This is a genomic window from Collinsella sp. HCP3S3_D1 (genome assembly GCF_052064015.1).
In the GTDB taxonomy this organism is placed as follows: domain Bacteria; phylum Actinomycetota; class Coriobacteriia; order Coriobacteriales; family Coriobacteriaceae; genus Collinsella.
Genome location: NZ_JBQHWK010000010.1, coordinates 1 through 57,671, shown reverse-complemented (window position 1 = coordinate 57,671; position 57,671 = coordinate 1). Strand labels below are relative to the sequence as shown.

Sequence of the window (57,671 nt, the reverse complement as noted above, 5' to 3'; positions counted from 1 at the left end):
TCACGGCCTGCTCCACGTTGAGCTTGAGCTTGTCGGCACGAACGCCCACGACAAGCTCTCCACTTGCCCAGCGCTCCATGGCCGTGCCGGCGTAGTTGCGAGCACCGTCGAGCTCAAGCGCCACCGTCGAGCCCGCCTCACACGCATCGGCATAGCGAATACGCAGCACGCGCGACAGCGGCTTGCCATTGGGATCGTCCTGCTTGTCGAGCCACGTATACGTCACGTCGCCCAAGCCCTGCGCGCACAATGCGGCCAGGGCATCGTCGCTCGCATCCATATACTGCGCAAACTCAACCTCGATGCAATCGGTATAGGCATGGGCCGAAACCACCTCGGGCGCCGCCGTCGACACCAAGCCAATGTTCACCTCAGTCTGAATCGGCGGCACGCGCAGCCAAGCCGAACGCGCTTCCTCATACCCGCCCTTGGTCACGCGCACCTGATACCAGCCGGTCGGCGTATTCCAGTTGTATGCACCGTCCGCACCCGTTGCAAGCGGATTGTCCTGCTCATACTCCTCGGCATCCCAACGCACTTCATTGGTACCGGCCGCATCGTCGGCGCTCCACAGCTCAACCGTTGCGCCTTCAACCGTATTGGACAGCAGACCCTCGTACACCACGCCCGCAGGGTCGGGTGCTGCCTTGGCAGCCACATTGCGATAACGCGCCTCGAAGATCGACTGCATCTTCTCGTCCGAGATCAAGCCATCCTTGTTGGCCTTGTAGACCTCGGCATCGGTCAGCTCGCCCCAGTTGACCGTAATACGATTCTGACACGCGCGCTCCACCTGCTCGCAGGCAACATCGTAGGCGCATTCGGCATTGGTCAACTTAACCGCGCGCTCCGAGCCCACGCTCGTCGAGGCCGCATCATAGGCGGCGCCCACCACGGTACCCGCCGAGCCAGCCGTTAGCACGCCGGCGATCGTCATAATGGAGCCCACCGCCACATCGGTACTATCGTGGCAGAGCTGGCGATACAGCAGATCCTCAAACGCACGCGCCTTCTCCATGGCGTCACGCAGCGCGTAAATGCACTTCCAGTCGTCCTCGGTCTTCTCGGGCTTGGCAAGCAAGCGCGTATGCTGAAGCTCATAGCCCTCGCGCTCGCCCTTCACCTTCTGCATACGGACGTTCACGTTCTCCCAGTTCTTGCTGGCATCGTTCACGCCGTAAATGCCGGTAAAGACGCCGATACCCTGGGTCGCCGCGGGAAACGCCTGTCCGGCCGCCTTCCACGCATCGGTCTTAAAGACCTGTCCGAACATCTCGCACTCGATCTTATAGCTCTTGAGCGAACGGATCGTGCGGATGAGCTTCATATGGGCGCTCACGTCGCCGTTGCGTTTCCAGGCCATGAGCCATCCGCGCACCTTGGAGTTGTTGAGGCTATGGACCACATTCCAGTTGTCGTACAGGTTGTCCAGAATATCGCACTGCATGGCGATCGAATTAAACAGAAGCGCCTGGTTCTTGTTGTTATTGGAGTTCTCGATAAATTCCGACTCTATATAGGCCGTCTGCTCGCCATCGGGCGCGGCGACCTTAAAGCCCTTGATGGTATCGTCGTCAGCCGCCTTGTAGCTCAGCGAGCTGCCGAGCGCCTGGCCCAAATCGTTAAACCCGCTCGTCGACTGGCCGTTGTATTCGCTGGCCTTAATGCCCGCACACTTGTTGAGCGCCGCAGCGGTTGCGTCATTCCAGCTTCCGTATTGGTTGAGCCGGCCGATACCCATCGACTGGCCCACCAGATCCTCGGCCTGCTGGGCGATAAACTCCGCTCGCGATGCATGGTCGACGAGCTCCTTGATGGCGGCCGCATCCGCAGGGTTCGCACCCTGGGCCGCCGCGAGTTCCTGATACCAATCCTCGCTGGTGCCGTAAGCATCCTCAAAGATCATCTTGTCCACATTGACGCCATAGCTGTCGCCCTGCTGGGTCAGCAGCGCCGCCGACCCGCCGACCGCGGCCTTGAGCTCAGCCGCAAACTGCGCGGCCTCCTCGTTGCCAGCATCATCGCCCTCGCCGTCGCTGGCGGCAGGGGCGCGACGAGCCTTGCGGGCAGCTCCACCTTGGGCTTCGTCCTCTTTACCGTTCTCGTCCTCCTCGGCAAACGCATCGGCGACCATCCGGTCAATCGCGTCGTTAAAGGCCTCGTCGACATCATTAAACGAGTTATCCATCATATACTCGCGCCACTGCTGCACGGCATTCGAGAACTCCTGCTGGCGCTCCTCGGCCGCGGCGGAATGCTTTTTGGCCGAAGCTTTGGCGTCAAAACTCAGCATGGTCATAAGCTGGGCATTGGAGATGCGGTAGGTCTGCGGCATAAAGATCTGCTCAAAGTTGCCGCAGTTCACATAGGTCGAGTCATTCGCCTTGTTAAACTCGTCGAGCAGCTTAAGGTAGCCCTCGTCCACATACTCCGCCACATAGCGCACACGGGTGCCCTCGCGCGACTTTTGAGTCAGAGGAATCGTCACCGTCTTGCCATCCACGCAGTCCACGTACAGGTCGAGCGTGTCGGCGGCCTCTTCGTTTCCCACCTCGAGCGTGATGTCAAAGGTCCAGTAGGCGTTCTTCTTTTGTGGCAGATGATGGAAGGTCCACAGGCTCTTGCCGGTGTCCTTGCCGTCCTTGACCAAGTTTTGCGTACCGCCACGATACGTCACATCAAAGCTCCAGACCGAAGCGCTCGGAACATAGCGCACGTAGTTGCGAGCCGTCACCTCTGCGGCAGCGGCGGCAACATCGGTCGAGCCCACGCGCGCCTCGAGCGTCACACGCTCGGCGGCAAGCGTATCCTGCGGCAGGTCGTATTCAATCTTGGCACGGCCGAGTTTATTGGTCTTGCCGGTGTACTTTGCAGCCGACGAGCCCGTCCCCACGGTGAGCTGCACGCTCTTGCCCGGCGCTGCATAAACGTAGGCCACATTGCCCAGCAGGCTGTGAACGTCGGTGTTGTCGACCTCGATGCGCGATCCGCTAACCTCGAGTGTGGTGCTTCCCAGCGGCAATGTCACCTCGCCCAGCGTAATGAGCGGCGAGATGGCATAGGTGCCCGAGGACTTAGGCTTAAAGCGCACAAAAACATCGGCGCCCGCGCTCTTCTTCATATCGAGAACGAGGTTGTCGCCCTCCCAAGTTGTGTCAGCCCACATGGCATCGGAGCTTGCGCCGGCTTCGCGAGCGCCTGCGGACACATCCTCGACGGCATCCTTGGCAAGCGGAATCTCAATCTTGGCAGCCTGGCTGTCCTTGAGCTCGTAATGAATGCGCAGCTCGGTCTCCACGCCAACGACCGCGGACGAATCAGCGATAACCGAGCCCGCCGTCAGCCCGCGCTCGGCACGATACGTCTCCACGTCAAACGTCGGCACGTCGAGCGTCACGTTGAGCTGCTTGCCGTCCTCGATCTTCACCTGTTTTTGCGCGATATGCTTACCCACGGTCAGTCCCAGGCGGCTAAACGTGGAATAGCTCGTCGCTTGGATGTCGTAGCTCGTCTTGTTAAAGGCGACGATGGTGTACGAACCGGCCTTAAGGCGCGGCGTCTCGGCCTTCATGATAGGCGTGGTGCCATCGTCTTCGTAACCCATCAGATAGGTGACGCCGTCGGCGACTAGCCTGCCGTCGGACGTACGGAACACCAGCACGCGGTTGGCGCCCTGGTAGTCGCCCTTGGTCGTGACCGTCGCCGTGCCCCAGGGCTTCAAGTCGATATCGACCTTGCCGACCGAAGGCTTCACCGTCGCCGTCGCCCCACCCAGCTTGAGGCTGTCTTTGGGCTCGAGCGTTATCTCCAGATCCTGGTCCGCGTCGGCAATGGCCTGCGACACCACGAGCACTGTGCCCTGGATACGGTAGTCGTTTTCCCTGTCGCCCTTGGCGGGTTTAAGCGTCTTGCCGCCGCTCTTCACCGTCAGATCGATGTTATCGAGACTATCGAGCTCAATGCGTTCGGTCTTATCCTGGCCTGCGACCGGTTCGAGATAGCCCACGTTGAGCTCAATCGCACGCGAAGCCGGAATCTTGGTAAAGTCCTCCGCCTTAATCTCCCCGATATTCCATGTGCCCGTCATCTGGTCGCCCGGGCGCGCCATCACCATGTCATAGTAACCGCTGAGCGAAATGCGCAGCGTTGCTGCCGTCTTGGAGAGGACGTCGGCAGCAACGGAGCCGTCGTCGCCAACCGTCAACGGCGTGGACTGCCCCGCCTGCACGAGCACGGCCGCCGCGCCCTGGGGAAGTTTGCCCGTGATTTGGGCGTCCTCGCCCATCCACTCAAAGGTATAGGCGGGACGCGTTGGGTCGGCCGAGTCCATGCGATCGGCGACGGCATCGGCAATCTTCTTGATCATCGAGGGGTTGCCCGCCGAGTCCGTCGCATAGGCATAGATGGTCTGGCCCTCGCTAAAAGGCATCAGGTAATCGACGCCATCGATCGTCACGTTGTTGGTGTACAGGCCCGCCTCTTCGAGCTTGATGTCGGGATTCATGACGCGCAGGGTCACCGCATTGTGGTTGGTGGTCGAGGTGCCGGCGCTGCTGGTATTACGCGTGTTGTCGAACGGCTCCAGATCAATCGACTGCACGCTCTTGGGCACAACGATTTCCTTACCGGCCAGCGCGGGATCGAGGTAAGTAAACGCGTGCGCTCCGATATATTTGACGCCATCGCCGATCGTCACCGACGACACATGCGAGCACCCGTCAAAGGCATAGCTCTCAATCCGCTCCACCGTGCCCGGCACGTTGATCTGCGTAAAGGTGAGTACCGTTGTGTCCGAGACATGGAACTGCGGCACGCCGCAATTGGCGAAGGCACGATAGTCGATAGTCTTAACCGAAGGCGGCAGCGTTGCCACCACATTGTCGTCAAGTTGCTCGCAGCCCTCAAAGGCCTGCTCGGGAATCGTGGTAAAGGCCGCGTTGTTGGGCCAGGTCACCGTCTGAAGTGTCTTGCTCCCGGTAAACGCATTCCAGCCCAACTCCTCAACCGAATCGGGCAGTGCGATTTCCTTGATGCTGCTGCCGCCCAAGCCGCCAACCGAGCGGACATGCGAATTCGAAGCGAAGGTAATCGATGTGAGCGCAGCGCTTCCCATACCCGTAAGGCTTACGACATGCTTGCCGTCGATGGTCGAGGGGACCTCCAACGTGGTAATGCCCGCGTCGCCATACTTGATAGAAATTTCGTTGGTGAGGCTATCGATCGAGAAGTAGTACTGCGCGGGGGTCTGCTCGCCGGCCACGTAGCCATCGTCGTCTTCGCCCTTTACGCCCGTGGCGCCCTTAGAGGTTGCCCAGAGTTCAAGTTTCTCGTTCCAGGTTGCCTCGGCACCGGAAGCCTCCTCTTGCTTCTGCTGCTCGGCGAGTTCCTTGCCCTCGACAAGATCGGTGGCGAGCGCACCCGCAGGTGTGCTCTCGGTCTGCCCGGCGCCCGTCAGGCCCGCCGCCGATGCAATCTCGGAAGCCGGGGGCGTAGGGGTGTCACCGGTATCGAGCACTGTGGGGTCGGCAGCGCCGGCATCGGGCGCGGGGTCGGCGGAAGCAGAGTCTGGCGTTTGGGCGTCAGCCGAATCGGCGGGGGCGGCGTCGACTGCCTGGCCGTTATCCGTCTGCACAAAAGTGCCGTCGGTGGTGAGGGTCTCGGCAAACGCGCCCGCGGGCAACGAACCCGTCACCATGGTGAGGGTCACCGTGGCAACCGTCAGCCGGCGGCAAAGCGCTCGAGCAGTAGTCCACCTCATGGTCGTTCCTTTCCTGAAACCAAAAGTCATCCAGCGTAATCGTTGTCCAAAAACAAAGCGAACGGTAGGTTCATATATACGAACCTACCGTTCTACCTGCGCAAACCACCAAAAAGGGGAAAGGCACCTTTGTGGTGGTTCTGGACTTGGCCGGCCAGTTTGTCTCAATCTGTAACAGTTAGAGGTCAAATTCCCCGCTTGGTGTTACAGATCAAGACGTAAGATTGACGGCCATTCGGCTCATCTCAATCTGTAACATCTAGAACCGTTTTGGGCAGTTTGGTGTTACAGATTGAGATCTTGCAAAAGCCGAGGATGGGCGCTGCCACCAAAAAACCTAGCGCTTGCGGCGCTTGGTCGCGGCGATGCCGGCCGCGGCAACGGTTGCACCGGCGATGCCTAGGGCAGCGACCGTCATCGCGGTGGTGTCGCCCGTGGCGACTAGAGCTATATCGGGCTTCTTGGCCGGCGTGGCTTTCTCAACCGTCTTGGTCGGGGTAGTTGTCGCGACCGGCTTTGTCGCGGGCTTGGTCTCGGGTTTCACCTCAGGCTTGGTCTCGGGCTTGACCTCAGGCTGCGGCGCCGGCTTCTCGGGATCGACCGGGGCCGGCGTGGCCTCGGGCGTAAACGTCAGGTTGGTGCTCAGCCATAGCGTGTAGATCCAACCGCTCTCGGGATCGATCTCGCTTGCCTCGCTCGCCTGATATCCACACTCCACGCCATTGACCATCAGCTTGGTGTTCGGCGTAAAGTAGAAACCGCGCGCCGGCTTAAAGTACAGGCCGTAACGATAGGTCACACCGGGCTTAAAGGCGTCGATGTGATTGGTGATGTTCTGGTCCCAAAACTCAACGGAATTTACTTCGCTGCCGTCGCTGCCCGTCCAGAACTCGCACTGGAGAATAGAGTCGGAACCCGCCGGAGTACCCGCCGTAAAGACCGGCCTGTCGCCCGCCTTAAAGGTGGTCATGGCGCCGTTAATCTCGATAAGGTCGATTGCCCGCCACTCATCAATCGGAGCCTCGCATAGCATATTGTCAGCGTTTGGCGCGAAGACGCCGTTGACGGTCTTGATGTGGGGCACCCAACGGCCGTTGACGTTCATATTGCAGTCATCGGCCACGGTATTGTCGCCCTTGAACCTCAGCTCAACGGAGTACATGTAGAACTTGCCCTCTTCGAAGTACTCGATCCTCCTCGCGCCCGTCGGATACTTGGCAGGATCGGAATACCAGAAGGCAACGGGTACCGACTCCCCGGATTCCATATTGAGCTCCATCTCCTCCCAGCACTCATACGCGATCTCGTACTTGTCGGCATCGGCAGCGGGAATCGTCGCGGTCGCGCACGGTACCTCGCCGGGCGCGTAGTCGGTCTTCACGTCGTTGACGTTCAGGTTATGGAGGGCTTCGTTTTCCGATGCATCAAGCGTAATTTCGCTATTGATGGCGTAGCGGAGGTAATAGTCGTCCCTGGTTTCGTTGAGGGTAATCGAGCTGCCCGCGTAGCTGTTGTCACCTTCATAGTCGGTGCCATAGTCAGTTCCGGTATACGTCAGTGCCGCGCCAATATAAAGAACCTCATTGCGCGTGAGTCGATACGAGCCGCCTGCCGCGCCACCCGTAAAGGTCAGCGTCAGCCTCATGTGATCGCCAACAGGCTCAAAGTGAGCCGTCACATCGGACATAGATGTGTCCTGGACTTCAGCCAGGGTGCCCGAAACAGCATCGGCCCGGTAGTACTTGGTTTCGACAAGTTTGCAGAGCGGCTTATCCGGCATGCCGCCCTCAACATCGGGAAAATCATAGGTATACGACTGGCCCTTTTCGAGTGTGACATTGCTCGGAAGCACGCAGTCCGTGTAGTGGGGAACCACGGTCGTATTGACCCTAACGCCGCCCTCGCCTGCCACATCGGTCACGCCACAGGGCATGATGGCGTCGCTTGCCGGTGTGGCGGCGTTGTCGCTGGGAGTGTTTTGTTCAGTGGGTGTCGCATCGTTCGCCGTTGCCGCTGATGCGTCCTGCTGAGCCTGCTGAGGTTCTGCCGTGGATTGCGCCACCGGAGCCGCGTCAGTCATCGGCGCAGCCGGGGCCACCGGTACCGGCGCCGGAGCCGCCGTATCCTCCGCAACCGTCGGCGTCACCGGAGCTGCGGCAACCTCGTCCGCCGCAGCGACAGGATCGGCACATTCCGTCGCCAGCGCCACGCTCGGCAGCAACAGCTGGCCAACCATAAGCGCACACGCACCAACGCTGGCAATCCTCACGCCCGCGCAGCGCCAGGTACCGTGAACCAGTGAGCAGGTGCGCTCATGCTGAGTTTGCTTATCAAAGTGGCTTCCGCACATAACGCCCTCCTTGGTTGTAGGGACATACCGCCACAAAGGTGCCTGTCCCCTTTGCGGTGGTCCTGTAGCACCAAGATGTGTCAAATGACTCCGTATACCTAGGTTCGTAGATGCGAACCTAGGCCTCTACCTGCGATTTAATTCAATATGATTTCGCCATCGCCGCACTCGTCCCGGGAACGCTACAATCGAGGACACGATTATTCATCCACCCAAAGGACCGTCCTTGAACCTGAGCAAGTCTAAAATCAACGCGCTTCTGGCACTCGCGCTCTTCACCTTCGCCTTCCTTGCCGCCGAGTTTCGCTTCGACGTCAACGTCGGGCTGCTCGCCGATGCCGAACGCGTTGTAATCGCACAGGGCTTTATTCTGGGTGCGAGCGTGCTCGGCTTTATCGGGTACGCGCCGCTGCTCGGGCTCGCACAGCGCAAAGGCCATTCACTGGCAGCCGCCAACGCCGCTGTTCCCATCGCCATCCTGGGATTGACCCAGATCCAGTCCCCCACAAGCCCGCTTGCGCTCGAGATTCTGGGATGTCTCGCATTCCTCGGACTCGGCCTACTGGGCGCCGCGGCGCACCACACATTCTCGATGGCGTTCCAAGATGACCCAAAACTCGCCACCGGCGCCGGAGCGGCCTATGCCGCAGGCATCCTGATGCAGTTCGCGATCAACCTGCTCGACTGCGGCGGCATCGCGGAGCTTATCGTTCTTGGCACGGCGACGATCGTCATCTCCGCCCTCAGCGCCGCTCCCCAAGCGACAGACAAGGGCTCCAGTCGCACCATCAATCCCTTAGCCGAGCCCTCACACGCCCTCGCCAAACAGGCGTGCTGGAGCATCGCACTCGTCATGATTCTCGCCTGCTTGTTCTCCACCCTCGACAACGTCGTCACGTTCTCAAACGCCCACGGCACCATTGCCGTGCAAACCTGGCCACGCCTCTTTTTGGCAGCGAGCGGTCTGCTTGCCGGCATCATCTTTGACCTTGCCGAGCGTCGCTATATGGGACTCGTCATGCTCGGCGTCACGGTGCTTTCCTGCATTTCGATCTTGGCCGTGGAAGCCGGCGCCGACCCCAACTTGGGCCTCATCGTCTTTTACCTGAGTTCAGGCTTTTTCGTCACGTTCTTCACCGCCACGTTTACACAGCTAGCGCCGCGCATGCACGCGCCCGCCTTATGGGCCGGCATGGGTCGCGCGGCCAACAACGTATGCGCGTTCACTACATCGAGCATCTCGCTTACCCTCGTGACCTCGGGTAACGTTGCCCTCATCATGATCGGTGCACTCGTCTTGCTCGTCGCCGCCTGCGCGGCATTCGTGGCAGCCGGCCTGTTCCGTCTACCCCAAACCGGGCAGGAGCGCGAGCGCGAACAGCTGGCAGAAGAAGCACTCGCCGCCCCCACCATCGAGGAGCAGCGTCAGGCCTTCATCACCAACCACGCTCTCACCCCGCGCGAAGTCGACGTGCTCATGGCTGTAACCCAAGACGAACGCCCGCTCAAGCAGGTCGCCGAGGAGCTCGGTATCTCGATGCGCATGGTACAGCGCCACCTGAGCTCTATCTACCAAAAGACCGACACGCAGACGCGCGCCGGTCTCACCAAGGCCTTCCCCTCCGCCTAAAGCAAAAGCCATCACAAAGGTGCCTGTCCCCTTTGTGATGGCTTTTGGTCGGCTAGCCTTCGAGCTGAGCCACCTTGTAGCGGTAGGCAGCGGCTATGACGTCTTTGCAGCCCTCGCGGCCCAGCTTGGCGCGGTTGACGACGATATCCTTGCCGCTCGTCATCTTCCACTTTCCGGCGCTGTAGCGCTTATAGAACGCCTCGCGTGCCTTCTGCTGCTGCTTGACCAGCTTGGCGCCCTTCTTTTTGTTGAGCCCACGCTTCTTGCGCACGATCTCGACGCGGTCCTCAAAGGGTGCGGTCACCAACACGGCAATGTGATTAGGGTTGTTACGCAGCAGGTAATCGGACAGGCGACCCTCGATAATGCAGCTCTCGGTCTCGCCCAGGTCCAAAATCACCTGACTCATCTTTTGGAACAACTTGTCCGAGTACGAACGCGCATCGTAGCGGTCGGGCAGAAACGCCATGTTCTCCACGGCCAGACGCTCGTCATAAGCGGCCATCTTATCGAGCGACTCACCCGCGCGCATCGACGCGCGCACCAGCAGCTCGTTGTCGTACAGCGGAATTCCCAACTCGTTGGCAAGCATGCGGCCAATCTCGTGGCCCTCGGCGCCAAAGTCGCGCGCGATGGTAATGACCACAGGATTCTTCTTGTTCTCCAGATCGCTCATCGCGATTCCTTTCTCTATGTGACAAAGGGACAGTCCCTTTGTCACATTCATTTTGCCCCCACCTTCGTCCTGGTTTCCCAAGTGCGGCAGATTGCCCCGAAAGAGGAGCGCCGCGTACTAAATGTACGCAAGCGACGATTGAGGGGCAAGGTGCCGTGCTTGGGGAAGCAGGACTATGCGGCCACAATGCGACGCTGATATGCCCTCACCAGCAGCGAGATACCAAAGTTGAGCACAAAGTACATCGCAAACACCAGGCCGTAGAGCATAAGCACCTGCGACAGGTCGATCGCGTGGGCCATCACGACGTTTGCCGTGTACATGAGCTCGGCCACGTTAATGCCCGAAAGATACGAGCTGTCCTTGATGACGGTCGTGCACTGACTAAACAGCGCCGGAATGATCGTCTTAAACGTCTGCGGCAGAATGATATAGCGCATGGTGGCAAAGAAGCCAAAGCCCTGGCTCTGCGCCGCCTCAAACTGGCCGCGCGGAATCGAGTTGAGGCCGCCACGCACAATCTCGGCCATAACAGCGCTGGTAAACAGCGTAAAGGCGATGGTCGAAATCACAATGTCCAAACCCTGCACCGTAAAGTAGATGAACAGGATCCACAGCAAGTTTGGCGTGCAACGGAACAGCTCGATATAGGCGCTCACCAAAATACGGAATGGACGGGGCGCGTAGCTTTTAACGAGCGCCAGCACCGTGCCAAAGATGAGCGAGAAAAAGATCGACAGCGCCGAGATCTCGATTGTCTTAACAAAGCCGCCCCAAATGTAGAGCAGGTTGGTCGCGTTGAAGATTTCCATTCGCTAGGCCTCCTCTACGTTGTCGAGCCCCAGCTCGGCCAGGCTCACGCCGCGCGGGCGCTCCTTGGAGCGGCGCTCGAGCCACTGCACCAGCATGGCGAGCGGAAAGCAGATGATGAAATACATAAGGCAGCAGACGATGTATCCCTGCAGGTAACCGTACAGACTCACAAAGTTGTCGGAACGGTACATAAGGTCGCCGCCGGCCACAAGCGCCAGCACCGACGTGTTTTTGACCAGGTTGAGTGCCTGGTTACACAGCGGCGGCAGAATGATCTTGAACGTCTGGGGCAGCACGATGTACCAGTATGCCTGCGCACGGGTGAAGCCCTGGCTCTGGGCCGCCTCCATCTGGCCACGCGGAACGGCCTCGATACCGGTACGGATGACCTCCGAAATGTAGGCAGCGTGATACAGGCCCACGCCCAAGAAGCCCAGCACAAACGGCGCGATACGCACCGGCTGGTCGGCACCGGTTATGGCCTGCAAAAACTGCGGACCGGCCATGTACATAAAGAGCACCTGCACGGGCAGCGGGGTGTTCTGGTAAAACTCCACGTACACGCGGCTTATGGCGCGCAGAACGCGAGAACGAGTGGTAGAGAACACGCCAAGCAGCGTGCCCAACACCAGCGACAGCAGCAGGCCGGCAACGACCACCTGCATCGTCACGCCAAAGCCCTCCCAGAAGGGCCCCATGTTTTGGAATGTCGTCGACCAGCGGTCGGCGTCAAACAATCCTTCGAGCATTTGATTCCTTCCTTGGACGATGCGCCTATACAAGACCCCAGGTCTTAACCTCTTGGTCGAGCCAGCCGTCGGCCAGGCGATCGCATATCACCTGATCGACCACGGCCGAAAGATCACAGCCCTTCTTGGTCGCCACGCCGTAGCCCTGCTCGCCAAACTTGACCTCGGGTTGCAGCAGCTCGACGGTCTCGTTCATGTATCCAGCCAGCGTGGAGCGGTCCATGGCAAAGACGTCGATATTGCCGGCATCGAGCGAACTCTTAATGATGGGGTAGCCGCTAAAGGCCCTAAACTCGGGCTTGCAGCTAAAGCCGTTGTCCTTGATCATCTGCTCGATCAGGCCCTGCGTGGTTGCACCCTGGCTCACGCCAATGACTTTGCCGTCCAGGTCCTCAATCGAGGTAAAGCCCGAACGCTTCTTGACCATGAGTCCCACGTAGTCGGTGCGGTACGGCGTCGAGAAATCCCAGCTCTTCTTGCGCTCGTCGGTGATGGTGTAGGTCGCCGCGACCACGTCGAGCTGGCCGTTATCGATCAGCGGGCCGCGCGTCTTGGGCGTTACGTCAGTAAACTCGACAAGCTCCTGGGCACGGGCCTCCTTGTAGCTCACGCCAAAGACGGCAGCGGCGATCTGGTAGCACAAATCGACCTCCATGCCCTCAAAGCGGCCCTTGGCGGTGTCGTAATAGCCGTAGCCGGGAACGTCCTTCTTAACGCCGGCATTCAGATGGCCACGCGACTTGATGGCCGCAAGCTTAGACCCCTTGTCGGAGTCCTCGCCGCCGGTGGAGTTGCCGCAACCGGTAAGCGCGGTCCCCGTCAGCGCGAGCATACCGGCGCTCGCCAGCTGCAAAAAGTGGCGGCGCGACACGGCCGCCCTCGTCATATCCGTCATGTCCATCACCGCGCCTAGTGCAGAATCTTGGACAGAAACTCGCGGCAGCGCGGGTTCTCGGGGTTATCGAAGAAGTGCTCGGGTGTGCCCTCCTCCAGGATGCGGCCGTCCTCCATAAAGATGACGCGGTCGGCCACCTGGCGCGCAAAGCCCATCTCGTGCGTCACGCAGATCATGGTGATATCCTCCTGCGCGAGCTCGATCATAACGTCCAGGACTTCCTGGACCATCTCGGGGTCGAGCGCCGAGGTCGGCTCGTCAAACAGGATGATGGGCTGCTTGGTGCACAGGGCACGGGCAATGGCGATACGCTGCTGCTGACCGCCCGAGAGGTTCTGCGGATACTCGCCGGCCTTATGCGCCATGCCGACGCGCCTGAGCGCGGCGATGGCGATCTCGGTCGCCTCCTCCTTACTCTTCTTTTGCAGCTTGATGGGCGCGAGCGTCAGGTTGCCCAGCACCGTCATGTTGGGATATAGGTTGAACTGCTGAAACACCATGGAGCTGTACTTACGAGCCATCTCCAGATGATTCTTCTTGGTGAGCGGCGTACCGTCGATGATGACCTCGCCCGACGTGGGCTCCTCCAGATAATCGACGCAACGGATGAGCGTGGACTTGCCCGAGCCGGAAGGCCCGATCATTACGAGCTTCTCGCCGCGCTTGACGGTGAGGTTGATATCTTTGAGCACATGCAGGTCGCCAAAGTACTTGTTGAGATGCTTGATCTCGATCATGTCTGCCATGAATATCCCTTTCCTGCGCTTACACGAATTGCTCTATTTTACGGAAAGAACCACGTTTCCGCAGCCCACACTGCATTCCCGTAAAGAACCCGCAACCTTTAACCCACTCATTGGGGACAGACTTAAATGAGTACCCAATGAGAGGGCACTCATTTAAGCCTGTCCCCAATGAGCGCCCAATGACCAGCCAAGGGAGGCGCCCTTCATCGGCCAACAAAAAAGGGGGCGCGACCGCAATGGTCACGCCCCTCAACACCAACTATGTACCGCTCGTCCCTACACGAGTTTGCCGCCGACGATCTTTGCCGCGGCCGGTTTATCGAAGTTGCCGCCGGTGGCCTTGCCGAGCGCCCCCATAACCTGTCCCATCTGCTTCTTGGACGTGGCGCCCAGCTCGGCGATGACCTGCTCAATCAGAGCCTCGAGCTCCTCGCCCGAAACCTGCGCGGGCAGTAGGCTCTCCAGAATCTTGACCTGCTCGGTCAGGTTGTCGGTACGATCTTGATCGGTACCGGCCTTGATGGACATCTCCAACGTCTCGCTTGTCTGCTTAATCAGACGCTTGATCATGCTGTTGACGTCTTCCTCGGTCACGTCGCGGCGCTCGTTGACCTCGATGTTCTTAACCTCGGCCTTGACCTGGCGAATGATAGACAGGCGAACCTTGTCCTTGGCCTTCATGGCGGCAATCATTTCCTGCTGCAGCTCTTCGTTGGTCATCTGCAAATCCTCCTCAATAGTGTGGGCGGCACTCGCACGAGCACCGCCCCTTGATTACTCAGTCGTCGACGAATCGTCGGTCGAGCTCTTGGTGACGCCCTTCAGGCTCACGTTATAGGGCACGTCCTTGGGCATGGGGTTGACGGTAATGTCGGCATCCTTCGTGTACTTCTCCAGCCACTCGTTGTATGCCGTGCCCGATGCCTGGGTCTTCACCACATTGGAAACGTACTTCTTAATAGCCTTGGGCACCTGATTGATGTCATCGACCTGGCCATCGACATGGAAGTAGTCGGTGCACTTGATGATGTGGTAGCCATACGTCGACTCGACCACGTCGCTCACATCGCCCTTGTTAAGGCCCTCGAGCGCCGTCTGGTAGCTGTCGACAAAGGTGGTGAGCTTATCCCAGCCCACGTCACCCTTCTTCTCCTTGGAACCGGTGTCGTCGGAATACTGCTTCACGGCATCCTCAAAGCTCAGCTCGCCGGAGTTGATCTTATCCAGGCACTCCTGCGCCTTGGCCTTGGCGGCGGCCTTGTCCTCGTCGGAAGCGTCGGAATCAACCTTAATCAGGATGTTCGACGAGCGGCGGGCATCGTTGTAGTTAGACAGGTTCTCGTTAATGTAATCGACAATCTCGCTGTCCTTGGGCTTGCTGGTGGGAGCAACGGCATCCTTAAGCTTCTGCTGCGCCAGGCTCTCCTTGAGCGAGTCCTTGTAGGTGTCCTCGGTATAGCCGTAGGTCTTAAGGGTCTCCTTAAAGGTCTTGGCGCCGCCCGCGCTCTTGCAGGCGTCCTTCCAAGCCTTCTCTACTTCCTCGTCCGAAACCGTCACGCCGTTCTCCTTCTGCGCCTGCTGGAGCAGAATCTGCTGCGTATAGGAATCGATGAGCTGTTTGCGGTACTTCTTGGGCGTCAGGTCGTTGTCAACCAGATACTGCGCCCAATCCTCATCCTTGGTGTAGCCGTAGGACGTGCGCATGCTCATGATCTGCTTGGTTACGGTGTCCTCGGTGAGGTTGGTGCCGTTGATAGTAGCAGCCACGCCGCCGGTCAGTTTGTAACCCGAGTTATTGTTCTCGGTCTGCGACATCAAACCGGAGCACGCCATGGCCGAGACGGAAAGCAGCATTGCCAGCACGCCGATAACCACCAGGACGATCTTGACGGTCTTGGACACGTACGTCTTGCGCTGCTTCTTGCGAGAGCTGGAGGCGGCGCGGGACCGTTGCTCGGACGTCGGCGCGACCTCGGGGTTCTTTTTCTTGTTTGCCATAGTTGGCCTTTCGCATCACGAATCGAACAAACGTCATTGTGTCACAACGCAGCCCCGCGGCACACCTGGTGCATGGGAGACAGGTCAATCTGCACCATTTTGGTGCAAAGGTGCCAGTCTTAGAAGTGGCGGCGGATGGCGTCGACCATGCCCTGGGACGAAGTCTGGCCGAGCACGTCGGCTGCGGCGTCAGCATCCATAAAGATATTCATAAGCGCTTGCAGAGCCTCGACCTGGCCGCCCGGCTCGGCAATACCCAGATTGATGATGATCTGCGCCGGCACGGGGGCACCCATACCCGCCATAGCATTGAACGTCACGGGCGCGGAGGGCTTAATCACCGCGATATAGGGCTTAGCCACAAACCCCGGATCGGTATGCGGAATGGCAATATTGGCCGCCGGCATAGCGAGGCCCGTGGGATAGATGTCCTCGCGCGTACGGACGGCATCGAGCCAACCGGACGCAATGTAGCCGCGCGGAGCGAGCTCGCCCTCGAGCCGCGCAAACACCTCATCCGGCGTTGCGCACTCCCAATCAAAAAACACCAGCTCAGGCGCGAATAGCATCTCGGCGTTATCCGCCATACCGTCCTCCAAAGTTGCATGAGGTTCACAATGCCCCATATGATAGCGAAACCAGACAGGCAAGGTTAGCCGAGGATCCCAATCATCTCGAGTGCGCGGGCAGGCGTCAAGCACACCTCGGGCATCGCCTCCAGCATGCGCCGGTCGCTCGTGACCACGTAGTCAACATCTGCCGTCTCGCCCGAAGCGATGATGAGGTTGTCTTCGAGATCCGGCATGCGCTTGCCAAGCATGCGCGCCATCTCGCACTCTGCCAACGAAAGCGGAGAGGCAGTTGCCACCTGCATCATGTGCTCGATACAGGCCCATGACGCCGAGGCAAACGAAACGTTAATCCCATTCGCATTCCGCCGGGCCAGACGCCGAGGCAGGATATAGAACACATCCTTTACCGTCGTGGGCGCGTACAGAAGGTCAATCTTTCCCGCCTCGGCCAGTTCAACTAATCTCTTCGCTTCGTCGAACGCCCCCTCTTGCAGGTAATAATCGAGCCAAACGTTCGTATCTACCAAGAGATGCTTTGCCTCGATCATCGACAATTCGCCTCAATATCGGCAATCATCGTGTCATACATATCATCTCGTACGGCATCCCAGTCTTCCGCAGATGATCCAACTGGCGCAAAATCCGAAGCATTTAGCCCCAGCGATGAAAAAGCGAGGCCACACCCCTGCTCAGCCAGGCTCTCCGCGCGGGGTGCCTCGCGCTTATCCGTCACCATAAATCCCGGCAACGCTTGATGCTCGACAAGATAGGCCCAAAGCGCACGAACGGCATCGCTCGGCCCCAATCCATTGCGTGTCAGGACCGCATCGCCACCAGCCTTGAGCATAGGATCGATTCGCGTATTGAGCTGCACCGTTGCTGCACCCATAGCGGCTCCTCTCTACTTGCTAGCAGTATAGCAAACAGATAAGCCCACGCAAAAGGGCCCCGCCCACACACGGACGAGGCCCTATCGGATTTCTTGGAATGGGAATGGTGCCCGTCACGTTATCCAGAGCCCAAAATCAAAGAGATATTAAGCTGATTGGGGCACATGTGATTCCACATGCCCCAATCAGCTTTTTTGATAGTTTACGTGCAATGAAAACCAAGCGAATCCTTTTACGCACGATGGCGCGCCGGGTCAATTGCCACCTTGCCGCTCTCCAGCACATGAACGCGGCCGTCGGCGAGCATCTGCACGACTTCGGGATACAGCACGTGCTCGATCGCGTGAATGTGCTCCTCGAGTGTGTCGACATCCCAACCTTCCTCAACAGCCAGCGCGCGCTGGGCAATGATGGGGCCGTTGTCGTAGATCTCGTTGGCAAAATGCACAGTCACACCGGTCACCTTGACGCCGCGCGTAAAGGCATCGTCGATCGCATGCGCACCGGTAAAGCTCGGCAGCAGCGCCGGATGCAGATTGACAACGCGGTTGGGGAACGCCGCCAGCAGCGGCGTATGCACCATGCGCATGTAGCCAGCCATGACCACATACTCGCAGCCGCGTTCGAGAAGCTCGTGCGCAATAATCTCGTCGGCGGCGATAGGGTCGGCGTAGACATCCTTGGAGAGCGTCAGCGTCTGGATACCCGCACGCTCTGCACGCTGCAGGCCCTTGGCCGAAGGACGGCTCGACACCACGAGCTCGATCGAAGCATTGAGCTTGCCGGCGGCGATCAGGTCGATCAACGCCTGTAGGTTGGTGCCCGAACCGCTGATGAGCACGCCGATCTTGAGCGGCTCGGCCGTATCGGTACCGGTCGGACGGGTATAGGGCGCAAAACCCAGGCCCTTGGCGGCAGCCGTCTGCTCGTTAGCGCTCATCGGAGTACACGACCTTACCGGAGCCCTCGACGCATTCGCCCACGCGGAACGGCTTCTCGCCCAGCGCGACCAGGGCATCGGTTACCGCGGCCTCGTCTTCGGGGGCGACAATCAGGCACAGGCCGACGCCCATGTTGAAGGTCTTGCATGCCTCGTTGGGCGCAAGCTCGGCCTGGCGCGACACATAGGTGATGACGGGCGGAATGTCCCAGCCCATCTCGGCGCCATTGCGGGTGACCACGGCGTCGACGTCGTCGGCCAACGCACGGTTAAGGTTCTCGGTGATGCCACCGCCGGTGATATGGGCGATGGCGTGCACCGGAGCGCCGCCGCGGAGCAGCTCAAGAATCGGCTTGACATAGATGCGCGTGGGGGCCAGCAGAGCGTCTGCCAGTGATGCGCCGCCGAGCTCCTCGAGCGGACGGCTCAGCTCCTCGGCCTTAGCGGCGGCCTCGGGCGTACCCGGCTTGATGCCGTCAACGCCGATGACTTTACGCACGAGCGAGTAGCCGTTGGAGTGCACGCCGGTGGAGGGAAGGCCCAGAATCACGTCGCCGGGGCGGACGTTGGCGGGGTCGAGCATCTTGGGACGGTCGACGACACCCACGGTAAAGCCGGCGAGGTCGTAGTCGGCGGGAGCCATGACGCCCGGGTGCTCGGCCATCTCGCCGCCCACGAGCGCGCAGCCCGCGAGCTTGCAGCCGTCTGCCACGCCCTTGATGATCTTTGCCATGTGCTCGGCCTCGATGTGGCCGATGGCAACATAGTCCAAAAAGAAGAGCGGCTCGGCGCCCGAAGCCAAAATGTCGTTGACGCACATGGCGACCAGGTCCTGGCCCACCGTCTCGTGACGGTCCATGATCTGGGCGAGGACGAGCTTGGTGCCCACGCCGTCGGTACCGCTGATCAGGATCGGGTCTTCCATATCCTTAAGCGCGGCGGCCGAGAACAGGCCGCCAAAGCCACCGATGCCGCCGATAACCTCGGGACGGTTGGTATCCTTAACCATTTGCTTAATAGCGTCGACGGCGCGGCCGCCCTCGGCGGTATCGACGCCGGCATCCTCATACGTCACATGCTTGCTGTCGCTCATCTGAGCCTTCCTCTCCCACTACCGTTTGACACACAGACGCCAAACAGTGCTCATAGTTGCCCTCAAGTTGGCGCACACGGTAACAACACGCGCCGCCAAATCAACAAAACAGCAGGTAAAACCTACCAAAATGAACCTGTCCCTAAATGGCAGGTTTTAGGCCTCGCCGTGCTTCTCTTCCCAGCTGCGGTCATCGTATTTCTCGACCACGGCGTCGTCGCCAAAGTGCAGCGGCTTATCCAGGTTGCGGGGCTTAAAGCCCTCCATAAACTTGTCGCGGCCAAAACTCTCGGGAATCGCCACGGGATAACGGCCGGTAAAGCACGCATCGCAGTAGCCGCCCTTGGGCATGACCTTCAGCAGGCCCTCGACCGAAAGGAAGGCCAGCGAATCGGCGCCAATGTACTCGCAGATCTCATCGACCGTCTTGTTAGCGCTGATGAGCTGCGACTGCACGTCGGTATCGATGCCGTAGAAGCACGGCCAGATGACCTCGGGCGAGTTGATGCGGATGTGAATCTCCTTGGCGCCGGCGTTGCGCAGCATCTTGACGAGCTGCACCATGGTGGTGCCGCGAACGATGGAGTCGTCGATGACGACCAGGCGCTTGCCCTCGATATTGTCGCGCAGTGGATTGAGCTTCATGCGCACGCCCATGGCACGCAGCTCCTGCGTGGGCTCGATAAACGTACGGCCCACATAGCGATTCTTGATGAGGCCCTCGCCAAAGGGAATGCCGCTCTCGCGCGAATAACCCTCCGCAGGCGGCAGACCGGAGTCGGGCACGCCGATGACCAGGTCGGCATCGACGGGCTCCTCGTGTGCCAGCTGACGACCCATGTCGTAACGGCAGGCGTAGACGCTCTTGCCATTCATGATGGAGTCGGGGCGGGCAAAGTAGACCTGCTCAAAGATGCAGTTAGCGGGCTCTTTGGCAGCGGGCACACCCTGCTCGGATACCAGGCCCTCGGCACTGATGCGCAAGATCTCGCCGGGACGGACATCACGGACATACTCGGCGCCCACGATATCGAGTGCACATGTCTCGGAGGCAACGACCCAGCCGCCAGCGCGCGTGACATGAGCGGCAGCGTCGACCCTCGCGGCGTCGTCTTGCGACGGTAGCTGCGAAACGGATGCGGCGTCGGCCTGGTCCAGGCCCTCGTCCACGAGCTTGCCCAGCACCAGCGGACGAATGCCATGCGGGTCGCGGAAAGCGTAGAGTGCCTGCTCGTTGATGAGCGTCATGGCGTAGCCGCCGCGCACGAGCTCCATGGTCTTGCGAATGCCCTCGCGCAGGTGGCCCGTACACTGGGTAAAGTAGCCAATGAGCTTGGTCGCGACCTCGGAATCCGAATTGGAGAGGAACGGCACGCCGAGCTCGATCAGCTGGCGGCGCAGCTCGTCAGTGTTAACCAGGGTGCCGTTGTGCGCAAGCGCGATGATGACGCTGTTGATGGTGGAAAGATGCGGCTGCGAGGCTTCCCAGCTCTTGGCGCCGGCGGTGCCATAGCGCACGTGGCCCACAGCCAACTGGCCGGAGAGCGTCGACAGGTCGGCGTTGGAGAACACGCGATCGAGCAGTCCCAGGTCTTTGCGAACCATAACCGTGCCGCCATCGCCCACGGCGATTCCCGCCGATTCCTGGCCGCGATGCTGCAGCGCACGCAGACCAAAGTACGTCAGTCGAGCCACGTCGCGATCGGGTGCCCACACACCAAAGATGCCGCATTCCTCATGCAGCTGGTCGGAGTCCGGATCATACGTCGACATGGTCGTCAGCCGTCCCGTAGCACGCTCGGCCGCGCGGATGGTTTCTTGAGACATGGCATCCCCTCAGAGCCTCGTTATTTGGCGTTACCTGCCCTATTATACGCACGGCAAGACAAGCACTCCCGCGCATGAACAGCGGTTTTTAAAAGCCCACCGAGCTTATAATCCGTTTTGCGGCCAAACATTTTATCGGGCAACCCGCCCTCGGGGCCAACGGTCCCGTATGTTTCCGTCGCGACGCGTCTCGCCCACCGTTAGGGCTTACATTGCTGCAATTGGGCCATTCGTCCTGTCTTTTAGCAGGTCGGCGGCGTATCCTTGTAACCTACAACAAAACGAGAAAGGTTCCGTATGGATCGAAACGAACTCGACCCCAGCGTCCCCAGCGCCACGGAGGTCAAGAAGATTCCCCTCATCATTAAGGTGTACGCCGTCCTGTGCATCCTGTCCGGCGTAGGCACGCTCCCTTCGGTCGGCGCCTTTATGTGGCGGGTCATCACCGCGCTCATCAACGGCAACGCCGCCGCCAAGCTCGGCGACAACACGCTCGTCGCGGTCGGCCTTATCGTCGCCGGCATCATGCTCTCGGCGGCGAGCGCGGTCATCTTGATCATCTTTGGCCTGGACCTCATCAAGAACCAGCGCCGCAACGCCGCGCGCCTGTCCTATATCCTTATCGCACTTACCGTCGTTGAGCTTTTGGTCGACGTGATGCTCCAGGGTATCGGGCCGTTCTTGCTGCGCCCCGCCATCCAGCTCGGCATCCTCGTCGCGCTTTCGGCCACTGTTGACCCAACACTTCGTCAGGAGCGCGAACTGCAGCGCCGCTTGCAGGAGATGCTCGATCGCGACGCCGCCGCCGAGGGTATGCTCGGCCGCGATGAGACCGGCGAGGGCTACATCAAGCTCAACTACTTCAACCTGTTCTGGGTATTCTTTGTCTGCTGCGTGCTCGGTCTGATCCTGGAGGACATCTGGCACATGACGGTCGACGATCCAGGCGTCTACCAGAACCGCGCCGGCATGCTATTTGGCCCCTTCAGCCCCATCTACGGATTTGGCGCCGTACTCATGACCATGGTGCTCAACCGCTTCTACAAAAAGAACCCCATCATTATCTTTTTGGTGAGCGCCCTGCTTGGCGCAAGCTTTGAGGTCTTTGTGGGCTGGTTTATGCAGACCTCGTTCGGTGTGGTCTCGTGGAACTACTCGCACATGAAGCTCTTTGGCATGCCCGATCCGCTCGCCGTGCTTACGGGCGGTCGCACCTGCACGGGCTTCGCCTGCCTGTGGGGTCTGGGCGGACTCATCTGGATCAAGCTGCTGCTGCCCAGATTGCTCAAGCTCATTAACATGATTCCCTGGAAGAATCGCTACTCAGCCACCGTCATCTTTACCATCATCATGCTGGTCGACGGCGTCATGACGCTGCAATCGCTCGACTACTGGTACCAGCGTGTCAACGGCACGGCCAGCGATATTCCCGTTGCGCAGTTCTACGGAAAGTACTTCGATAACGAGTATATGGAAAATCGCTTCCAGAGCATGACCATGAGCCCCAAGGACGCCACACGCGTGTAGCGAGCGCCGGCACAAAACAGCCCCAACACACCAAAGCCCGCTGGCAGATTTACCTGAACTGCCAGCGGGCTTTTGCTATAGACGTACACGGGTTGCCGGCTAGGCGTTACGCTTCGCGCTCGACCTCGCTCACGCACTCGTTCTTGATAGTGCCGACGAGCGCCTGCAGGGCATCGACCACATGCGGGCGAATGTCTCCGCCAATGAGCACGAGCATGATATCGTCGCCCACGGCAAGCTCGCCGCTCGCCAGCCATACGCGCACATAGCCGATACCCGGCATCGTGCGCGTTGACTCGATAGCGGCCTGCACCTTTTCGGCATCGAAGCCAAACACCATGCCGCCCACCTTGTGGCCCGGCGCCACGCCATCGGTCTCGACACCGCGCGCCTCGGACTTGGGTGTCGCACGCACCACGCCATTGTGCGTCAGGTACATGCCACACGCCGGCGCCGAAGCGTCGGCCTTGGCTTCGCGCAGCCACACATCGACCGAAGGCATCAATTTGCCACTTTCAAGCATCGCTTCCCCTTTTTCCGTCGTCGAGTAGCTAATTTGGGACGGGGCTCTTTTAGCTACCCCAGTCACCTAACCCAGCAAAATCATTCTGCATACCCGGGGTAGCTAAAAGAGCCCCGTCCCAAATTAGCTACTCTCGAACCGCTTATTCCTCGACCGGCGTGAGTACCATGACGGCGCGCGTATTGCTAAATGACAGTGAGCGGCAGGTCACAAGTGTTACGACCTTAGTTGCCGAAGCGGCACGATCGGTGGCATCGCTCGCCACGGCAGAGGCACCGTCAAGCATCTCGGACAGATAATTCGTCAGCCCGTCGTCGCCCTCAAAGTTGGTCGCGCGCGCCTTGGAGTACGTATCCTCAACCACCTTGGTCGCCAGCGGTCTCAGCTTATACGTGTCATCGCGCGTGATGTAGTACACGTACTCGATGCTGTCGAACGTCGCCTGGTCGGTGGTGTCCGAGATCACATTAAACATCGATCCGTCGTTCATATGGTGGCCGTAGATTGTCGTCTGCTGGTCCACCATGCCCGGCGCGACATCTTCGAAGTCCAAGAAAATCGCACCCGATGCATTGGACGTACCGTCAAACAGCGTGTTGAGGTATTTAGAGTTGTCCTTGGCCTGCACCACGGGATAGTTGATGTTGGTATCCGGCACATAAATCCATCCCACGATCTCGGGATTTGCCTTAGCAAGAGCGTCAAAATCGACAATCGGCACGCCGCTCGCATCCTTATCGCTCACGTACTGCTTCTCGATCTTTTGGTACGAATCGCTCGCCTGCTTGTAGCCAATCTGTGCATTGATAAAGATGGCGGCAGCGGCAACGATCAGACCGATGCCCACGATGATGAGCAGAATGGGGATGATGGAGCGGCGCTTCTTACGCGGCGGCTCGGTGTAGCTGGACGGAGCGCCGCTCGGTTGCCTCGTCGACCGGGCCTGCTTCTTTGCCGTGCCATATGACGAGGGGCGAAACGCAGCCGGCGTATCCTGACGGCGATGGGACGTCGGCGTTACGGGGCGCGGCGCACGAGCCTGTTGAGGAGAGGATGCCCGACCCTGCTGCATGGAGCGGGCCGATCCCGACTTGGATGGATCGGGGATCTGAGAAGCCGAGAAACGTTTTCCCTGATAGTCGGACATGACTCTCCCTATGATTACAACGGAACGGCAAGCCGCTTAAGCGTCAGCCATCTCCTGCTTCATCTTCTCGATAATTGCGCGATACTCGGGATCGCAAGCACCCAGAATCTGCGTGGCGTAGATGGCGGCGTTCTTGGCGCCGTTGATGGCAACGCATGCCACAGGCACGCCCGAAGGCATCTGCACCATCGACAGGAGCGAATCCATGCCGCCCAGATCACTCGTCTTCATAGGCACGCCGATAACCGGCAGCGGCGTAAAGGCAGCCACGACACCGCCCAGATGCGCGGCCTTGCCGGCTGCGGCGATAATCACCTTGATGCCACGGCCGGCGGCAGTCGAAGCCCACTCGTGGACCTTCGCCGGCGTACGATGCGCGCTGGCAATCACGAGCTCATAGGGCACACCGAGCGCCTCGAGCTCGGCGGTGCAGCCTTCCATAACGCCCAGATCGGACTTGGAACCCATGATGATCCCGACAACCGGCTTTTGATCTGCCATAAACAAAGACCTCCTGTTGAGAGCGGTGACGCGGCCAATCCGCGACCCTTAACTACTGAGAGTAGTATAGCTGCTCCCGTCCCTGCGGTCTGTTGGTGCTCTGCGGCGGCCCGGTGTTTTCATCTGAACGACTTTGCGTAGCAACCGGGGCGAAGATGAAAACACCGGGCCGCCGCAGAGCAGCTTCGACCTACCGGGGATTGCCATGACGTACGTTGGCTGATTTGGGTTGGAATGAAAGGGTTGCGGAGGGTTGTGGACAGTTAGTTCAGATACGTATTTTTTGGCCGTGCTTCTTAGCGCTAATAGAGTGGTTTGAAGTCACTTTGAGCCCCATGACAACCTTTCTCCCCCTTATATGAGCGTCTCCACCGGTTCAGAAAGTCAAATTCAGCCCAATCGGGCTCAGGTCGGCCTTTACACACCCTCTGAAAAATACGTATCTGAACTAACTGTCCAGCGACATTCTCGATCAACAGCAAAAGGCCTCCTGGCGAATGAAAATTCGCCAGGAGGCCCCTTACAAAACGTGGGCTCCTTCGTTCGAATGAACGAAGGAGCCCATACTCTTTTTTTAGGACAGGAGGCCGCGAGTCGGGCCCCCAGCCGCCAATCAATCGCACTCGCCAAGCGAGCGGCGCAGCGTGCGCACAGCGCCAAGCAAATTGGCATCGTTGCCGTTCTGTGCTGGCTTGATGCAGGGCCTCGGTATGATGGGAAGAACGTGAGCCTGATCCATCATGCGCTCAAATGCCTCAAACAGCTCGGGACGGGCGCTGATTCCGCCGCCGACCACGATGACCTCAGGGTCGATGACCGACTGCAACCCCATCAGCATGTTGTCGAAGACCAACGCGTATGCATCCAGACCGCGACGAGCGTCCTCATCCCCCTCTTCAATCCAGGAGAAAATCCGATATCCGTCGATATCATCGGTCGGATCAATCCCCTTCGCCGCACACACCTGGTCTCGGAGCGCCCGCCAGCTGGTGACATCACCGTACACCGACCCAAAGGTCACGGGCTTGCGCACATCGTTGCTCACAAAGCACACGGTGCCGGCGAGATTGTGCGCGCCTCGCAAGATGTGACCGTCAACAACGATGGCACCGCCGAGACCCGTACCGATCACCACCATCAACCCCAGGGAGACCCCCTTCAGCGCGCCGACGGCATATTCTCCCAGTGCCGCGCACATCGCATCGTTCTCGATGGTTACGGGAAGCCCCGTGCTCTCGCGCAAGATGCGACCGAGCGGATATCCGTCCAAACAGTGAAGGGCGCCGCCTCCCCCAACCACGCCATCGGAATCGCCTTCGGAAAAGACTCCGGGCATACTTATTCCCACACCCCTCACCCGGGCGCGATGGGGCTCGATCACCGAGCGGAACGTTTCGATAACCTGGTCGGCGGGCGAGGTGCATGTTGGGATACTTCCGTGCTCCTCAATGTGGTAGTCGGCGTTCACCACCGCCCATTTCACCTGAGTGCCGCCCGCATCTATACCGAAATAGCAGTCCATAATCTTATCCCCTGTCCCATAGGGTTAGTCTAGGTCCTCGCCGTTGCTCTCGATGACCTTCTTGTACCAATAGAAGCTGTCCTTGCGGCTGCGCGCGAGCGTGCCCTTGCCCTCGTCGTCGCGGTCGACGTAGACGAAGCCGTAGCGCTTGCGCATCTCGCCCGTGCCGGCGCTGACCAGGTCGATGCAGCCCCACATGGTGTAGCCCATGAGGTCCACGCCGTCGAGTTCCACGGCATCCTCCATGCTCTGGATGTTCTTGCGCAGGTAGTCGATGCGGTAGCCGTCATGGATGGAGCCGTCGGCCTTCACCTCGTCGCTCCAGCCGATACCGTTCTCCACGATCCAAAGCGGCTTGTGATAGCGGTCGTAGAGCTCGTTCAAGGCGATGCGCAGGCAGTACGGATCGGTCGCCCAGCCCCAGGCGTTGGTCTCGAGGTAGGGGTTTTTCACCATGCCGAAAGCGAGATTGCCGGACGCGACCTCGAGCTCCTTCTGGCGCAACGATACCGTCGAGCCTCCGTAGCACGAGAACGACAGGAAATCTGCCGGATAGGTTGCGAGAAGCTCGAGGTCGTTCTCGCCCATTTCCAGCTTGATGCCCGCGCGCTCCATCTCCCTCAAGCGATAGGCGGGATAGTGGCCGCCCACCTGCACGTCGGCATACCACAGCGCGTCACGCTCGCGTTCCATGGCGAGCAGATGATCGGCGGGGTCGGCGGAATAGGAGTAGATGGGGTTGTACGCGAGCATCTGACCCACCATGATCTTAGGGGAGATTTGGTGCGCCGACCGAACCGTAAGGGCAGACGCCACGAACTGGTTGTGCGCCGCCTGGGCCTTCGCATGGGGGCTCCCATCCGTAAGCCCGCCCGCCATGAAGCTCCCCATGCTCATCATGTTGATCTCGTTGAAGGTGAGCCAGTACTTCACCTTGCCCTGATAGTGCTTCATGACGCAGGTGGCGTAGCGCACGAACAGGTCGATGAGCTCGCGGCTCTTCCAACCGCCGTACTTGTTCACGAGCGCGAGCGGGGTCTCGTAGTGCGAGAGCGTCACGAGCGGTTCGATGCCGTACTTAGCGCACTCGTCAAACACGGCGTCGTAGAACGCTAGACCCTCGGTGTTGGGCTCAGCCTCCTCGCCCGTGGGGAAGATGCGCGCCCAGTTCATGGACAGGCGGAAGCACTTGAAGCCCATCTCGCCCATGAGGGCGATGTCCTCGGCGTAGTGGTGGTAGAAGTCGGTGGCCGTGTGGCTGGGATAGTAGTAGCCATCAACCACCGCCACCTCCAGCCCTTCAGGAAGTCCCTTCTCGCAAACCGCATACACGGGAAGCGCGCCGGTTTCCCCTGTCGCGGTATTACGCCACGTTATCTGCCGTGACACCGTATGGCTACCGCTGGTCATGGCGTCCGAGGTGTTCGGTCCTTTGCCGCCCTCTTCCCAGCCGCCCTCATACTGGTTGGCGGCGGTGGCGCCACCCCACAGGAAACCTTCCGGAAATGCCATTGGGTACCTCCTCGATCGTGAAAACATCTTCATGAAACGGGAAGACGGGCTGCATGGCAGTCCCGGCTTCCCGTCAGATAATCAGTTAGGCGCTTGCACCCATGCGTTGATAGACCGTGATGAAGCGCTCGGCAAGGATACGGAAGCCCTCAGCGCTCATGAGCTGATCCTCCGCATGCAGCAAGATGATGCGAAACGGCAGCTCCTCGCCGCTGGCCTCTTGCTGAAGCAGTTTCATGTGAGCGTCGTGGCCTGCGTTGAACACCACGTTGCCCTCGTCGATAAGTTTCCGGGCGGCCTCAAAATCACCATTCTCGGCACAGGTTATCGCTTCGAGGTAGCAGCTGCGCGCGCTCCCCACCTGAGCGACGATAGAGAAGCACGTCATTTCAAACTGATCGATCGCTTCTTGTTTGATCTCTGACATGGCTATGCCCCCAGCAACTTTCGAGCCTGTTTGAGCACGGCCTCGCCGTTCATTGTCCCATACGCTGTCATATCAATCGGCTCCACCGGACAGTTCACTTGATTCTTCACCTTGTTGAGTTCAAAGCGAACCTGCGGTCCCAGCAGGATAACGTCGCTATCCGCATATTCCGCCGCTTGGTTGACAGGGTGCGCCTCGATGGTGCACACGAAACCGTCTTTTTCAGCCGCCTGTTGCATGCGCTGTACCAGCATGCTCGTCGAAGCGCCCGCGGCGCACATAAGTACGATATGTTTCATCCTACGCTCCCAACCTCATGGAAAATGATGGTGTGAATATGAAAATCCCTATGCGGCCGATTCCTCGAGAGCGGCCTGCTCCTCTCGCAACGCCTGGCGATCAGCCATAAGGGTGAAGGGGGTATACATGAGCACCGACACCGCCAAAACCGCAACCGAGATCACCAGGCACCCGATGCCGCCCTGCATGAATGCGATGACCGGCTGGGGAAGCACCCAGGGAAGCTGAATCGTGGGATTGAACGCAGCCCCAAGACCGAAGGCGTAAAGCGCCTGGACCACGATGGCGCAGACCGGGATGTTCAGCACGAACGGGATGAAGTACGTGGGATTCAGCACGACCGGCAGACCGAACATGAGCGGCTCGGAGATATTGAAAAGCGACGGAACAAGCGCGATGCCGCGAATCGCCTTGAAGCGCTCGGACTTGGTGAAGAGCAGCGAGATGCTGATGCCCAGGGCGTTAGCCTGGCCACCGATGGCGGTGCCGAGCGCGACGACGGCCCAAGCGCCATAGGGCAGTGCCTCGCCCGCGATGATGGCCTCGGTGTTAGCAGCGCTGCAAGCCATGATTACCGGAGCGTAGAAGTTGAGCATCACGTTGGGGTGGACACCGAAGAACCAGAAGATCGACTGCAGCGAGCACACGATGATATAGGCCAAAGGAGAGGCACCGACCATCGTGACCGGCGTGCCGATCAAGGTGTTGATCATATCGAACAGGTTGCCCCACGGGGTGAAAGAAAGACCCCACTTGGCGAACCACACCGCAGTGAATAGCACGATGGCGGCAAACATCGGCGACAGCGAGTCTGCAACCATGGGCGGAACCATATCGGGGAGCTTGATTTCAAGCTTGCTCATCAAAATGGCTGTCACCTTCGGCACGATCAGGCCAAGCAGAATGGCGACGAAGACGCCGTTCGATCCCATGTACGACGTGTTGATGAAACTCGCCATGGGAATATCCTCGAACGATTGCTGCGGCATGAATGCCAAAAACACCGCGCCGCTCACGATGCCACCGGTATAACCGCTAAGGCCGCATACCTTACCCCACCTCAAACCGATGAAGAAGGAGATGTATATACCCATCATGTTCATGGTAACGGTGAGGATGGAGTTGCCGGTCGCCATGAGACCGCTCGAAACCACCCAATCGGAGAACCCCGGAATGGGGAAGTTGATGAGAATCGCGATAACCGAGACGCCAAGGGTCATGGGCAGCGTGCACATCATGCCGCCCATGAGGGCGTCGAGCATCTTGCTGTCAGCAACCTTGCTTGCCACAGGTGCGATTGTCTTATCCATTATGTTTTGGATCTTGTCGAATACCGCCATGTTTCAGCTCCAATCTTTGCAGTGAACTCTATCGATGCCCGTGTGCGGCATCTTCCCCTCTAGATAGCGCATCCACCTCTCTTCAAAATCACAACGACGTGCTTCAGGCAGTACGCCATTCAACGTGAATTGGCGAGATTGCCCCAGCGGACGCTTACGTCAGGTCCGCGTACGTCACGAGCCCCACGTCCTGCTCTGCAAGCCATGCGGCGACATCAGGGTCGACAAGCATCGCGGCTTCCCGGATGCGGGCCTCGAGCATGGTCGAGTTATCTCGCAAGTACGCGTCGATATAACCTGGGTGAAACACCATGAGACGGCATATCCCTTCCGGTGTCGTTTCAAGCGCCTCTCGAAGCGCCGCAAAGGGATCCGCTTCATATGACGAGAAATCCTTGGGAACATAGGAAAGCACCGGCGTCGAGCGAAAGGTGACTGGCTCGCCCGGAGCACCCATCGCGAAATAGGGCAGGCCGTGACGCTCGGCAACGATCTCAAGGCCGCGGAAGAACATGGGGCTTGCGACCGCATGTCCCTCGAAGTAATCGGGCTCACGCCCGACGAGCTCAAGGAATCGCCGATACTGCGCCTCGATTTCGATAATGACCTCGTCAAGCACCACGAAGTCCTCCCCAGCCCGCGCGGCGGCGCGATATGCTGAGCTCCGCTTGAAATTGCCATCATCGTCAACGATGCTCGAGATGAGCGCGGAATCGCTGAGGGGCCTACCCGTGCAGATATTGGTGTGCTGACCCAAGCAGAGATCCTTGATTTGCAGGCGCGCCAAACCGCTTTCTGCAAGCGGCATGTTGGTCATGACGCCCACCGAGCGAATGAGCCCCGCTTGGACCGCGGCCGCTATCCCGCAATTAACACCGTCGCTGTAACCTAAATCGTCGGCGCGCAGCAATAACCGCTTCATCCGATCCTCCTCAACCGATATCTCGTCGAGCGGCAAAGCAACGAAGCGATGCCCTGTGTAGAGCCGATGCCGTGTTCCGGCGGGGCGGCAAGCTTCGTCGTCTCTTCTTGCATTAAGTATGACGCCGGCTATATCCAAAATCGGTTACATGCTGTGCCACAAGGTTGCGAGATGGCTACGCGAGTTTCATAACGTGAAACTCCGCAGGAATACCGGCATGTTTGAGCTATAGTTTGGTCAAATGAGGCCCTCTTATTCGGGCCACTGAACATAAAGGGGACAGCCATCATGGAAAAATCCATCTCGATGGGATCGGTTGCCGAACGGTTGCTTGACTACATCGACACTGCAATGCAGCACGACACCAACTACGAGATAGCGACCACGCTGGTGAAAAACTACAGCAAGCTGAGCGAGCTCTCGATTGGAGAAATCGCCGACATGTGCTTCGTCTCGAAGGCTTCAGTGTCGCGATTCTGCCGGTTTATGGGTTTCGCTGATTTCAAGGACCTGCGCAACCAGCTTGAACATGACGTCCTCAAAACCGGGTTGTTTCCACATGCCTTTGTAGAACAGCTGTCAAATGACACGGAAGGCGCTCTGGCATCCTACCGGGAGGCGATCCTGCTCAATATCGAAACGACCATCTCGGCGGCAAACATCGCGAAACTGCCCGCCATTGTCGATGATTTGCACGACAGCGGGCATGTCGCGTTCTTCTCCCACCACTTCCTCTGGGACGTGGGCCGCTACTTCCAAAGCAGGCTCACCATCATGAACCGCCCCATCGAGCTTTACCTCGATTATTCATCGCAGCTCGCCTGCGCGCAATCGCTCACCAAATCCAGCCTCGCCATCATTTGCAGCATAGGGGGAACATACCCCATTCGTTATCCAGAAATCGTCAACGCACTCGCCGCCTCCGGCTGTCGTCTTCTCGCCATCACACAAAACACCTCAAGCGCCTACTGGAACCATGCCTCCTGCATACTGAACTGCGGAGTGACCAACAACATCGACACGGGCAAGTTCGGTGCGCTTGCCGCCATCGACTTGATAGTCATGGAATACCTGAGGCGTTATGGAGCCGATTCCGGTACTGGCGAGTAATCTCGTCGGACCACCGACGCTCAGCAGGGCAAGCCGTTTTCTCTAATCACGTCCTGATACCAGAAGAAGCTGTCCTTCCTGAAACGAGCGCATTGCTTCGCATCGGTTTCCGTGCGATCGACATACAGAAGGCCGTAGCGCTTAGTGAACCCCTGATGACTTGAGCATAGATCCATGAGGCTCCAAACGCAGTAGCCGAAGACGGGATAGCCTTCGCGAATGAGCTCCTCGACCTCGCCCAAATGTCGTGAAAGGTATTCGATGCGCACGGCATCATGCACCCTGTTCTCCTCGTCAAGTGACTCGGAAAGCGCCATGCCGTTCTCCGTGACGATCATCGGAAGCTGGTAGCGATCGTAGAGCTTGCGCATGCCCACGCGAAGCCCAAGGGGGTCGATGCCGTTCGACATCCACTCGGTCGGCGCGATCGCAGGGTTATCGCAGAGTTCGAAATCCCCGCCCGACCACGGAGGGAACCGGTCGAAGCGGATGGGCTCCGTGCGCTCATGCGCACAATTGCTGAAATAGTAGTTCACCCCAAGAAAATCGGGCCTCGTCGCGACCAGGATGTCGTGGTCCCCGCACTCAACAACAGGGTAGAAACCTTCGCGCTCCAGGTAATAGCGCGCATAAGGCGAGATGTCGCCGCGCACACTCAGGTCGAGCAGGTAGTTCTGCATCATCTCCTCGGCGTTCATGGCCGCAAGCACATCCGCCGAAGCGCTCGTCCGCGGGTTGACCACCTGCATGGCGACAACGGGGCCGATCTGCGCATCGGGGTCGATCTGTCGCAGGCACGCGATGGCGCGATGCTCGGCAAGAGCGACATGATAGCTCATCTGGTAGGCGTTCTTCTGCCGTTGGCGCGGATCGGTTTCGGTGTCACCCGTGTTGCTGGGCGCGGAGGTCGCAATTAGCTGTTCATTCACGGTAACCCAGCGCTTGACGCGCCCCTTGAAGTGCGTGAAGCAGATTTCGGCATAGCGCACATAGAAGTCGATCATCTTACGGCTCTTCCAGCCGCCGAAGGCCTCGACCAACGCACTCGGACATTCGAAGTGATACAGGGTGACCAAGGGCTCGATCCCTCGCTCCAGCAGGTAGTCAATCAGCTGGTCATAAAACGCCAAGCCCTCAGGATTGGGATCCCCCGAGGCATCGGGCATGATGCGGCTCCAAGCGAAACCCATCCGGTAGACCTTGATGCCGAGCTCGGCCATGAGGTCGACATCCTCACGCCAGTGATGATAGTGGTCCGAGGCGATCTTGTTATCGGCGATGCCGGGACGCCCCGGGCCGCGATCGGTGGTTGCCGGACCTTTGCCTCCTTCATCATACCCACCCTCAACCTGAAAAGCGCTGGTGGAAGCACCCCAGAGGAAACCTTCGGGAAACCGGTGCTGAGTCATGAGTTCAACCTCTCGTCACGGATGTCACTTCTTGCAACTCCCGTTATAACGGATGTACGAACCAAAGCCTGTTACTCATTCCCGGGCAATGTTTCACGATTTGAAAACGGCCGTGCCATCATGCACCGCAAACTCTAAAGAACATGCCGTCGCGAAGGCCAAGCCTCATGCCCGCCACCGTCACGTGCCGGCGCCGCACACCGCCAAGCCGCTACTCCCCGTCGCGGAAGGTCAGGAGGTCGCGGTAGTCCGTGTCGCGCGCGCTGCCCGTCTTCGAGAACGGGTTCACCGAAGCAGGACACCTCATCCTCAAGATCTACCTCCTCGACGAAACCAAGGTCGATTTAGGAGACGCAACGTTACTACAGCGCAGGGAAAACGGCCCGCCGAATAAAATCGGATCGATCCCCCGTCTTTCGGTCGATTGCCACCACCATGGATGCCGGAAAGCGCACGGTAACTGCAACAAGCGGCTCATCAGCAACAACGCCAGGCCTGACATGGATGCGCTCAAGACGACCCGTCCAAGTCTCTTGCTCAAACTCTACGCTCTCGCGCTCGATGTCTTCGTCTGTCAGGACCGATCCATCAGCTAGTTTGTACTCAGTCATTATCTAGAACCTCCCTCTCAGACAAACCATGCTTGAGAGCATTGCGGTGGACAATTGCCATGGAAGTATCCTCTCCTCCAGGCAGAGTTTGTCATACTCATTGCATGACAAACTCTTCCTTGATACGTTCCCCACCCCATGCTCATCGGCAAAGCTCAAGGCCATAAGCGAAATAAGCTTCTAACACCGAACAATTCCTACCGCTACCCATCAGACCTCTCCAGCAACATCCGTAAGTCATCGATGGGCGGCAGAGCATCGAGCAACTTTCGTGGCATATCCTTCGACGTCTTATAGGTGGCCACACCCATGGGTTTTGTGAAGTCTTGGATCACATAGTCAACAAATCCCTTGTCCATGTCTTTGCAAAGCACAAGGCCTATGGAGGGATTCTCGTGCTCGCGACGCTCAAAGTCGTCCAGGATGCGTAGATAGCCAGAGAGCTGGCCGAGATAGGCCGGCTTGAAGGGGCCGCTCTTGAGCTCGACTGCAACTAAACAGTTGAGGTCGCGGTTGAAGAACAGGAGGTCGACGTACTGATCGATGCCAAAGGCGTCGAGATGGTACTGGTTTCCCACAAACGCGAAGGCTCGACCGAACGTCATGATGAACTGCTTGATATTCTGCACGATGCCTTGCTCTAACACGCGCTCGTCGACATCCTCCGCATCGCGCACCCCGAGTTCCTCAACATTGATAAAGTCGAGCAGATACTCGTCCTTGAACGTGGCGATAGCGCGCAGCGCCTGCTGACCCTTTGGCAGCGTTGAGAGGAAGTTGTTGGAGACCTCTCCTTGATGATGAAAGTCGTCCGCCTTCAGCGAGCGTTTGAGCGCCTCCACACTTAAGTGCTCAAATGCGCACTTGTGAATGTAGAAGAGCCGCTCGTCAAGGGTCTTAGCACCTGCAAGGATATACCGATGATGGGTAAACCCAATCGCTAAAAAATCATCGAGAGAACATGTGTTTGAATTCGGCACTTGCAAGTGACGAATTTGCAGAAGGCCACCGTCTGAAGATTCGTCACTCACGAGTGACGAATCGAGAAACGCCTGTTCATCGCCCGGAGCAGACCAAGCTTCAAAGAAGATTCGCATATATTTGAGACTTGTTGTGGAGAAACCCCTGAGTCCTGGCAGCTCCTTCCGCAATTGTTCGCTGATGGTTTTGAGCGCGTTGGTTCCCCACGTGCCATTGCGCGTGTTGGCGGAGACGTAGCCTCCCACGGCGAAATAGAGCTGCAGCTGCTGAGCGTTGGCGCTCTTCGCCGCAGCATACTGCGCACGCAATATCGCCGTCTTGATGGTCTGAACTTCCTCACGATAGCCCGTAATCTCTGACATCATGGCGTCCTCCTCTTCTTACGAACTTGTGTTCCATGACGCGTTCTATGCTATCAACGCGTGCGGACACAAAATTGCGCGTACCATAGAGGCGTTTTCTGCTTCGCCTCGTTTGGGAGATGTATGTCCAAACCCTCATCCGCACTCGACGCCAGCTCTTGCGATGTTTACGCCGACTCCGCGCGCCACCCTCTCACGCGCACATGGTGCGTAGCTGCGCTCGCCCTCATCTGCTGCGCGCTCTGGGGCAGTGCGATCCCCTGCATCAAGATCGGCTACGAGCTTCTCGGCATCCAAAACGGCGACGTACCATCGGAGTTTCTCTTCGCTGGCGTGCGCTTTATGCTTGCCGGCGCTATCGCACTTGCCGCTGCAGTCATAACAAGACGTCGCTTGCCTCGCGTCTCACGCACGGGATGGCCACTCGTTATCAGACTCTCGCTTGCCCAAACTATCGTGCAGTACGCCTTCTTTTATATCGGCGTTTCAAACGCTTCGGGTGTGCGCGGCTCAATCGTCAACGCTATGAACACGTTTCTCTGCGTGTTGATGGCAGCGCTCGTGTTCCGGCAAGAACGGCTCACTGCGCGCAAAGTCCTCGGCTGCGCTATAGGTTTTGCCGGAGTCGTTATCGTCAACCTCACCGGTGGCGATAGCGGCGGCGCCGTCACGCTCACAGGCGAGGGCTTCATCCTTATTGCCGCTGTCTCCTACGCTGTCTCGTCTGCCCTCATCCACACCTACTCCCAGCGCGAGGACCCCGTGGCGCTCAGCGGCTACCAGTTTATCAACCCTAGTCATCGCGCAAAGCCCCTTCTGCAGCACACGGTGCAACCGAGTCACCGCAGGCCGGGGCGGGAGGCGGACCTTTCTCTCGGAAAACTTCGCGAAGCCCAGTTTCCGAGAGAAAGTGTCCGGCTGCCGCCCCGGCCGACCAGGTCACATTACACCGTGTACTGCGGCAGGTCCTGCAGGGCGATGACGTCCATGCCCATGTCGTTGGCGCTGCCGTGGCCCTGCTGGTCCTCGCGCACCGCTTCGATAGCACTCACGTAGGTGTTGGCGGCAGACATCGCCGTCACGCAGGTCACGCCGCGGCGCACCGCCTCGGTGCGCAACAGATAGCCGTCGCCGCGCGAGCCCGGGCCGTACGGCGTATTGATGATCACCGCGATCTTGCCATCGGCGATAAGGTCACCGATGTTGGGGCGCTCGCCGTCGTGCGGGCCGCTGATCTTTTCCACGACCTCGCACGTCACGTTGCCTCCACGCAGCACGCGCGCCGTACCCTCGGTAGAGCAGATGTCAAAGCCCAGATAGCGCAGGATACGGGCGACCGAAAGGATATGGCGCTTGTCGCGATCGCACACGCTAATGAACACCTTGCCGGCGCTCGGATCAGGCAGTTTGTAGTCAATCGCCAGCTGTGTCTTGGCGTATGCCTCGGGATAGCTCTTGGCGACACCCATGACCTCGCCCGTCGACTTCATCTCGGGCCCCAGGATAACGTCGGCTCCCGGGAAACGACCCCAGGGCATAACGGCTTCCTTCATACAGAAGCAGTCCAGCTGGCGCTCGTCGCTCGGCAGGCCCAGGCTCGCGATGGAATCGCCCGCCATGATGCGCGCCGCGCACTTGGCCAGCGGCACGCCGGTGGCCTTGGAGATAAACGGCACGGTACGACTGGCACGCGGGTTGGCCTCGATCACGTAGACGGTCTCGCCCTTGATGGCATACTGCACATTGACCAGGCCGCGGACTCCCAGCGCCATCGCGATGCGGCGCGTGGTCTCGCGAAGCTTCGCCTGCAGACTCTCGCTAAAGCTAAACGGCGGAATGCAAGTCGCGGAGTCACCGGAGTGGATACCGGCCTCCTCGATATGCTCCAGAATACCGCCGATGTAGACCTCCTCGCCGTCGCACAGGGCATCGACATCGGACTCGATCGCGCCCTCCAGGAAGCGGTCGAGGTACACCGGATAGTCGGGGCTAATGCGGGCAGCCTCGGCCATGTAATCGTGCAGATGCTCGGCATCGTAGGCGATCATCATGCCGCGGCCGCCCAACACATAGCTCGGACGAACCAGCAGCGGGTAGCCGATATGCGCGGCCACGGCCTCGGCCTCCTCAAACGAGGTGGCCTGACCCGCCGGCGGGTACATAATGCCCAGCTTGTCGAGCAGGGCGGCAAAGCGCTCGCGGTCCTCGGCAAAATCGATGGCATCGGGCTTGGTACCCATGATGTTCACGCCGCTCTCCTCGAGCATGCGCGCCAGCTTAAGCGGGGTCTGGCCGCCGAGCGTCACCACGACGCCGTCGGGGCGCTCAACATCGATAACGTCCATGACGTCCTCGTAGGTGAGCGGCTCAAAGTACAGACGATCGGACGTGTCGTAGTCGGTCGAGACGGTCTCGGGGTTGCAGTTGACCATGATGGTCTCGAAGCCACGGGCCGCCAGCGCGTAGCTCGCGTGCACGCAGCAGTAGTCAAACTCGATACCCTGGCCGATACGGTTGGGGCCGGCACCCAGAATCATCGCCTTGGGCTTATCTGCCGGCGTGGTCTCGTCGGGGGCAACGCACTTCTTGGCGACCGGGCTCGTGCGGTAGATGTTTTCGTAGGTCTTGTAGTGATACTCCGTGGCACTCGAGAACTCAGCAGCGCAGGTGTCGACCGTCTTCACGCTGGGAACCACGCCCAGACCCTTACGGTAAGCGCGAACAAAGCGCTCGTCCGAGCCGGTCAGCGCGGCAATCTCGGCATCGCTCGTGCCATACTGCTTGAGCAGGCGCATCGCGTCGGCGTCGATGTCCTCCACGCGCAGGCCGCGAATGCTCTCCTGGACCTGCACCATATCGTTGATACGGTTGAGATACCACGGATCGATGCCGCAGATGGCATGGATGCGCGCGACATCCCAGCCACGACGCAGGGCCTCGACCACAAAGAAGATGCGGTGCTCAGTCGGGGTGCCCACGGCCTGAGCGAGCTCGTCGTCGCTCAGCTTATCGGCACCTTCCTTGCCACCAGCGCAAATGCCCTGATGCCCGTCCTCCAGCGAGCGCATGGCCTTACCAAAGGCCTCCTCAAAGGTGCGGCCGATCGCCATGATCTCGCCCACGGCTTTCATGCGCGTTGTGAGCGTGGGGTCGGTACCCTTGAACTTCTCAAAGGCAAAGCGCGGCACCTTGACCACACAGTAGTCGATCGTGGGCTCAAAGCAGGCAGGCGTGGCTTTGGTGATGTCGTTGACGATCTCGTCGAGCGTGTAGCCCACGGCCAGGCGAGCGGCGGCCTTGGCGATGGGGAAGCCCGTGGCCTTGGAGGCCAGTGCGGACGAACGGCTCACGCGCGGGTTCATCTCGATGACGATCAGGCGACCGGTCTGCGGGTTCACGGCAAACTGCACGTTGGAGCCACCGGTCTCGACGCCGATCTTCTCCAGAATGGCGAGCGAGGCGACACGCATGCGCTGATACTCAAGGTCGGAGAGGGCCTGCGCCGGCGCCACGGTGATGGAGTCGCCGGTATGCACGCCCATGGGGTCGAGGTTCTCGATGGAGCACACGATGATGCCGTTGCCGGCGTGGTCGCGCATGACCTCCATCTCGTACTCTTTCCAACCCTCGATGGACTCCTCGACCAGCACCTCGTGGGCGGGCGAGAGCTCAAGGCCCTGGTTCACGATGGAGACGAGCTCCTCGTGGGTGTGCGCGATGCCGCCGCCGGCGCCGCCCAGGGTAAAGCTCGGGCGCAGCACGCAGGGATATCCCACGCGCTCGGCGATGGCCTCGGCGTCGGCCACGCTGTAGGCATAGCCCGAGCGCGCGACCTCCAGGCCGATCTCGGCCATGGCCTCGTTAAAGAGCTTGCGGTCCTCGCCGCGCTCGATGGCGGCAAGGTCGCAGCCGATCATCTCGACGCCGTACTGGTCGAGCGTGCCGTCCTTTGCCAGCTCGACGGCGGCGTTCAGACCGGTCTGGCCGCCCAGCGTGGGCAGCAGCGCGTCCGGGCGCTCCTTCTTGATCACGCGCTCGATAAATTCGGCGGTGATGGGCTCGACATAGGTGCGGTCGGCCAGGCCCGGGTCGGTCATGATGGTCGCCGGGTTGGAGTTGACCAGGATGACCTCAAAGCCATCCTCCTTGAGCACCTTGCAGGCCTGGGCGCCGGAGTAATCGAACTCGCAGGCCTGGCCAATGACGATGGGACCCGAGCCAATGACGAGGATACGCTTGATGTCAGTACGCTTAGGCATGTTAGTTCTCCTCGGTCTCGGTCGTGGCGGAACCATTGTCGGCAAAGTTCCAGCCCTGCAGGCGGTCCTTCGCGGTGTCGATGTCCAGGTAGTTCTCCTCGCCGTCCATGAGTCGCGTAAAGGCGGTAAAGAGATAGTGGGCATCGGTGGGGCCGGGCGAGGCCTCGGGGTGGTACTGGACCGAGAAGCACGGGGCGTCGAGCAGCTGAATGCCCTCGGCGGTGCCGTCGTTGAGGTTCACGTGTGTCAGTCGAATGCGGCCAAAGCGCTCGTTCATCACGACGGGCGCGATACCACGGCGCACCCAGACGCGCAGATCGCCGTCGGCCGCATGCTCGGTCTCGCCGCCCGAAAGTTCGGGGACAAGCTTGCCCAAGCTGGGGAACAGCAAGCCAAAGCCATGGTTTTGCGCGGTAATTTCCACGCGGCGGCTGACCAGGTTCATAACCGGCTGGTTACCGCCACGGTGACCGAATTTGAGTTTTTCCATCTGGGCGCCGCATGCCAAGCTGATCATCTGGTGACCCAGGCAAATGCCAAAGACGGGCACCTTGCCGATCAGCTGCTGCACCTGCTCGTAGGTCTCTACCACGGCATCGGGGTCGCCGGGACCGTTGGACAAAAAGACGCCATCGGGATTCATGTCGAGTACCTGACGCGCGGGTGTATCCCACGGCACGACGGTGAGGTCGCAGCCAGCACGGACCAGACCCTCCAGGATGCCACGCTTGACACCGCAGTCGTACGCGACCACGTTGTGGCGGGCGGGAGCGGGGGCCGCAAGCGCAAAGCCATGCTCGGCAGGCAGATCGCTTCCGGCGAACGGATGGGGTGCAGGGCAGCTCACGGTCTTGACCAGGTTCTCCCCCACCAACGTGGGAGCAGAGGCCAAGCGCTCGGCAAGCTCGTCGATGTCGAGGACCTCGGTCGAGATAATGCCCATCTTGGAGCCATTGTCGCGCAGGTGGCGCACCAGGGCTCGGGTGTCGACGCCCTCGATAGCGACGATGCCGTGTGCGCGCAGGTACTCCGGCACGCTGACGGCCGAGCGCCAGTTAGAAGGCGTGGCACACATGTCGCGCACGATCATGCCGCGCATGGCGGGAGCACTCGCAGGGCGTACGTCATCGCCGGGGAAGGCGGACTGGACATCGGTCTCGTCGATGCCATAATTGCCAATCTGCGGATAGGTCATGGTAACGATCTGGCCAGCATAGCTCGGGTCGGTCATAACCTCAAAGTAACCCTCGAGTGAGGTATTGAAGCAGACTTCGCCGGTCGCGGTGCCCTCGGCACCACATGCACGGCCATAAAAAATGGTCCCATCCTCAAGGTACAGGATGCAGGGACCGCAAGCACCCTTGCTGGTTTTGGCCAGCATGCGCTGGCACAGTTCGCTGGGCGCGATGGTGCGGGCGGCAGCGCCCGCAATATGGTTGTTCGCCATAGTTCTCCTTCCCGGTCTCTCGGGACCGGCTTAAAGGTGTGTAGTTAGGCCTCGCGGTATTCTAACCGTAAGTATGACTTATGGCGTTAATTACATAGAATTGTTTACAAAATGATAATTATGACTTCTTATGCATAATGATTTTTCTGGGACGGGGATTAAAAAATCATTCTGAAAGCAGAGCTTTGTCGCTGAGTAGTCAATTTGGGACGGGGCTATTTTAGCTGCCCCGTCCGTCAATCAACCTAACCGTCGTGCCACCAGCCGGGGTAGCTAAAATAGCCCCGTCCCAAATTGACTACTCGCCAACCGCATACATGACAGAATAATTTTTTAATCCCCGTCCCAGAAAAATCATCCCGCGTGGACTTGCGGCTCACGCGGGATGTCATCGTTCTATGTGGCTGGGGACTACTTTTGCTTGTCCTGCTCAAGTAATTCGGACGGGGTGCGGCCAAGCTTGCCGCCACGGAAAATCTCGCGGCCGTGCAGGCGGTGCTCCAGGTCACGTTCGGCCTTTTCCTCGTCAATCTTAGTCTGGCTCACCGCCGGGTCCTCGATGAGCGACGATACCGAGTTCACCTGTTTCTGAATACGCTCGGCAATGGTGTCATCCATGCTCACGATACGCATCTTCCAGTCGATATTGGTGGCGTTGGAAGAGCTCTTGGTCCAGACGAACGTCAGGATGGCGCTCTGGTGGCCCTGGGCGGGAAACATGCCAAAGAAGGAATCATGCTGAATCCTGCTGTCCTCGTCGATATAGGCGTGGACGTTATACACCACACGGTCAATCTTGTCGTTGAGCAGGGCATTGGTTGCGAGCGCCGCCGCCTGAATCTGACCGTTGGACAGCAACTCGAGCTCATTGGCAGAAGACGTGTCCAGCACCGTCACCTCAACCGTGCCCGCACTCTCGTCGGCCTCGTCGACGGTAAAATCGAGCGGGAACTGCGTAAAGCCGTTGCCCCATTCAAGTCCACCTTTGAGCGCGGTCGAGACGGTATCCACCGAAACGCTCTCGGAGAGGTTCGCGGTGTTCAGGCGTCGCATCACGCCGTAGCCGATCTGCATGCCCACAATCAGCACCAAGATGCCGATAACCACGGCCATGGCAGTTTTCGTAATGGTATGGCTCACCTGCGAACCCGAAGGATCGTCCTCGGACAGCGGGTCGATATGTTTTGCCTGGCTCGCGCGATCCTCGCTGCGCAGCCGCGCCAGTGTCGCCTTGTCACCGCGTTTGACGGCAGACTCTTTCTCGCGCATGCGCTCGGTACGCTTTTTGGCGAGTGTAGGATCCAAGACGCCGGATGCATCGATTTCGGAGAATAACTCCGTCACTTCTTCCGGAGTCAGATGGTTCTTATCAGCCATAACCTTCCTGCCATATCAATCAGTCGAGCTCGTGCGCACGCGCACCTTCGAACTGCATTCGATAGTAACGGGCATAAGTGCCGCCACGGGCGAGAAGCTCCTCGTGCGTGCCACGTTCCACAACGCGACCATGCTCAACGGTCGCAATCTCGTCGGCATGCTTAATGGTCGAGAGACGGTGAGCGATGATGATCGTGGTGCGGCCGCGCGCCAAGCGCTCGAGCGACTCCTGCACCGCCTCCTCGCTCTCGTTATCCAGAGCACTGGTCGCCTCATCCAAAATAAGGATCTTGGGATTTTTGAGAAACACGCGCGCGATGGCGACGCGCTGCTTTTGACCACCAGAAAGACGGCTGCCGCGCTCGCCCACCACGGTGTCATAGCCCTGCGGAAGCGACTCGATAAAAGCATCGATGTTGGCGCGATGGGCCGCCTCGGCGATTTCTTCTGCCGTGGCGCCCGGCTTGCCATAGGCGATGTTCTCGCCAATCGTTCCGTCGAACAGATAGACATCTTGCTGCACCAGGCCGATGGATCGGCGCAGGCTACGCTGCGTCACGTCGCGCACATCCTGGCCGTCAATGCTAATGGAGCCGGCGGAAACGTCGTAAAAGCGCGGCAACAGCGAACAAGTCGTTGATTTGCCGCCGCCCGAGGGACCAACCAAAGCGATGGTTTGACCGGGCTTAATGGACAGATCCATATGGTCGATAACGGGACGCGTCCCGTCGCCCGCGCCCAGCTCGACATCCTCGTAGCTAAAGCACACGTCGCGATACTCAACAGAGCCGGCCGTCACCTGCAGATCCGCAGCACCCGGCTTATCCTGAATATCGGGGACAGTCGAGAGCACCTCGTCCATGCGCTTAAAGCCGGCGATGGCTTTCTGATACGTCTCGGCCGAATTGACGAGCGTCTCAAGCGGCGTGCAGAACAGCGAAATGTAGAGCGCGAAGGTTGCCATATCGACCGCCTGCAGCTGGCCTTGGGCAACGAGCCAACCGCCCAGCAGCACCACGATCACATAGAGCACGCCCGAGAGCAGACCATACGTCGCGGTGTAGACGCCCATGGCGTGATACATGTTTTCCTTGGACGAAAGGTAGCGATCGTTAGAGGCACGGAACTTAGAGCGTTCGGTCTGCTCATTGGCAAAGCTTTTGACCACACGCATGCCCGCCAGCGAATCCTGCAGCTGCGCATTGATGCCGCTGATCTTTTTGCGGTTATCGCTAAAGACCTCGCGCATGCGCATATTCTGCCAAAACATAATGACCGCGAACACCGCCGTCACCACGGCCATGACGAGTGCGAGCACCGGCGCAATGGTAAACAGAATCACAAACGAGCCAATGATCTCGATACCGCAAATAATGATCCATTCGGGCACGTGGTGCGCCGCCTCGCAGATATCGAACAGGTCGTTGACCACGCGGCTCATCATGTCACCCGAGCTGTTGCGATCAAAGTACGCAAAGCTAAAACGCTCGTACTGATCGAACAAGTCCTCACGCATCTTGGACTCCATGCGCGCGCCCATCACGTGGCCCCAATAGCTCACAAAGTAGCGGCAGGCGCAGCGGGTGGCATACATCAGCACCAGTCCCACCGCGATCATACCGAGCGCCTGCATAATGGCAGTCTGGCCCTGGGTAAACAGCCCGCCGCACAGATTGCGCAGGATAATGGGAAACGCCAGGTCAATGGCGGCGAGCACCAGGGCGCAAATGGTATCGGCAACAAAAAGCCCCATCTGGGGCTTGTAGTAAGACAGAAAACGCTTCAGCATGTGATCCTCAAAGAAATATCAGCAACGTAAGACCCTGGGACAAAGCAATCAGTAGTACTTGTCCCAGGGCTATCCCCACTCGTTACAGCTCAGAACCACCAAGGCGGTGTGCGATGCTGTCGCAGGCAAGCGCGCCCACGACGGTCTTGGCATCCTCGATCTTGCCGTCGAGCACGGCATCGATCAGCTCGTGCAGCGGCACCAGGTCAACGTTGACAAACTCGTCATCGTCGGGGTTGGGCGCATCGAACTCGAGCTTGGTGGCCAGGTAGATGTGAATAATCTCGTCGCAAAAACCACAGGTCGTGACAATCGACGTTAAAAAGCGAATGCGCCCGGCCTTAAAGCCCGTCTCCTCATGCAGCTCGCGCCTGGCACAATCGAGCGGGTCCTCGCCTGGGTCGAGCTTGCCGGCGGGAATCTCAACCGTCACGCGGTCGATGGCGGTGCGGTACTGACGCACCAGTACGATCTTGCCGCTCTCGGTCAGCGCCACAACGGCCGCCGCACCCGGATGGCGAACGATATCGCGGGCGCTGCGGTAACCGTTGGGCAGCTCAACCTCAAGACGGTGGACGTCGAGGATCTTGCCCTTCCAGGCGCACTCCTCCGAAAGAATCTTCTCGTGCAGCTCGGCATCGTGCGGGTCGTCGTCGCCCAGCACCAGCGCCGGCTCGTCAGCGACCTCGCCACCAGGCTCGCCCTCGGCGTGCCCATACATGCGGCTGTCCTCTTCGACGATTTGCGCGTCCACGAGCTCTTCGTTCTTCTCGTCCATCCGTCTCATTCCTCTCGGATTTTAGGCATCCCAGGCGTCGCGGCCGCGCAGCGCGCGCAGGCCAATGTCGTGACGCAGAGTCTTGCCCTCAAAATCGATCTTCTCGCAAGCCTCGTAGGCAAGGTTGCGAGCGTTCTCGAACGTGTCGCCCAGCGCGGTCACGGCGAGCACGCGGCCGCCGTTGGTCACGAGCTGGCCGTCCACCACGGCGGTGCCGGCGTGATACACGGTCACGTTCTCCATGGCCTCGGCATCCTCGATACCGGTGATGACCTTGCCCTTCTCGTAGCTGCCGGGATAGCCTGCGCTCGTCAGGACAACGGCCACCGCCCACTCGTCACGCCAATCGAGCTCAATCTGGTCGAGCTCGCAGTTAGCGCAGGCAAGCATGACCTCGACCAGGTCGTTCTTAAGGCGCGGCAGCACGACCTGCGTCTCGGGGTCGCCAAAGCGGGCGTTAAACTCCAGCACCTTGGGGCCGGCGGGGGTAAGCATAAAGCCGCCGTACAGGCAGCCACGGTAATCGATGCCCTCGGCGGCGAGCTCGGCCACGGTCTGCTCCATGACCTTCACCATGGTAGCATGCTCCTCGTCGGTCACGATGGGCACCGGGCTGTAGACGCCCATGCCGCCCGTGTTGGGACCAAGGTCGCCCTCAAGCGCGCGCTTGTGGTCCTGCGAGGTGGCCATGGGGCGCACGGTCTTGCCGTCGGTAAAGGCCAGCAGCGAGCACTCGGGGCCAACGAGCATCTCCTCGATAACCACGGTGTTGCCGGCGTCGCCAAAGGTGCCGCCAAAGCACTCGCGCACGGCCTCTTCGGCCTGCGAAAGCTCGGTTGCCACAATAACGCCCTTGCCCGCGGCAAGACCGTCGGCCTTCACGACCAGCGGAGCGCCCTGCTCGCGCACATAGGCGAGAGCCGAAGCCTCGTCGGTAAACGAGCCGTAGGCGGCCGTCGGAATGCCCGCGCGCTCCATGAGCTGCTTGGAGAACAGCTTAGAGCCCTCCATCTGAGCGCCCTCGGCACCCGGGCCAAAGCAGGGAATACCCGCCGCGCGCACGGCGTCGGCCACGCCCGCCACGAGCGGAGCCTCGGGGCCAATCACCACGAGTCCGCATCCGTGGCTCTGTGCAAACGCCGCCACGGCAGCAGGATCGCAATCGTCGAGAACCACGTTCTCGCCGCAGCTCGCGGTGCCGCCGTTGCCCGGGGCGATGTAGAGCTTGCCGGCGCGCGGTGATGCCGCGAGCTTGGCTGCCAAAGCATGCTCGCGGCCGCCGCTGCCCAACAACAGGATGTCGATGGTTTGAGTGTCCGCCTTCAAGGGTGCCTCCTCTATGGATTAACGGCCCGTCAACCATGCGGGCCCATTACAAGCAAATATACCCCTCGGCCGCCCGTCCGGGCTGCGAAGGGGTATATCGCAATAACCAAATAACGCCGATTACTTCCAGAATCGGTTGATGATCTGCTCGCGGCCGGCGCCAACACCGACAAACGTCACGCGCGTGTGCGCCAGATCCTCGACAAATGCCACGTAGTCCTGAGCCTCCTGCGGCAGCTCCTCAAAGCTGCGGCAGCCGGTAATATCGCACTTCCAGCCGGGAAGCTCCTCGTAGATGGGCTTGGCATGCTCAAAGCGCACCTGGTGCTCGGGCACGCTGGTGTAGCGCTCGCCGTCGACGTCATAGGCCACGCACACCTTAATGGTGTCGAAGACCGAAAGCACGTCGAGCTTGGTCAGGGCGATGTCGGTAAGACCGTTGACGCGCGAGGCGTAGTTGGCGATGGGACCGTCAAACCAGCCGCAGCGACGACGGCGACCGGTGGTCACGCCGTACTCATAGCCCTCCTCGGTCAGCGTATGGCCGGCCTCGGACTCGTAGGAAAGCTCGGTGGGCATGGGGCCTGCACCGACGCGGGTGATGTAGGCCTTCATGACGCCCAGCACGCGGTCGACGTTTTTCATGCCAACACCAGAACCGGTGATCGCGCCGCCGGCGGTGCAGTTGGAAGACGTGACAAACGGATAGGTGCCATGGTCGATATCGAGCAATGTTGCCTGGGCGCCCTCAAAGAGCAGGGTCTTGCCCTCATCGATCATGTTGTTGAGCAGCAGGCTCGTCTCGGTGATGTACGGGCGCAGGCGCTCGGCCATGGGCAGGTACTCTTCACAGATCTGGTCCACGGTGTAGGTGGGCAGGCCGTAAAGCAGCTCGAGCTCGGGATTCACGCGGGCAAGAGCGGTTTCCAGCTTGTCGCGGAAGAGCTCCTCGTCCAGCATGTCCTGCATACGAAGACCAATACGAGCCATCTTGTCCTGATAGCACGGGCCAATGCCGCGCTTGGTGGTACCGATGCTCTTCTTGCCGAGCTTCTGCTCAAAGGCGCCGTCCAGGTCGACGTGATACGGCATGATCACGTGTGCGTTGCCGCTGATCTTGAGGTTCTTGGTGGTGATGCCATCGGCCTCGAACATATCGATCTCCTCAAGGACAACCTTGGGGTTGACGACGCAGCCGTTGCCAATCACCGACACGTGGTCGGCGTACATGATGCCGGAGGGCACCTGGTGCAGGCCGTACTTCTTGCCGTTGACAACGATGGTGTGCCCGGCGTTGTTGCCGCCCGAATAGCGCACGACGGCATCGAAGTCGCCGGCGATCAGGTCGCAGATCTTACCCTTGCCCTCATCGCCCCACTGGGCACCGACCAAAACGGTTGACGGCATGTTTACTCCTTACATACATGGACTGTCTGCGCGCCACACGGCGGGCAGAAGCACAAAACATTCCCAGTATACCCGTGCAACGGGCGCCTGTCCTACTCCTCGGTATGCACCCCATCAAGCTCATAGAACTTGGTGGATGCCGGCAGGAACATCAGGTCGACGTCGCCGATCGGGCCCGAACGGTTCTTGGCCACGACAATACGCGTGACGCCCTCGTCGGGTCGGTCGTCGCGCGAGGCCTCAGCCTCGTCGGCGGAACGGTCCAGGAACATGACGATATCGGCGTCCTGCTCGATGGAGCCCGATTCGCGCAGGTCGGAAAGCTGCGGGCGCTTGCCGGTACGGGATTCGACCTGACGCGACAGCTGAGACAGCGCGATCAGTGGGATCTTGAGTTCCTTGGCCATAATCTTTAAGCCACGAGACATCTCGGAGACCTCGACGGTGCGGCTCTCGGAACGGCGTCCTGGCGGAGGACTCACCAGCTGCAGGTAGTCCAAGATAATGATGGCCTTCTCCTTGTTGTGGAGCATGCGGCGGCTCTTGGCGCGAATCTCGGTCACCGTGGTGCCGGGCGTATCGTCAATCAGAATATCGAGCTTGGACAAGGTCTGCGTGGCCTCGTTGATATTGGCCCACTGCTCGGGGCTAATGCGACCCATGCGAAAATCACTGATCGAAATCATGGCATAGGCGCAAATCAGGCGCTGGGCAATTTCCTTGCCCGACATCTCCAGCGAGAAAAAGCCGACGGTGTAGCCCGCAGCGGCGGCATTGAGCGCCAGGTTTAGAGCGAACGAGGTCTTACCCACGGCGGGGCGGGCGCCGATAATGATGAGCTGGCCCTCGCGGAAGCCCATAAGCATGCGGTCGAGTGACGGGAAGCCCGTGGGAACGCCCGCTGCCTGGCCACCGGCCTGGCACACTTCCTCGGCCTCGTTATAGGCCTCGACCATAAACTCGGTCAGTGTCTTGTAGCTCGACTTAACCTCGCGCGCCGTAACCTTGAGCAGCTTGCTCTCGGCCAGCTCCACGACCTCTTTGGTATCGGTGGGGGCGTTATAGGCCAGCGCGTTAATCTCGTTGGTGGCGCCAATCAGCTCACGCAGCATCGAGTCGCGACGAACGATGGCGGCATGGTGCTGCCAGTTGACGAGCGACAGGGTCTGACCCATCAGCTCCAAAATGTACGCCTCGCCGCCCACGGCATCGAGCTTGTTGATGCTTCGCAGGTAATCGATCAGCGAGATGGAGTCGATGGGAATGCGACTGTTGTACATATCGACCATCGCGGTATAGATGGTCTTATGAATGGGCCGGTAGAAATCGTCGGGCTGCAGCTCGACCTGGGCTTCTTCGACCACCTCGGGCGATAGCAGCATGGCGGCCAGTACGTTGGCCTCTGCATCTTGGTTTTGGGGGAGACCCAACTTGGAGCCGCGGTCCTCGACCGTCAGCCATGTCTCCCTATCGTCGTATGCCATGAGCATCCTCATTCATATCGCTTGCGAGCATCCATAGTATCAGCCACAGCTTTAAATCGAGGCGCGCCTTAACAATCATCACCGAACCAAACGGATGAACGGTCCCTTATGTGAGACTGCATCTCAATGTATGACGTGACACCCACTCAGCGCAAAAAAATAAAAGGGCGCCCCGGTCTCCCAGAGCGCCCTTCTTAGAACAAGATTGTTGCGTTGCAGCAAATGCTACTCAGCAGCAGCCTCGGTCTCGACCTCGGCGGTCTCGGCCTCGGCGACCTCAGCGGCCTCCTCGACCTCAGCCTCGGCAGCGAGCTCCTCGGCGGTAACGCCGACGAGAACGACAACCTCGGCCTTGATCTCGCGGTACAGCGAGATGGCAACGGTGTGGGCACCGGCAACCTTGATGGGCTTACCGAGCTCGACGCGCTTGCGGTCGATGTCCATACCGAGCTGATCCTTGATGGCGTCAGCGATCATAGCGGCGGTGACGGAGCCAAAGAGGATGCCCTCGTCGCCGACCTTGACGTCAACGGTGACCTGCTTGCCCTCGAGGGCAGCCTTGGTCTCGTTGGCGGTAGCCAGACGGACGGCCTCGCGCTTGGCGATGTTGTTGCGACGCTCGTCAAGCTGCTTGAGGTTGCCCTTGGTGGCGGCAACAGCGAGCTTCTTGGGGAACAGGAAGTTCTCAGCGTAACCCTGAGCGACCTCTACGACGTCTCCCTCGCCGCCCTTGCCCTTGATCTCATCGAGAAGAATAACCTTCATGATGCGTCTCCCTTCTTAGCCGCGGTCGCGGTTGCCACGGGAGGAAACCACGGGGACGGTGTACGGCAGGAGAGCCATCTCGCGGGCGCGCTTGATGGCGTTGGCGATGTCATGCTGATGCTGCGTGCAAGCGCCAGTGACGCGACGGGGCTTGATCTTGCCACGGTCGGTCATGTACTTACGGAGAAGCTGAGTGTCCTTATAGTCGATGAACTCAGTGTTCTCCTTGCAGAACTGGCAGTACTTACGACGCGGCTGACGTGCAGAAAAATCATTAGCCATGTCAAAATACCTTTCATTTGGCAACTTCGGCGAACCGAAGCCGCCTCTCACTCAAAAATAGGTGAACAACCCTTAAAACGGGATGTCCTCATCGTAGACGTCGACCGCGGGCGGCGTAGCCACCGGTGCGGCAGGACGTGCTGCGGGCGCGGGAGCTGCGGGAGCGTAACCGCCCTGATCGTAGCCACCCTGGCCACCACGGGAGCTCATAAACTCGATCTCATCGACGATGACCTCAAGCTTGCTCCTGCGCTGACCGTCGCGCTCCCAAGAGCTGTAGCGCAGCTTGCCCTCGATCGCGACCTTGTTTCCCTTTGCCAGGAAACGGCTCACGGCCTCGGCGCGGGTGCCGAACATAGTGCAGTCGACAAAGTTGGGATAGTCCTCCCACTCGCCAGTCTGCGCATTGCGGCGGCGATCGTTCACGGCGACGCCAAAGGACAGAACCTGGGTTCCGCCGGCAGTGGCGCGCAGCTCGGGATCGCGGGTGAGGTTACCGGTGATGTTCACTCGATTGATGCTCATTACTCACTACTTCCTCTTGGGGCACAAGCCCAGTCCAAAACGACAGTCTTACTCCTGGTCGTCGCGACGGACGATCATGTGGCGGACCACAGCGTCGGTGATGCGCAGGACGCGATCAAGCTCGGCGATCTGGGTAGGATCTGCGTGGAAGTTGATGAGGGTGTAGTCACCATCGGTGAGGTCGTTGATCTCGTAGGCGAGCTTGCGCTTGCCCCACTCGTCAACGGAGTCGACCTTGCCAGCGCCCTCAGCGATCGTGGTATCGATACGCTTCATAACAGCGAGACGAGTCTCGGGGTCGAGCGACGGGTCAACAAAGAACAGCAGTTCATAAGCCTTCATATTGTCACCTCCTCTGGACAAATGTGGCTTCAGGTCGTGAAGGTGCGCCTGAAGCAGGAAAAGACTTGGTAATAGTATCTTTCAACCTCCCAGGCTGCAAGAATATGCAGCTACAACCTCATGACCTCCACATATGCCCATACTCGCACGGCCTTTCTTGCGTATTCCAACCAAATGCTGTCCAAGAGCTTGACGGATTTGAGGACAAGGGCGGGTACATACCGACTTTCTGCCAGATAACCGCAAGTCGCTCGCAGCATGGCTGCGGTCGCAAAATGCATACCAGCGGTACAACGCGACATATTGAATTATTAAACTTGATTCCCGACCGTCCGTAACTACCTCATTTGAACAGTTCGCCTGGACCGATTACGCAGGTCATCGATTGGTTTCGGCACGGTTGGGCAAACGACGGAGCGATGCAATTTAAAAAATGCCAAGTTTTTGGTTTGCACTTTGCGATTCCTCGTGTATACTGACTTTCGCATTTAACGGAGAGTTGTCCGAGTGGCCGAAGGAGCACGATTGGAAATCGTGTAGGCGTCAAAAGCGTCTCCAGGGTTCAAATCCCTGACTCTCCGCCAGTTAATTCCAAAGCAGGCCTTTGTGCCTGCTTTGTTTTTACCCCACGCGGAGGGGTGGCAGAGTGGTTGAATGCGGCGGTCTCGAAAACCGTTTGGCCTGTATAAGGTCACGAGGGTTCGAATCCCTCCTCCTCCGCCATTTTGGTTGAAAAAGCTCCCAACAAAGGGAGCTTTTTTGTTTTGATTCCCTTACAGACAAATACGGCGGCGGAGGAGGGGTTCGAACCCGCCGGGGCGTTCAACACCAACCCAGATCTCCAAACATGTACATCACCCTCCAAAGATGTCAAAAAATGTCGTTTTTTGAGGCTGATGTACATGTTTGGAACCTGTGACCGCGCCCAGTTCCGACCGTTTACCGAGCAATGGGGTCACGACCTCCCACAACCATGTACTATGTACGGGCATTTTCCAATCCAACTACCCAAAGGAACCCACCTTGCCCGTCATCGCCACTGTAATCGTTACCGCACACGCCTCGGATGCCATGGTTGCCATCCCGTTTTGGCTCGAGATGTTCGCTGTCGTCGCGGCGTCGATTTCGGGCGTGCTGGTTGCGCGCGAGCACAAACTCGATCTGGTGGGCGCCGTCGCGCTCGCCGTGGTCTGCGGTCTGGGCGGCGGTCTTTTGCGCGATATGACGCTCCAGGTGGGCAACGTCTACATCCTCAACCAGCCCATGGCGCTTCCGCTGTCCATCGCCACGGCGGCCATCATCTACATCTTCCCTGCCATCGTCGACAAGCCCGACAAGCTCATCCCCCTGCTCGACATCATCTCGGTGGGTATTTATGCGGCAACCGGCGCAGATAAGGCGCTCGTGTACGGATTTGCACCGGTCGTGTGCATCATGATGGGCTTTTTTACCGCGGTAGGCGGCGGCATGCTGCGCGATGGTTTTATGGGCGTGGTGCCGGGTATTTTCCAGCGCACCAACTTCTATGCCATCGCGGCTATCGCTGGATCGGCAAGCTATGTTTGCCTTGTCATGAGCGGCTTGGTCAGCAATGTCGTCGCGCTGGTCGTTTGCGTCGCAGTGACCATGGGCCTGCGCTGGCTCTCGCTGCGCTTTGACATCAAAAGCCCCACCGAGGACGATATCGCGCGTTTCCTACATCGTAAAAAATAGATAGCACGGCCCGGCCCATCGCAAGGTGACAGCCTATCTACAACCGGCCGCAGGCCCGATATCCCGCGACGCCTTACGTAGGCAATTGCCCATGCAGAATACTGCAACCGCGAGTTTCTTTTAGAGCGAAGGCGCAATGGGTACCATATTGGGCGTATGCAAATCACCAAGCAAAGGATTCACCATGCCTCACAACCAACCCGCGGCGGCGCAACATCACAACATGCGCGGACACCTCATTATGGCCTTCGCGCTTATCGCGCTGGCGTTTACCGCGCTGCCTTCCATGGCATTCGCCGGCACCGACACCGCGGGCAATGTTTTCGTGTCCGACGGGGATTCCAGTCCATCCGGCGTCGGGGGCGATCTGTACTGGGCCGGTCAAAGCCTTAGCCTGGACGACGCGTCCATCGACCGCGATATCATCGCCGCGGGCGAAAGCCTGTCGATTCGCGACTGCACCGTAGGCGGCGCCGTTCGCCTGGCGGCGCGCACCATCGATATCGCCAAGACCACCATTGATGGAAGCGTGACAGTTGCCGCTCAGCACGTCGTACTTAACTCCGGCAGTACCGCCAATTGCTTCTATGCCGCAGGTGAGACGGTTGCCCTGCGCGGCTCCGCCAAGTCGGCAGTGCTCGCGGGCAGTACGGTAACCATCGACGGCACTGTCGATGGCGATGTTGAGGTCTGGGCCGACAAGCTGGTGCTCGGCAAAAACGCCAACATCACCGGCACCGTAAACGCTCATGTCTCACAGGATCCCGAACGCGCCGACGGCGCCAAAGTGGGAGCCCTCAAGATCGACCGCACCGAGAACGAGGATACCTCCACCGTCAACGACGTCATCGGCGGCATCGTTGCCGCAGCTCTTTCCACCTGCTTTGTCGCGATTCTCCTTGAGCTCGTCTTTCCGCGTGCAACAGCCAGCGCGGCCGGCATGCTTCACCAGCACCCCGTCCCGCTGTGGGTGAGCGGTCTTTTGGGCACGGTAGCCGCCGTTCCCGCCATCTTGCTGCTCATCATCTCTATTGCCGGCCTGTCGCTCGCCGGAGCCCTGATGTGCGGCGCCATCGGCATCGCCCTGGTCTCGGCGGCCTTTGCGGGCACCGCGGTCGCACGCATGGTCGGGCACAGCCAGAACCGCTACGCCATGGCCGCCGTGGGCGGCGCCATCGCCGGCGCCCTTACGGCACTTCCCCTTATGGGCAACTTTATCAGCGGCGTAGCCTTCGTCTTTACGCTGGGCTATCTCATTCAGATCATCTGGCGCAACGCCCACGTCAAGCCGCAACAGGCCCCCAACACCCCGGGCCTTCCCTCCGCCTAACCGCCAACCACCGCAAAGGTTTCCTTCCTCTTTGTGGTGGTACAAAAAGGGCGCCGGCCGCGATGGTCGACGCCCTTTCTTGTGAATGCTACAGAGCTCAGCGCTTATTTGTTGACCTGACCGGCGCGAACGGCAGCCTTCTTGCGATCGGTGGCGTTGAGCAGACGCTTGCGCAGACGGATGTTCTTGGGGGTGATCTCCACCAGTTCGTCATCGGCGATGTACTCCAGTGCCTCCTCCAGCGAGAAGGTGCGAGGCGGCACCAGCTGCACGGAGATATCGGAGGTCGAGGAACGCTGGTTGCCCAGGTTCTTGGTACGGGCGATGTTGACGACCATGTCACCGGCCTTGCTGCGCTCACCCACGATCATGCCCTCGTAGCACTCGACACCCGGCTCAACAAACAGCTGGCCGCGCTCCTGAAGCGTGCCCAGAGCGTAGGCAACGGCCTTCTCGGTGGTCATGGAGATCATAGCGCCGTTCTGACGGTTGCCGATCTCGCCGGCGTAAGGACCGTACTCCAGGAAGGTGTGATAGAACACGCCCTCGCCGTGAGTGACGTTCATGATGCGGTTCTTAAGGCCCATGATGCCGCGGGTCGGGATCTTAAACTCAAGGTGCGTCACGATGCCCGAGGTGTCCATGCTGGTCATAATGCCGCCAGAGGTGCCAAAGACCTCGACGACCTTGCCCGAGTACTCGTCCGGGCACTCGACGACAGCCTGCTCGACGGGCTCCATCTTGTTGCCGTTCTCATCCTTCTTAAACAGAACGCGGGGACGGCCGACCTGGAACTCAAAGCCCTCGCGACGCATGGACTCCATCAGGACGGACAGGTGCAGAATGCCGCGGCCCGAGACCTCGACGCCGCTCTTGTCCTCGAGCTCCTCGATCTTCATGGTCACATTGTTCTCGGCCTCGTTGAACAGGCGCTCCTTGAGCTGACGAGCGCCCACAATGTCGCCATCGCGGCCGACGAGCGGAGAGGTCGAGGCCTCAAAGACGATGGACAGGGTCGGCGGATCGATCTCGATAGGCTCGAGTTCGACGGGGTTCTCGGGATCGGTGTAGACATCGCCGATGTCGGTGCGCTCGATACCCACGACGGCGGCAATGTCGCCGGCGCCGACTTCCTGGCACTCGGTGCGGCCCAGGTAGTCGAAGGTAAAGAGCTGCTTGACGGTAGCGGTGGCGCTGGAACCGTCGTTCTTGACGACCAGGATCTGATCGCCCTGGCGAATGGTGCCGGAGTACACGCGGCCAATGCCGATGCGGCCGACAAAGTTGGAGTGGTCGATGGTCACGCACTGCATAGCGAGCGGCGCGGTCTCGTCAACCTCGGGCGCGGGCATGTCGTCGATGATCATGTCGAGCAGCGGGTACATGTCCATGTTGCCGTCGTTGGGGTCAAGGCGGGCAAAGCCATTCATGGCGCTGGCATAGACCACGTGCTCCATGGCAAACTCGAGCTGGTCGTCGGTGGCGCCCAGGTCGGCCATAAGGTCCAGACAGTCGTTATAGGCCTTCTCGGGGTTGGCGCCCGGACGGTCGATCTTGTTGATGACGATCATGATCTTAAGGCCGGTGTCGATGGCGTGACGTAGGACAAAGCGGGTCTGGGGCATGGGGCCCTCAAAGGCGTCGACCAGCAGCAGGGCGCCGTCGGCCATGCGCAGCACGCGCTCGACCTCACCGCCAAAGTCGGCGTGGCCCGGGGTGTCGATGACGTTGATCTTAACGTCCTTGTACTCGATAGAGATGTTCTTGGCGAGAATCGTGATGCCGCGCTCGCGCTCCTGGTCGTTGGAGTCCAGGACGCGATCCTCGACCTGCTGGTTGGCACGGAAGGCGTCCGTGGCACGCAGGAGCTTATCGACCATCGTCGTCTTACCGTGGTCGACGTGGGCGATAATGGCGATGTTCCTCAGATTGTCTACGCGCATGTAGTTCCCCTATCTTCTATCTATATACAAACGGCACGCGTATGCGACCCGTCCAGCAACACAACGCTCGGCGGGAATATTGAGCCTTTTACCGAAAAACTCGTTTATTTTAGCGATTCTAGATGAGAGGGGTTTCCTCACCTGCAGGTTCAGGGTCGCTCCACATAAAACCATCGCCGGCGCCCATGCCCTCGTACAGCACATATGCCGAAAAACCGCTCTCGAGCGTGGTCTCGAAGAAGCTAACGAGCAAAGCGTCGTGATATCCGCCCTCGATCTCCACACAGCCGGTGTAGCCGATGGCATAGCGGGCGATGCGGCCCAGGCCTTCGTCCTTGAGACCCATCTTGTGCTCGGAGATAAAGTTGGTGGCAGCCTCCAGGCATGCCTCCTCACCGTCCTCGTCGAGAGCCGCAAGATAGCGGTTGGAGGCGGCATCCTCGATCGCCACGACAACGCCCGGGTTTTCACCGGCGGCAAGGTCATCCAAAAACGCACCGATCAGATCGCACACCATGGCGTCGAGCTCGGCGGAGACGTTACCGGCGTCCTGCATATCCTGTGCCATCTTTTGACCTTCCCATCGCATTCGGCGTCGTTATAACTCCTGTGCCTCGGCCGCGATTCTGGCGGCAGCGTCACGGGCGCGAACCATATCCGCCGCGCGCTTGTCGAGCACCTTGATCTGGTTGGTCAGCATTACCGCATCGACCACGCCCCAGATCACCAGGCCCGTCGAAATCGAAAACCCAAGCGCACCAACTGTACCACGAAGCCGCGACAAGATTACCGCGGCAAGCGCGGAGACAACAACCATCTTGATATAGGAGTCACGGCGCTCGCGAAGGGTGCGAGCCTGCGTCACATACGCAATGCGCGCGGCCTCAAATGCCTCGGCGCGCATATGGGCTTCACGCGCGATAGCGGCTGCTTCGGTCGACACACTGGTACCCATCAGCGCTCGCCGTGCATCGTGCTCAACCGACATTTAGAAATCATCGGGCGAGAGCGTGTGGACAAACTCGTCAAACTTCTCGAACTCACTCTCGTCGTCAACCTCGTCGGCAAGCGGAGAGACGGTGCCCAAGCGATTCATGATGTCGTCCTCCACAAACATGGGGGCATTGCTGCGCACGGCAAGGGCGATAGCGTCGCTCGGTCGTGCGTCAAGCATACGCTCGCCCCTATCGGTGTGCACGACGACCGTCGCGTAGAACACCGGCGGCTCGGCGCGCACGATCTCGATACGCTCGATCTTCGCTCCCACCACTTCGATGGTATCGAGCAAAAGATCGTGGGTGATGGGGCGATCGGTGCGGCCGGTATCGATACCGCGGCTGATGGCCGCTGCCTCGTAGGAACCGGTCTGGATGGAAAGAGAGCGCAGCGGCGCGGACGAATCCGACTTACGGCAACGCTCGCGCAAGACGATCAGCGATGGCACGGGACCGGCGGCCATGACGATGGTCTCTATGTCGACACGAACCATGGAACACCTCCGGTACGTTGTTATTGGCATGCGCGGCAGCTCCGCCGCATTGAATAGCTATACTACCCAAACTTTCGCCCAGCACACAAAATCAAAGTAGTTAATTTGGGACGGGGCTTTTTTAGCTACCCAGCGGCAGGTCTAGAAACTGAGGCTGCGCAGAACAGGGTAGCCAAAAAAGCCCCGTCCCAAATTGAACTGCACCCCAAAACCTGGACGGCTTAAATAAGAACTACGCCGCAAGGGACTGTCTCCGGAACTCCTCCGGGGTCAGTCCCTTCAGT

The 57,671-nt window shown here is 59.5% G+C and carries 49 protein-coding genes and 2 tRNA genes (1 of these 51 running past the window's edge); 9 read left to right on the top strand and 42 right to left on the bottom strand.

Annotation, left to right across the window (positions count from 1 at the left end; all coding sequences use genetic code 11):
- Both ACTNDJ_RS05010 and ACTNDJ_RS05005 read right to left on the bottom strand, forming a co-directional pair.
- On the bottom strand, positions 1-5,758 hold the 5' portion of the coding sequence (locus ACTNDJ_RS05010; protein ID WP_441063234.1) for a leucine-rich repeat protein. 851 nt of this gene lie to the left of the window's left edge; 5,758 of the gene's 6,609 nt are visible here — the first part of the coding sequence; its start codon is at positions 5,756-5,758; its stop codon lies off the left edge, out of view.
- Between the two features lie 337 nt (positions 5,759-6,095).
- Positions 6,096-8,108, bottom strand: a complete 2,013-nt coding sequence (locus ACTNDJ_RS05005) for a hypothetical protein (protein ID WP_441063235.1) — start codon at positions 8,106-8,108, stop codon at positions 6,096-6,098.
- A 226-nt stretch (positions 8,109-8,334) separates the two neighbouring features.
- Between ACTNDJ_RS05005 and ACTNDJ_RS05000 the strand changes: the two genes are divergently transcribed.
- On the top strand, positions 8,335-9,738 hold the full coding sequence (locus ACTNDJ_RS05000; RefSeq protein ID WP_441063236.1) for a helix-turn-helix transcriptional regulator: 1,404 nt from the start codon (positions 8,335-8,337) through the stop codon (positions 9,736-9,738).
- A 52-nt stretch (positions 9,739-9,790) separates the two neighbouring features.
- Here ACTNDJ_RS05000 and ACTNDJ_RS04995 read toward each other — a convergent pair whose 3' ends face one another.
- The 13 genes from ACTNDJ_RS04995 to ACTNDJ_RS04935 form a co-directional block, all read right to left on the bottom strand.
- Positions 9,791-10,414 carry an AAA family ATPase gene (locus ACTNDJ_RS04995; RefSeq protein ID WP_427717988.1) on the bottom strand — a complete coding sequence of 208 codons (624 nt, stop codon included), beginning with the start codon at positions 10,412-10,414 and terminating at the stop codon, positions 9,791-9,793.
- A gap of 173 nt (positions 10,415-10,587) precedes the next feature.
- Positions 10,588-11,226, bottom strand: a complete 639-nt coding sequence (locus ACTNDJ_RS04990; RefSeq protein WP_055285379.1) for an amino acid ABC transporter permease — start codon at positions 11,224-11,226, stop codon at positions 10,588-10,590.
- A 3-nt stretch (positions 11,227-11,229) separates the two neighbouring features.
- Complete coding sequence (locus ACTNDJ_RS04985) at positions 11,230-11,976, bottom strand: amino acid ABC transporter permease (protein ID WP_154516699.1); 747 nt, start codon at positions 11,974-11,976, stop codon at positions 11,230-11,232.
- 25 nt (positions 11,977-12,001) lie between these two features.
- Complete coding sequence (locus ACTNDJ_RS04980) at positions 12,002-12,877, bottom strand: transporter substrate-binding domain-containing protein (RefSeq protein WP_441063238.1); 876 nt, start codon at positions 12,875-12,877, stop codon at positions 12,002-12,004.
- Positions 12,878-12,885: 8 nt separating this feature from the next.
- Positions 12,886-13,617 (bottom strand): amino acid ABC transporter ATP-binding protein, encoded by a 732-nt coding sequence (locus ACTNDJ_RS04975; protein WP_441063239.1) that lies wholly within the window; start codon positions 13,615-13,617, stop codon positions 12,886-12,888.
- Between the two features lie 276 nt (positions 13,618-13,893).
- Positions 13,894-14,337 (bottom strand): GatB/YqeY domain-containing protein, encoded by a 444-nt coding sequence (locus tag ACTNDJ_RS04970; protein ID WP_427717979.1) that lies wholly within the window; start codon positions 14,335-14,337, stop codon positions 13,894-13,896.
- A gap of 54 nt (positions 14,338-14,391) precedes the next feature.
- Positions 14,392-15,615: a peptidylprolyl isomerase gene (locus ACTNDJ_RS04965; RefSeq protein WP_441063240.1), complete on the bottom strand. Its 1,224-nt coding sequence runs from the start codon at positions 15,613-15,615 to the stop codon at positions 14,392-14,394.
- Positions 15,616-15,734: 119 nt separating this feature from the next.
- A complete protein-coding gene (locus ACTNDJ_RS04960) occupies positions 15,735-16,202 on the bottom strand; it encodes a PTS sugar transporter subunit IIA (RefSeq protein ID WP_427717974.1) in 468 nt (155 codons plus the stop codon).
- Between the two features lie 65 nt (positions 16,203-16,267).
- Entirely contained in the window at positions 16,268-16,735 is a 468-nt protein-coding gene (locus tag ACTNDJ_RS04955) for a PIN domain-containing protein (RefSeq protein ID WP_427793750.1), read from the bottom strand.
- Positions 16,732-17,076: a type II toxin-antitoxin system RelB/DinJ family antitoxin gene (locus tag ACTNDJ_RS04950; RefSeq protein WP_427747588.1), complete on the bottom strand. Its 345-nt coding sequence runs from the start codon at positions 17,074-17,076 to the stop codon at positions 16,732-16,734. Before ACTNDJ_RS04950 ends, ACTNDJ_RS04955 begins: the two co-directional genes overlap by 4 nt.
- 233 nt (positions 17,077-17,309) lie before the next feature.
- On the bottom strand, positions 17,310-18,017 hold the full coding sequence (gene purN, locus ACTNDJ_RS04945; protein WP_441063241.1) for a phosphoribosylglycinamide formyltransferase: 708 nt from the start codon (positions 18,015-18,017) through the stop codon (positions 17,310-17,312).
- The gene (gene purM, locus ACTNDJ_RS04940; RefSeq protein ID WP_441063242.1) at positions 18,007-19,110 is read right to left on the bottom strand and encodes a phosphoribosylformylglycinamidine cyclo-ligase; all 1,104 of its coding nucleotides are present in this window, start codon (positions 19,108-19,110) and stop codon (positions 18,007-18,009) included. The genes purN and purM overlap by 11 nt, the downstream gene beginning before the upstream one ends.
- 156 nt (positions 19,111-19,266) lie before the next feature.
- Positions 19,267-20,937 carry an amidophosphoribosyltransferase gene (locus ACTNDJ_RS04935; RefSeq protein ID WP_441048755.1) on the bottom strand — a complete coding sequence of 557 codons (1,671 nt, stop codon included), beginning with the start codon at positions 20,935-20,937 and terminating at the stop codon, positions 19,267-19,269.
- Positions 20,938-21,234: 297 nt separating this feature from the next.
- Between ACTNDJ_RS04935 and ACTNDJ_RS04930 the strand changes: the two genes are divergently transcribed.
- A complete protein-coding gene (locus ACTNDJ_RS04930; RefSeq protein ID WP_441048756.1) occupies positions 21,235-22,464 on the top strand; it encodes a putative ABC transporter permease in 1,230 nt (409 codons plus the stop codon).
- A gap of 106 nt (positions 22,465-22,570) precedes the next feature.
- Here the strand turns inward: ACTNDJ_RS04930 and ACTNDJ_RS04925 are convergent, their stop codons facing one another.
- From ACTNDJ_RS04925 to ACTNDJ_RS04885, 9 genes are all read right to left on the bottom strand, one after another.
- Positions 22,571-22,987, bottom strand: a complete 417-nt coding sequence (locus ACTNDJ_RS04925) for a molybdenum cofactor biosynthesis protein MoaE (RefSeq protein WP_441048757.1) — start codon at positions 22,985-22,987, stop codon at positions 22,571-22,573.
- 142 nt (positions 22,988-23,129) lie between these two features.
- Positions 23,130-24,134, bottom strand: a complete 1,005-nt coding sequence (locus ACTNDJ_RS04920; RefSeq protein ID WP_441048758.1) for a class B sortase — start codon at positions 24,132-24,134, stop codon at positions 23,130-23,132.
- A 36-nt stretch (positions 24,135-24,170) separates the two neighbouring features.
- Positions 24,171-24,635 (bottom strand): 5-(carboxyamino)imidazole ribonucleotide mutase, encoded by a 465-nt coding sequence (gene purE, locus ACTNDJ_RS04915; protein WP_441048759.1) that lies wholly within the window; start codon positions 24,633-24,635, stop codon positions 24,171-24,173.
- Between the two features lie 613 nt (positions 24,636-25,248).
- On the bottom strand, positions 25,249-26,157 hold the full coding sequence (locus ACTNDJ_RS04910) for an ROK family protein (RefSeq protein WP_089572591.1): 909 nt from the start codon (positions 26,155-26,157) through the stop codon (positions 25,249-25,251).
- Between the two features lie 24 nt (positions 26,158-26,181).
- Positions 26,182-27,669: a glycoside hydrolase family 1 protein gene (locus ACTNDJ_RS04905; RefSeq protein WP_441048760.1), complete on the bottom strand. Its 1,488-nt coding sequence runs from the start codon at positions 27,667-27,669 to the stop codon at positions 26,182-26,184.
- An 85-nt stretch (positions 27,670-27,754) separates the two neighbouring features.
- On the bottom strand, positions 27,755-28,096 hold the full coding sequence (locus ACTNDJ_RS04900; RefSeq protein WP_089572593.1) for a PTS lactose/cellobiose transporter subunit IIA: 342 nt from the start codon (positions 28,094-28,096) through the stop codon (positions 27,755-27,757).
- A gap of 2 nt (positions 28,097-28,098) precedes the next feature.
- Positions 28,099-28,395: a PTS sugar transporter subunit IIB gene (locus ACTNDJ_RS04895; protein WP_089572594.1), complete on the bottom strand. Its 297-nt coding sequence runs from the start codon at positions 28,393-28,395 to the stop codon at positions 28,099-28,101.
- Positions 28,396-28,443: 48 nt separating this feature from the next.
- On the bottom strand, positions 28,444-29,736 hold the full coding sequence (locus ACTNDJ_RS04890) for a PTS sugar transporter subunit IIC (protein ID WP_441048761.1): 1,293 nt from the start codon (positions 29,734-29,736) through the stop codon (positions 28,444-28,446).
- A 154-nt stretch (positions 29,737-29,890) separates the two neighbouring features.
- Complete coding sequence (locus ACTNDJ_RS04885) at positions 29,891-30,658, bottom strand: ChbG/HpnK family deacetylase (protein WP_441048762.1); 768 nt, start codon at positions 30,656-30,658, stop codon at positions 29,891-29,893.
- Positions 30,659-30,946: 288 nt separating this feature from the next.
- On the opposite strand from ACTNDJ_RS04885, the gene ACTNDJ_RS04880 reads away from it, so the two are divergent.
- On the top strand, positions 30,947-31,768 hold the full coding sequence (locus ACTNDJ_RS04880; RefSeq protein WP_441048763.1) for a MurR/RpiR family transcriptional regulator: 822 nt from the start codon (positions 30,947-30,949) through the stop codon (positions 31,766-31,768).
- Between the two features lie 20 nt (positions 31,769-31,788).
- Here the strand turns inward: ACTNDJ_RS04880 and ACTNDJ_RS04875 are convergent, their stop codons facing one another.
- The gene (locus ACTNDJ_RS04875; RefSeq protein ID WP_161155933.1) at positions 31,789-33,177 is read right to left on the bottom strand and encodes a glycoside hydrolase family 1 protein; all 1,389 of its coding nucleotides are present in this window, start codon (positions 33,175-33,177) and stop codon (positions 31,789-31,791) included.
- A 251-nt stretch (positions 33,178-33,428) separates the two neighbouring features.
- Here ACTNDJ_RS04875 and ACTNDJ_RS04870 point away from each other — a divergent pair, with 251 nt between their 5' ends.
- The gene (locus ACTNDJ_RS04870) at positions 33,429-33,773 is read left to right on the top strand and encodes a hypothetical protein (protein WP_441063244.1); all 345 of its coding nucleotides are present in this window, start codon (positions 33,429-33,431) and stop codon (positions 33,771-33,773) included.
- Between the two features lie 218 nt (positions 33,774-33,991).
- Here the strand turns inward: ACTNDJ_RS04870 and ACTNDJ_RS04865 are convergent, their stop codons facing one another.
- Positions 33,992-35,134 (bottom strand): PDDEXK nuclease domain-containing protein, encoded by a 1,143-nt coding sequence (locus tag ACTNDJ_RS04865; protein WP_441048764.1) that lies wholly within the window; start codon positions 35,132-35,134, stop codon positions 33,992-33,994.
- A 120-nt stretch (positions 35,135-35,254) separates the two neighbouring features.
- Between ACTNDJ_RS04865 and ACTNDJ_RS04860 the strand changes: the two genes are divergently transcribed.
- Complete coding sequence (locus ACTNDJ_RS04860) at positions 35,255-36,187, top strand: DMT family transporter (protein WP_441048765.1); 933 nt, start codon at positions 35,255-35,257, stop codon at positions 36,185-36,187.
- On the opposite strand, the gene carB is transcribed toward ACTNDJ_RS04860, so the two are convergent.
- From carB to rpsF, 12 genes are all read right to left on the bottom strand, one after another.
- Positions 36,076-39,390 (bottom strand): carbamoyl-phosphate synthase large subunit, encoded by a 3,315-nt coding sequence (carB, locus tag ACTNDJ_RS04855; RefSeq protein ID WP_441083421.1) that lies wholly within the window; start codon positions 39,388-39,390, stop codon positions 36,076-36,078. The two genes, ACTNDJ_RS04860 and carB, sit on opposite strands and share 112 nt — an antisense overlap.
- A 1-nt stretch (position 39,391) precedes the next feature.
- The gene (gene carA / locus ACTNDJ_RS04850; RefSeq protein WP_441048767.1) at positions 39,392-40,837 is read right to left on the bottom strand and encodes a glutamine-hydrolyzing carbamoyl-phosphate synthase small subunit; all 1,446 of its coding nucleotides are present in this window, start codon (positions 40,835-40,837) and stop codon (positions 39,392-39,394) included.
- A 411-nt stretch (positions 40,838-41,248) separates the two neighbouring features.
- Entirely contained in the window at positions 41,249-42,214 is a 966-nt protein-coding gene (locus ACTNDJ_RS04845; RefSeq protein ID WP_441063247.1) for a hypothetical protein, read from the bottom strand.
- Between the two features lie 19 nt (positions 42,215-42,233).
- Entirely contained in the window at positions 42,234-44,003 is a 1,770-nt protein-coding gene (locus tag ACTNDJ_RS04840; protein ID WP_441048769.1) for an ABC transporter ATP-binding protein, read from the bottom strand.
- 82 nt (positions 44,004-44,085) lie between these two features.
- Positions 44,086-44,781 carry an NUDIX domain-containing protein gene (locus ACTNDJ_RS04835; protein ID WP_441083420.1) on the bottom strand — a complete coding sequence of 232 codons (696 nt, stop codon included), beginning with the start codon at positions 44,779-44,781 and terminating at the stop codon, positions 44,086-44,088.
- A 21-nt stretch (positions 44,782-44,802) separates the two neighbouring features.
- A complete protein-coding gene (gene purD, locus ACTNDJ_RS04830; RefSeq protein WP_154516747.1) occupies positions 44,803-46,107 on the bottom strand; it encodes a phosphoribosylamine--glycine ligase in 1,305 nt (434 codons plus the stop codon).
- Between the two features lie 120 nt (positions 46,108-46,227).
- Positions 46,228-47,514 (bottom strand): adenylosuccinate synthase, encoded by a 1,287-nt coding sequence (locus ACTNDJ_RS04825; protein ID WP_427717940.1) that lies wholly within the window; start codon positions 47,512-47,514, stop codon positions 46,228-46,230.
- Between the two features lie 92 nt (positions 47,515-47,606).
- A complete protein-coding gene (gene dnaB, locus ACTNDJ_RS04820; RefSeq protein WP_427718155.1) occupies positions 47,607-49,004 on the bottom strand; it encodes a replicative DNA helicase in 1,398 nt (465 codons plus the stop codon).
- 219 nt (positions 49,005-49,223) lie between these two features.
- Positions 49,224-49,763 carry a 50S ribosomal protein L9 gene (rplI, locus tag ACTNDJ_RS04815; RefSeq protein WP_154516756.1) on the bottom strand — a complete coding sequence of 180 codons (540 nt, stop codon included), beginning with the start codon at positions 49,761-49,763 and terminating at the stop codon, positions 49,224-49,226.
- 15 nt (positions 49,764-49,778) lie between these two features.
- Positions 49,779-50,045, bottom strand: coding sequence for a 30S ribosomal protein S18 (rpsR, locus tag ACTNDJ_RS04810; RefSeq protein ID WP_006235829.1), 267 nt, complete (start codon positions 50,043-50,045; stop codon positions 49,779-49,781).
- Between the two features lie 72 nt (positions 50,046-50,117).
- A complete protein-coding gene (locus ACTNDJ_RS04805; RefSeq protein WP_006235830.1) occupies positions 50,118-50,570 on the bottom strand; it encodes a single-stranded DNA-binding protein in 453 nt (150 codons plus the stop codon).
- Positions 50,571-50,618: 48 nt separating this feature from the next.
- Entirely contained in the window at positions 50,619-50,912 is a 294-nt protein-coding gene (gene rpsF / locus ACTNDJ_RS04800) for a 30S ribosomal protein S6 (protein WP_006235831.1), read from the bottom strand.
- Between the two features lie 493 nt (positions 50,913-51,405).
- Here rpsF and ACTNDJ_RS04795 point away from each other — a divergent pair.
- The 4 genes from ACTNDJ_RS04795 to ACTNDJ_RS04780 all read left to right on the top strand — a co-directional run bounded on the left by ACTNDJ_RS04795 (position 51,406) and on the right by ACTNDJ_RS04780 (position 53,955).
- A tRNA-Ser gene (locus ACTNDJ_RS04795) sits at positions 51,406-51,496 on the top strand.
- 48 nt (positions 51,497-51,544) lie between these two features.
- Positions 51,545-51,635: transfer RNA gene (locus ACTNDJ_RS04790), tRNA-Ser, on the top strand.
- Positions 51,636-51,935: 300 nt separating this feature from the next.
- Entirely contained in the window at positions 51,936-52,625 is a 690-nt protein-coding gene (locus ACTNDJ_RS04785; RefSeq protein WP_229770653.1) for a trimeric intracellular cation channel family protein, read from the top strand.
- 184 nt (positions 52,626-52,809) lie between these two features.
- Positions 52,810-53,955, top strand: coding sequence for a polymer-forming cytoskeletal protein (locus ACTNDJ_RS04780; RefSeq protein ID WP_441083419.1), 1,146 nt, complete (start codon positions 52,810-52,812; stop codon positions 53,953-53,955).
- A gap of 104 nt (positions 53,956-54,059) precedes the next feature.
- Here the strand turns inward: ACTNDJ_RS04780 and typA are convergent, their stop codons facing one another.
- From typA to ACTNDJ_RS04760, 4 genes are all read right to left on the bottom strand, one after another.
- Positions 54,060-55,898 carry a translational GTPase TypA gene (typA, locus tag ACTNDJ_RS04775; RefSeq protein ID WP_154516764.1) on the bottom strand — a complete coding sequence of 613 codons (1,839 nt, stop codon included), beginning with the start codon at positions 55,896-55,898 and terminating at the stop codon, positions 54,060-54,062.
- A gap of 118 nt (positions 55,899-56,016) precedes the next feature.
- The gene (locus ACTNDJ_RS04770) at positions 56,017-56,466 is read right to left on the bottom strand and encodes a hypothetical protein (protein WP_154516767.1); all 450 of its coding nucleotides are present in this window, start codon (positions 56,464-56,466) and stop codon (positions 56,017-56,019) included.
- Positions 56,467-56,496: 30 nt separating this feature from the next.
- Positions 56,497-56,886, bottom strand: coding sequence for a hypothetical protein (locus tag ACTNDJ_RS04765; RefSeq protein ID WP_427717929.1), 390 nt, complete (start codon positions 56,884-56,886; stop codon positions 56,497-56,499).
- On the bottom strand, positions 56,887-57,387 hold the full coding sequence (locus ACTNDJ_RS04760) for a bifunctional nuclease family protein (RefSeq protein WP_427748159.1): 501 nt from the start codon (positions 57,385-57,387) through the stop codon (positions 56,887-56,889).
- Between the last annotated feature and the right edge of the window lie 284 nt (positions 57,388-57,671).

What these genes read in the sequence shown, in the direction of transcription:
- ACTNDJ_RS05005 (WP_441063235.1), bottom strand. Translation starts at nt 8,108, where the DNA reads ATGTGCGGAAGCCACTTTGATAAGCAAACTCAGCATGAGCGCACCTGC.
- ACTNDJ_RS04995 (WP_427717988.1), bottom strand. Translation starts at nt 10,414, where the DNA reads ATGAGCGATCTGGAGAACAAGAAGAATCCTGTGGTCATTACCATCGCG.
- ACTNDJ_RS04990 (WP_055285379.1), bottom strand. Translation starts at nt 11,226, where the DNA reads ATGGAAATCTTCAACGCGACCAACCTGCTCTACATTTGGGGCGGCTTT.
- ACTNDJ_RS04985 (WP_154516699.1), bottom strand. Translation starts at nt 11,976, where the DNA reads ATGCTCGAAGGATTGTTTGACGCCGACCGCTGGTCGACGACATTCCAA.
- ACTNDJ_RS04980 (WP_441063238.1), bottom strand. Translation starts at nt 12,877, where the DNA reads ATGGACATGACGGATATGACGAGGGCGGCCGTGTCGCGCCGCCACTTT.
- ACTNDJ_RS04975 (WP_441063239.1), bottom strand. Translation starts at nt 13,617, where the DNA reads ATGGCAGACATGATCGAGATCAAGCATCTCAACAAGTACTTTGGCGAC.
- ACTNDJ_RS04970 (WP_427717979.1), bottom strand. Translation starts at nt 14,337, where the DNA reads ATGACCAACGAAGAGCTGCAGCAGGAAATGATTGCCGCCATGAAGGCC.
- ACTNDJ_RS04965 (WP_441063240.1), bottom strand. Translation starts at nt 15,615, where the DNA reads ATGGCAAACAAGAAAAAGAACCCCGAGGTCGCGCCGACGTCCGAGCAA.
- ACTNDJ_RS04960 (WP_427717974.1), bottom strand. Translation starts at nt 16,202, where the DNA reads ATGGCGGATAACGCCGAGATGCTATTCGCGCCTGAGCTGGTGTTTTTT.
- ACTNDJ_RS04955 (WP_427793750.1), bottom strand. Translation starts at nt 16,735, where the DNA reads ATGATCGAGGCAAAGCATCTCTTGGTAGATACGAACGTTTGGCTCGAT.
- ACTNDJ_RS04950 (WP_427747588.1), bottom strand. Translation starts at nt 17,076, where the DNA reads ATGGGTGCAGCAACGGTGCAGCTCAATACGCGAATCGATCCTATGCTC.
- purN (WP_441063241.1), bottom strand. Translation starts at nt 18,017, where the DNA reads ATGAGCGCTAACGAGCAGACGGCTGCCGCCAAGGGCCTGGGTTTTGCG.
- purM (WP_441063242.1), bottom strand. Translation starts at nt 19,110, where the DNA reads ATGAGCGACAGCAAGCATGTGACGTATGAGGATGCCGGCGTCGATACC.
- ACTNDJ_RS04935 (WP_441048755.1), bottom strand. Translation starts at nt 20,937, where the DNA reads ATGTCTCAAGAAACCATCCGCGCGGCCGAGCGTGCTACGGGACGGCTG.
- ACTNDJ_RS04930 (WP_441048756.1), top strand. Translation starts at nt 21,235, where the DNA reads ATGGATCGAAACGAACTCGACCCCAGCGTCCCCAGCGCCACGGAGGTC.
- ACTNDJ_RS04925 (WP_441048757.1), bottom strand. Translation starts at nt 22,987, where the DNA reads ATGCTTGAAAGTGGCAAATTGATGCCTTCGGTCGATGTGTGGCTGCGC.
- ACTNDJ_RS04920 (WP_441048758.1), bottom strand. Translation starts at nt 24,134, where the DNA reads ATGTCCGACTATCAGGGAAAACGTTTCTCGGCTTCTCAGATCCCCGAT.
- purE (WP_441048759.1), bottom strand. Translation starts at nt 24,635, where the DNA reads ATGGCAGATCAAAAGCCGGTTGTCGGGATCATCATGGGTTCCAAGTCC.
- ACTNDJ_RS04910 (WP_089572591.1), bottom strand. Translation starts at nt 26,157, where the DNA reads ATGGACTGCTATTTCGGTATAGATGCGGGCGGCACTCAGGTGAAATGG.
- ACTNDJ_RS04905 (WP_441048760.1), bottom strand. Translation starts at nt 27,669, where the DNA reads ATGGCATTTCCGGAAGGTTTCCTGTGGGGTGGCGCCACCGCCGCCAAC.
- ACTNDJ_RS04900 (WP_089572593.1), bottom strand. Translation starts at nt 28,096, where the DNA reads ATGTCAGAGATCAAACAAGAAGCGATCGATCAGTTTGAAATGACGTGC.
- ACTNDJ_RS04895 (WP_089572594.1), bottom strand. Translation starts at nt 28,395, where the DNA reads ATGAAACATATCGTACTTATGTGCGCCGCGGGCGCTTCGACGAGCATG.
- ACTNDJ_RS04890 (WP_441048761.1), bottom strand. Translation starts at nt 29,736, where the DNA reads ATGGCGGTATTCGACAAGATCCAAAACATAATGGATAAGACAATCGCA.
- ACTNDJ_RS04885 (WP_441048762.1), bottom strand. Translation starts at nt 30,658, where the DNA reads ATGAAGCGGTTATTGCTGCGCGCCGACGATTTAGGTTACAGCGACGGT.
- ACTNDJ_RS04880 (WP_441048763.1), top strand. Translation starts at nt 30,947, where the DNA reads ATGGAAAAATCCATCTCGATGGGATCGGTTGCCGAACGGTTGCTTGAC.
- ACTNDJ_RS04875 (WP_161155933.1), bottom strand. Translation starts at nt 33,177, where the DNA reads ATGACTCAGCACCGGTTTCCCGAAGGTTTCCTCTGGGGTGCTTCCACC.
- ACTNDJ_RS04865 (WP_441048764.1), bottom strand. Translation starts at nt 35,134, where the DNA reads ATGATGTCAGAGATTACGGGCTATCGTGAGGAAGTTCAGACCATCAAG.
- ACTNDJ_RS04860 (WP_441048765.1), top strand. Translation starts at nt 35,255, where the DNA reads ATGTCCAAACCCTCATCCGCACTCGACGCCAGCTCTTGCGATGTTTAC.
- carB (WP_441083421.1), bottom strand. Translation starts at nt 39,390, where the DNA reads ATGCCTAAGCGTACTGACATCAAGCGTATCCTCGTCATTGGCTCGGGT.
- carA (WP_441048767.1), bottom strand. Translation starts at nt 40,837, where the DNA reads ATGGCGAACAACCATATTGCGGGCGCTGCCGCCCGCACCATCGCGCCC.
- ACTNDJ_RS04845 (WP_441063247.1), bottom strand. Translation starts at nt 42,214, where the DNA reads ATGGCTGATAAGAACCATCTGACTCCGGAAGAAGTGACGGAGTTATTC.
- ACTNDJ_RS04840 (WP_441048769.1), bottom strand. Translation starts at nt 44,003, where the DNA reads ATGCTGAAGCGTTTTCTGTCTTACTACAAGCCCCAGATGGGGCTTTTT.
- ACTNDJ_RS04835 (WP_441083420.1), bottom strand. Translation starts at nt 44,781, where the DNA reads ATGGACGAGAAGAACGAAGAGCTCGTGGACGCGCAAATCGTCGAAGAG.
- ACTNDJ_RS04825 (WP_427717940.1), bottom strand. Translation starts at nt 47,514, where the DNA reads ATGCCGTCAACCGTTTTGGTCGGTGCCCAGTGGGGCGATGAGGGCAAG.
- dnaB (WP_427718155.1), bottom strand. Translation starts at nt 49,004, where the DNA reads ATGCTCATGGCATACGACGATAGGGAGACATGGCTGACGGTCGAGGAC.
- rplI (WP_154516756.1), bottom strand. Translation starts at nt 49,763, where the DNA reads ATGAAGGTTATTCTTCTCGATGAGATCAAGGGCAAGGGCGGCGAGGGA.
- rpsR (WP_006235829.1), bottom strand. Translation starts at nt 50,045, where the DNA reads ATGGCTAATGATTTTTCTGCACGTCAGCCGCGTCGTAAGTACTGCCAG.
- ACTNDJ_RS04805 (WP_006235830.1), bottom strand. Translation starts at nt 50,570, where the DNA reads ATGAGCATCAATCGAGTGAACATCACCGGTAACCTCACCCGCGATCCC.
- rpsF (WP_006235831.1), bottom strand. Translation starts at nt 50,912, where the DNA reads ATGAAGGCTTATGAACTGCTGTTCTTTGTTGACCCGTCGCTCGACCCC.
- ACTNDJ_RS04780 (WP_441083419.1), top strand. Translation starts at nt 52,810, where the DNA reads ATGCCTCACAACCAACCCGCGGCGGCGCAACATCACAACATGCGCGGA.
- typA (WP_154516764.1), bottom strand. Translation starts at nt 55,898, where the DNA reads ATGCGCGTAGACAATCTGAGGAACATCGCCATTATCGCCCACGTCGAC.
- ACTNDJ_RS04770 (WP_154516767.1), bottom strand. Translation starts at nt 56,466, where the DNA reads ATGGCACAGGATATGCAGGACGCCGGTAACGTCTCCGCCGAGCTCGAC.
- ACTNDJ_RS04765 (WP_427717929.1), bottom strand. Translation starts at nt 56,886, where the DNA reads ATGTCGGTTGAGCACGATGCACGGCGAGCGCTGATGGGTACCAGTGTG.
- ACTNDJ_RS04760 (WP_427748159.1), bottom strand. Translation starts at nt 57,387, where the DNA reads ATGGTTCGTGTCGACATAGAGACCATCGTCATGGCCGCCGGTCCCGTG.